59 protein-coding genes (2 of these 59 only partly in view) are annotated in these 54,887 nt (G+C 74.6%); 30 read left to right on the top strand and 29 right to left on the bottom strand.

Features of this window, described 5'->3' with window-relative positions; translation table 11 throughout:
• On the top strand, positions 1-1,303 hold the 3' portion of the coding sequence (locus JQN70_RS02070) for an amino acid permease (protein ID WP_204129640.1). The gene continues 182 nt to the left of window position 1, outside the view; 1,303 of the gene's 1,485 nt are visible here — the last part of the coding sequence; the start codon falls outside the window, past its left edge; it ends in the stop codon at positions 1,301-1,303.
• Positions 1,304-1,379: 76 nt separating this feature from the next.
• Here the strand turns inward: JQN70_RS02070 and hppD are convergent, their stop codons facing one another.
• The gene (hppD, locus tag JQN70_RS02075; RefSeq protein ID WP_204129641.1) at positions 1,380-2,618 is read right to left on the bottom strand and encodes a 4-hydroxyphenylpyruvate dioxygenase; all 1,239 of its coding nucleotides are present in this window, start codon (positions 2,616-2,618) and stop codon (positions 1,380-1,382) included.
• A gap of 107 nt (positions 2,619-2,725) precedes the next feature.
• Here hppD and JQN70_RS02080 point away from each other — a divergent pair, with 107 nt between their 5' ends.
• On the top strand, positions 2,726-3,214 hold the full coding sequence (locus JQN70_RS02080) for an Lrp/AsnC family transcriptional regulator (protein WP_204129642.1): 489 nt from the start codon (positions 2,726-2,728) through the stop codon (positions 3,212-3,214).
• Between the two features lie 13 nt (positions 3,215-3,227).
• On the opposite strand, the gene JQN70_RS02085 is transcribed toward JQN70_RS02080, so the two are convergent.
• The 6 genes from JQN70_RS02085 to JQN70_RS02110 form a co-directional block, all read right to left on the bottom strand.
• Complete coding sequence (locus JQN70_RS02085; RefSeq protein ID WP_204129643.1) at positions 3,228-3,527, bottom strand: hypothetical protein; 300 nt, start codon at positions 3,525-3,527, stop codon at positions 3,228-3,230.
• Positions 3,528-3,546: 19 nt separating this feature from the next.
• The gene (locus JQN70_RS02090) at positions 3,547-3,876 is read right to left on the bottom strand and encodes a hypothetical protein (protein ID WP_204129644.1); all 330 of its coding nucleotides are present in this window, start codon (positions 3,874-3,876) and stop codon (positions 3,547-3,549) included.
• The gene (locus JQN70_RS02095) at positions 3,870-4,424 is read right to left on the bottom strand and encodes a hypothetical protein (protein ID WP_204129645.1); all 555 of its coding nucleotides are present in this window, start codon (positions 4,422-4,424) and stop codon (positions 3,870-3,872) included. Before JQN70_RS02095 ends, JQN70_RS02090 begins: the two co-directional genes overlap by 7 nt.
• 11 nt (positions 4,425-4,435) lie before the next feature.
• Entirely contained in the window at positions 4,436-5,161 is a 726-nt protein-coding gene (locus JQN70_RS02100; protein WP_204129646.1) for a hypothetical protein, read from the bottom strand.
• On the bottom strand, positions 5,158-5,787 hold the full coding sequence (locus JQN70_RS02105) for a hypothetical protein (protein WP_204129647.1): 630 nt from the start codon (positions 5,785-5,787) through the stop codon (positions 5,158-5,160). Before JQN70_RS02105 ends, JQN70_RS02100 begins: the two co-directional genes overlap by 4 nt.
• A 261-nt stretch (positions 5,788-6,048) precedes the next feature.
• Positions 6,049-6,519: a peptidase inhibitor family I36 protein gene (locus tag JQN70_RS02110; protein WP_204129648.1), complete on the bottom strand. Its 471-nt coding sequence runs from the start codon at positions 6,517-6,519 to the stop codon at positions 6,049-6,051.
• Between the two features lie 143 nt (positions 6,520-6,662).
• On the opposite strand from JQN70_RS02110, the gene JQN70_RS02115 reads away from it, so the two are divergent.
• Complete coding sequence (locus JQN70_RS02115; protein WP_204129649.1) at positions 6,663-6,989, top strand: DUF952 domain-containing protein; 327 nt, start codon at positions 6,663-6,665, stop codon at positions 6,987-6,989.
• Here JQN70_RS02115 and JQN70_RS02120 read toward each other — a convergent pair.
• On the bottom strand, positions 6,979-8,697 hold the full coding sequence (locus JQN70_RS02120; protein ID WP_204129650.1) for an aminotransferase class V-fold PLP-dependent enzyme: 1,719 nt from the start codon (positions 8,695-8,697) through the stop codon (positions 6,979-6,981). The genes JQN70_RS02115 and JQN70_RS02120 overlap by 11 nt on opposite strands.
• A gap of 118 nt (positions 8,698-8,815) precedes the next feature.
• On the opposite strand from JQN70_RS02120, the gene JQN70_RS02125 reads away from it, so the two are divergent.
• From JQN70_RS02125 to JQN70_RS02160, 8 genes are all read left to right on the top strand, one after another.
• Positions 8,816-9,244 carry a nuclear transport factor 2 family protein gene (locus JQN70_RS02125; protein WP_204129651.1) on the top strand — a complete coding sequence of 143 codons (429 nt, stop codon included), beginning with the start codon at positions 8,816-8,818 and terminating at the stop codon, positions 9,242-9,244.
• 133 nt (positions 9,245-9,377) lie between these two features.
• Complete coding sequence (locus JQN70_RS02130) at positions 9,378-10,007, top strand: TetR/AcrR family transcriptional regulator (protein WP_204129652.1); 630 nt, start codon at positions 9,378-9,380, stop codon at positions 10,005-10,007.
• A gap of 25 nt (positions 10,008-10,032) precedes the next feature.
• On the top strand, positions 10,033-12,624 hold the full coding sequence (locus JQN70_RS02135) for an MMPL family transporter (RefSeq protein ID WP_204129653.1): 2,592 nt from the start codon (positions 10,033-10,035) through the stop codon (positions 12,622-12,624).
• A 113-nt stretch (positions 12,625-12,737) separates the two neighbouring features.
• Positions 12,738-13,055 carry a hypothetical protein gene (locus JQN70_RS02140; protein ID WP_204129654.1) on the top strand — a complete coding sequence of 106 codons (318 nt, stop codon included), beginning with the start codon at positions 12,738-12,740 and terminating at the stop codon, positions 13,053-13,055.
• 10 nt (positions 13,056-13,065) lie between these two features.
• Positions 13,066-14,052, top strand: coding sequence for an FAD:protein FMN transferase (locus JQN70_RS02145; RefSeq protein ID WP_307835767.1), 987 nt, complete (start codon positions 13,066-13,068; stop codon positions 14,050-14,052).
• Positions 14,049-14,612 (top strand): ferric reductase-like transmembrane domain-containing protein, encoded by a 564-nt coding sequence (locus JQN70_RS02150; RefSeq protein ID WP_204129655.1) that lies wholly within the window; start codon positions 14,049-14,051, stop codon positions 14,610-14,612. Before JQN70_RS02145 ends, JQN70_RS02150 begins: the two co-directional genes overlap by 4 nt.
• Positions 14,609-15,703: an NADH-ubiquinone oxidoreductase-F iron-sulfur binding region domain-containing protein gene (locus tag JQN70_RS02155; protein ID WP_204129656.1), complete on the top strand. Its 1,095-nt coding sequence runs from the start codon at positions 14,609-14,611 to the stop codon at positions 15,701-15,703. The genes JQN70_RS02150 and JQN70_RS02155 overlap by 4 nt, the downstream gene beginning before the upstream one ends.
• On the top strand, positions 15,687-15,887 hold the full coding sequence (locus JQN70_RS02160) for a ferredoxin (protein ID WP_204129657.1): 201 nt from the start codon (positions 15,687-15,689) through the stop codon (positions 15,885-15,887). Before JQN70_RS02155 ends, JQN70_RS02160 begins: the two co-directional genes overlap by 17 nt.
• Before the next feature lie 22 nt (positions 15,888-15,909).
• Here the strand turns inward: JQN70_RS02160 and JQN70_RS02165 are convergent, their stop codons facing one another.
• A complete protein-coding gene (locus tag JQN70_RS02165; protein ID WP_204129658.1) occupies positions 15,910-16,821 on the bottom strand; it encodes a LysR family transcriptional regulator in 912 nt (303 codons plus the stop codon).
• A gap of 81 nt (positions 16,822-16,902) precedes the next feature.
• Here JQN70_RS02165 and JQN70_RS02170 point away from each other — a divergent pair, with 81 nt between their 5' ends.
• A complete protein-coding gene (locus tag JQN70_RS02170; protein ID WP_204129659.1) occupies positions 16,903-17,070 on the top strand; it encodes a hypothetical protein in 168 nt (55 codons plus the stop codon).
• A 37-nt stretch (positions 17,071-17,107) separates the two neighbouring features.
• Here JQN70_RS02170 and JQN70_RS02175 read toward each other — a convergent pair whose 3' ends face one another.
• Together JQN70_RS02175 and JQN70_RS02180 are read right to left on the bottom strand one after the other, a co-directional pair.
• Positions 17,108-17,803, bottom strand: coding sequence for an exonuclease domain-containing protein (locus JQN70_RS02175; RefSeq protein WP_307835768.1), 696 nt, complete (start codon positions 17,801-17,803; stop codon positions 17,108-17,110).
• Positions 17,800-19,671 (bottom strand): putative nucleotidyltransferase substrate binding domain-containing protein, encoded by a 1,872-nt coding sequence (locus JQN70_RS02180; protein WP_204129660.1) that lies wholly within the window; start codon positions 19,669-19,671, stop codon positions 17,800-17,802. The genes JQN70_RS02175 and JQN70_RS02180 overlap by 4 nt, the downstream gene beginning before the upstream one ends.
• Before the next feature lie 104 nt (positions 19,672-19,775).
• On the opposite strand from JQN70_RS02180, the gene JQN70_RS02185 reads away from it, so the two are divergent.
• The 4 genes from JQN70_RS02185 (at position 19,776) to JQN70_RS02200 (ending at position 23,995) form a co-directional block, all read left to right on the top strand.
• Positions 19,776-20,039, top strand: a complete 264-nt coding sequence (locus JQN70_RS02185; protein ID WP_204129661.1) for a BatC protein — start codon at positions 19,776-19,778, stop codon at positions 20,037-20,039.
• A complete protein-coding gene (locus tag JQN70_RS02190) occupies positions 20,036-21,259 on the top strand; it encodes a cupin domain-containing protein (RefSeq protein ID WP_204129662.1) in 1,224 nt (407 codons plus the stop codon). Before JQN70_RS02185 ends, JQN70_RS02190 begins: the two co-directional genes overlap by 4 nt.
• 97 nt (positions 21,260-21,356) lie before the next feature.
• On the top strand, positions 21,357-22,124 hold the full coding sequence (locus JQN70_RS02195; protein ID WP_204129663.1) for a 3-hydroxybutyrate dehydrogenase: 768 nt from the start codon (positions 21,357-21,359) through the stop codon (positions 22,122-22,124).
• Between the two features lie 38 nt (positions 22,125-22,162).
• Complete coding sequence (locus JQN70_RS02200; protein ID WP_307835769.1) at positions 22,163-23,995, top strand: helix-turn-helix domain-containing protein; 1,833 nt, start codon at positions 22,163-22,165, stop codon at positions 23,993-23,995.
• A gap of 40 nt (positions 23,996-24,035) precedes the next feature.
• Here the strand turns inward: JQN70_RS02200 and JQN70_RS02205 are convergent, their stop codons facing one another.
• Positions 24,036-24,824, bottom strand: a complete 789-nt coding sequence (locus JQN70_RS02205) for a CPBP family intramembrane glutamic endopeptidase (RefSeq protein WP_204129664.1) — start codon at positions 24,822-24,824, stop codon at positions 24,036-24,038.
• A 166-nt stretch (positions 24,825-24,990) separates the two neighbouring features.
• Here JQN70_RS02205 and JQN70_RS02210 point away from each other — a divergent pair, with 166 nt between their 5' ends.
• Together JQN70_RS02210 and JQN70_RS02215 are read left to right on the top strand one after the other, a co-directional pair.
• Positions 24,991-25,575: a GNAT family N-acetyltransferase gene (locus JQN70_RS02210; RefSeq protein ID WP_204129665.1), complete on the top strand. Its 585-nt coding sequence runs from the start codon at positions 24,991-24,993 to the stop codon at positions 25,573-25,575.
• A 311-nt stretch (positions 25,576-25,886) separates the two neighbouring features.
• Entirely contained in the window at positions 25,887-27,176 is a 1,290-nt protein-coding gene (locus tag JQN70_RS02215; protein WP_204129666.1) for an HNH endonuclease signature motif containing protein, read from the top strand.
• Positions 27,177-27,218: 42 nt separating this feature from the next.
• Here JQN70_RS02215 and JQN70_RS02220 read toward each other — a convergent pair whose 3' ends face one another.
• From JQN70_RS02220 to JQN70_RS02260, 9 genes are all read right to left on the bottom strand, one after another.
• A complete protein-coding gene (locus tag JQN70_RS02220) occupies positions 27,219-27,656 on the bottom strand; it encodes a VOC family protein (protein WP_204129667.1) in 438 nt (145 codons plus the stop codon).
• Between the two features lie 10 nt (positions 27,657-27,666).
• Positions 27,667-28,641, bottom strand: a complete 975-nt coding sequence (locus JQN70_RS02225; protein ID WP_204129668.1) for a TIGR01777 family oxidoreductase — start codon at positions 28,639-28,641, stop codon at positions 27,667-27,669.
• A 28-nt stretch (positions 28,642-28,669) separates the two neighbouring features.
• On the bottom strand, positions 28,670-29,587 hold the full coding sequence (locus JQN70_RS02230) for an alpha/beta hydrolase (RefSeq protein WP_204129669.1): 918 nt from the start codon (positions 29,585-29,587) through the stop codon (positions 28,670-28,672).
• On the bottom strand, positions 29,584-30,621 hold the full coding sequence (locus tag JQN70_RS02235) for a branched-chain amino acid ABC transporter permease (protein ID WP_204129670.1): 1,038 nt from the start codon (positions 30,619-30,621) through the stop codon (positions 29,584-29,586). The genes JQN70_RS02230 and JQN70_RS02235 overlap by 4 nt, the downstream gene beginning before the upstream one ends.
• Complete coding sequence (locus JQN70_RS02240) at positions 30,618-31,502, bottom strand: branched-chain amino acid ABC transporter permease (protein ID WP_204129671.1); 885 nt, start codon at positions 31,500-31,502, stop codon at positions 30,618-30,620. The genes JQN70_RS02235 and JQN70_RS02240 overlap by 4 nt, the downstream gene beginning before the upstream one ends.
• Positions 31,499-32,212 carry an ABC transporter ATP-binding protein gene (locus JQN70_RS02245; RefSeq protein WP_204129672.1) on the bottom strand — a complete coding sequence of 238 codons (714 nt, stop codon included), beginning with the start codon at positions 32,210-32,212 and terminating at the stop codon, positions 31,499-31,501. The genes JQN70_RS02240 and JQN70_RS02245 overlap by 4 nt, the downstream gene beginning before the upstream one ends.
• Entirely contained in the window at positions 32,209-32,943 is a 735-nt protein-coding gene (locus tag JQN70_RS02250; RefSeq protein WP_204129673.1) for an ABC transporter ATP-binding protein, read from the bottom strand. The genes JQN70_RS02245 and JQN70_RS02250 overlap by 4 nt, the downstream gene beginning before the upstream one ends.
• Positions 32,940-34,151 (bottom strand): substrate-binding domain-containing protein, encoded by a 1,212-nt coding sequence (locus JQN70_RS02255; protein WP_204129674.1) that lies wholly within the window; start codon positions 34,149-34,151, stop codon positions 32,940-32,942. Before JQN70_RS02255 ends, JQN70_RS02250 begins: the two co-directional genes overlap by 4 nt.
• Before the next feature lie 167 nt (positions 34,152-34,318).
• Positions 34,319-35,038 (bottom strand): MgtC/SapB family protein, encoded by a 720-nt coding sequence (locus JQN70_RS02260; RefSeq protein ID WP_204129675.1) that lies wholly within the window; start codon positions 35,036-35,038, stop codon positions 34,319-34,321.
• 69 nt (positions 35,039-35,107) lie between these two features.
• On the opposite strand from JQN70_RS02260, the gene JQN70_RS02265 reads away from it, so the two are divergent.
• Both JQN70_RS02265 and JQN70_RS02270 read left to right on the top strand, forming a co-directional pair.
• Positions 35,108-36,163, top strand: coding sequence for a zinc-binding dehydrogenase (locus JQN70_RS02265; protein ID WP_204129676.1), 1,056 nt, complete (start codon positions 35,108-35,110; stop codon positions 36,161-36,163).
• A gap of 197 nt (positions 36,164-36,360) precedes the next feature.
• Positions 36,361-37,020 carry a class I SAM-dependent methyltransferase gene (locus JQN70_RS02270; RefSeq protein ID WP_204129677.1) on the top strand — a complete coding sequence of 220 codons (660 nt, stop codon included), beginning with the start codon at positions 36,361-36,363 and terminating at the stop codon, positions 37,018-37,020.
• Between the two features lie 12 nt (positions 37,021-37,032).
• Here the strand turns inward: JQN70_RS02270 and JQN70_RS02275 are convergent, their stop codons facing one another.
• From JQN70_RS02275 to trxA, 4 genes are all read right to left on the bottom strand, one after another.
• Positions 37,033-37,194: a DUF8730 family Cys-rich protein gene (locus tag JQN70_RS02275; RefSeq protein WP_204129678.1), complete on the bottom strand. Its 162-nt coding sequence runs from the start codon at positions 37,192-37,194 to the stop codon at positions 37,033-37,035.
• Between the two features lie 58 nt (positions 37,195-37,252).
• Positions 37,253-37,876 (bottom strand): class I SAM-dependent methyltransferase, encoded by a 624-nt coding sequence (locus tag JQN70_RS02280; RefSeq protein WP_204129679.1) that lies wholly within the window; start codon positions 37,874-37,876, stop codon positions 37,253-37,255.
• A gap of 7 nt (positions 37,877-37,883) precedes the next feature.
• Positions 37,884-38,144: a metal-sensitive transcriptional regulator gene (locus JQN70_RS02285; protein ID WP_204129680.1), complete on the bottom strand. Its 261-nt coding sequence runs from the start codon at positions 38,142-38,144 to the stop codon at positions 37,884-37,886.
• Between the two features lie 99 nt (positions 38,145-38,243).
• A complete protein-coding gene (gene trxA, locus JQN70_RS02290) occupies positions 38,244-38,609 on the bottom strand; it encodes a thioredoxin (protein ID WP_204129681.1) in 366 nt (121 codons plus the stop codon).
• 218 nt (positions 38,610-38,827) lie between these two features.
• Here trxA and JQN70_RS02295 point away from each other — a divergent pair, with 218 nt between their 5' ends.
• Positions 38,828-39,553 (top strand): ferritin-like domain-containing protein, encoded by a 726-nt coding sequence (locus JQN70_RS02295; RefSeq protein WP_204129682.1) that lies wholly within the window; start codon positions 38,828-38,830, stop codon positions 39,551-39,553.
• Positions 39,554-39,557: 4 nt separating this feature from the next.
• On the opposite strand, the gene JQN70_RS02300 is transcribed toward JQN70_RS02295, so the two are convergent.
• Together JQN70_RS02300 and JQN70_RS02305 are read right to left on the bottom strand one after the other, a co-directional pair.
• Positions 39,558-40,667: a sensor histidine kinase gene (locus JQN70_RS02300; RefSeq protein WP_204129683.1), complete on the bottom strand. Its 1,110-nt coding sequence runs from the start codon at positions 40,665-40,667 to the stop codon at positions 39,558-39,560.
• The gene (locus tag JQN70_RS02305; protein ID WP_204129684.1) at positions 40,664-41,383 is read right to left on the bottom strand and encodes a response regulator transcription factor; all 720 of its coding nucleotides are present in this window, start codon (positions 41,381-41,383) and stop codon (positions 40,664-40,666) included. The genes JQN70_RS02300 and JQN70_RS02305 overlap by 4 nt, the downstream gene beginning before the upstream one ends.
• A 55-nt stretch (positions 41,384-41,438) precedes the next feature.
• Here JQN70_RS02305 and JQN70_RS02310 point away from each other — a divergent pair, with 55 nt between their 5' ends.
• From JQN70_RS02310 to JQN70_RS02330, 5 genes are all read left to right on the top strand, one after another.
• Complete coding sequence (locus JQN70_RS02310; protein ID WP_204129685.1) at positions 41,439-42,425, top strand: small ribosomal subunit Rsm22 family protein; 987 nt, start codon at positions 41,439-41,441, stop codon at positions 42,423-42,425.
• 73 nt (positions 42,426-42,498) lie between these two features.
• Entirely contained in the window at positions 42,499-42,777 is a 279-nt protein-coding gene (locus JQN70_RS02315) for an HU family DNA-binding protein (protein WP_204129686.1), read from the top strand.
• A gap of 195 nt (positions 42,778-42,972) precedes the next feature.
• The gene (locus JQN70_RS02320) at positions 42,973-43,494 is read left to right on the top strand and encodes a YbhB/YbcL family Raf kinase inhibitor-like protein (protein WP_204129687.1); all 522 of its coding nucleotides are present in this window, start codon (positions 42,973-42,975) and stop codon (positions 43,492-43,494) included.
• Positions 43,495-43,592: 98 nt separating this feature from the next.
• A complete protein-coding gene (locus tag JQN70_RS02325; protein WP_204129688.1) occupies positions 43,593-45,071 on the top strand; it encodes a gamma-aminobutyraldehyde dehydrogenase in 1,479 nt (492 codons plus the stop codon).
• A gap of 31 nt (positions 45,072-45,102) precedes the next feature.
• Positions 45,103-46,479, top strand: coding sequence for an aspartate aminotransferase family protein (locus JQN70_RS02330; RefSeq protein ID WP_204129689.1), 1,377 nt, complete (start codon positions 45,103-45,105; stop codon positions 46,477-46,479).
• 129 nt (positions 46,480-46,608) lie between these two features.
• On the opposite strand, the gene JQN70_RS02335 is transcribed toward JQN70_RS02330, so the two are convergent.
• Positions 46,609-47,154: a hypothetical protein gene (locus tag JQN70_RS02335; RefSeq protein ID WP_204129690.1), complete on the bottom strand. Its 546-nt coding sequence runs from the start codon at positions 47,152-47,154 to the stop codon at positions 46,609-46,611.
• A 178-nt stretch (positions 47,155-47,332) separates the two neighbouring features.
• Here JQN70_RS02335 and JQN70_RS02340 point away from each other — a divergent pair, with 178 nt between their 5' ends.
• The 3 genes from JQN70_RS02340 (at position 47,333) to JQN70_RS02350 (ending at position 52,788) form a co-directional block, all read left to right on the top strand.
• The gene (locus JQN70_RS02340) at positions 47,333-48,025 is read left to right on the top strand and encodes a response regulator transcription factor (RefSeq protein WP_307835770.1); all 693 of its coding nucleotides are present in this window, start codon (positions 47,333-47,335) and stop codon (positions 48,023-48,025) included.
• Positions 48,025-49,380: a sensor histidine kinase gene (locus JQN70_RS02345; RefSeq protein WP_204129691.1), complete on the top strand. Its 1,356-nt coding sequence runs from the start codon at positions 48,025-48,027 to the stop codon at positions 49,378-49,380. Before JQN70_RS02340 ends, JQN70_RS02345 begins: the two co-directional genes overlap by 1 nt.
• A 105-nt stretch (positions 49,381-49,485) precedes the next feature.
• On the top strand, positions 49,486-52,788 hold the full coding sequence (locus JQN70_RS02350) for a DEAD/DEAH box helicase (RefSeq protein WP_204129692.1): 3,303 nt from the start codon (positions 49,486-49,488) through the stop codon (positions 52,786-52,788).
• Positions 52,789-52,934: 146 nt separating this feature from the next.
• On the opposite strand, the gene fumC is transcribed toward JQN70_RS02350, so the two are convergent.
• A complete protein-coding gene (gene fumC, locus JQN70_RS02355; RefSeq protein ID WP_204129693.1) occupies positions 52,935-54,356 on the bottom strand; it encodes a class II fumarate hydratase in 1,422 nt (473 codons plus the stop codon).
• A 184-nt stretch (positions 54,357-54,540) separates the two neighbouring features.
• Between fumC and JQN70_RS02360 the strand changes: the two genes are divergently transcribed.
• Positions 54,541-54,887 carry the start of an esterase/lipase family protein gene (locus JQN70_RS02360; protein WP_204129694.1) on the top strand. It continues 427 nt past the right edge of the window, so 347 of the gene's 774 nt are visible here — the first part of the coding sequence; it begins with the start codon at positions 54,541-54,543; its stop codon lies off the right edge, out of view.

Genomic DNA, 54,887 nt, shown 5'->3' on the forward strand with positions numbered 1-54,887 from the left:
CCTCACCGGCATCGAGGCCAAGAACCACGCCGGCCCCGGCGTCGTCATCTCCTTCCTCATCGCCGGGGCGGTCAGCCTGCTCGCCGCCCTCTGCTACGCCGAGCTCGCCTCCGCCGTACCGACCGCCGGGTCGGCGTACACGTACGCGTACGCGACGATCGGCGAGGTGTTCGCCTGGATCATCGGCTGGGACCTCATCCTCGAGTTCGCCCTCGGCGCCTCGGTGGTGGCCCGGGGCTGGTCCGGCTACCTCCAGGAGCTCTTCGACCTGCCGACCTCGGTCTTCGGGGAGCAGTCGGTCGTCAACGTCGGGGCGATCGCCATCGTCCTGCTGCTCGGCGTCGTCGCCGTCGTCGGCATCCGCGAGAGCGCGCGGGTCACGAACACCCTCGTCGTCGTCAAGGTCGCGGTCTGCCTCTTCGTCGTCGTCGCCGGCGCCTTCTACGTCAAGGCGGCCAACCTCTCCCCGTTCATCCCGCCGGCCCGGCCGGTGGAGGAGGGCACCTCGGGCCTGAAGCAGCCGGTCAGCCAGGCCCTCTTCGGCATCGAGCCCACGGCCTTCGGGTTCGCCGGCGTGCTCACCGCGGCGGCCGTGGTCTTCTTCGCGTACACCGGCTTCGAGGCCGTCGCGAACCTCGGCGAGGAGACGAGGAAGCCGCACCGCGACCTGCCGCTCGGCCTGCTCGGGACGCTCGCCGTCTGCACCGTGCTCTACGTCGGGGTCTCGCTCGTCATCACCGGGATGGTCCCGTTCGACGAGCTCAACGAGGGGGCGCCCATCGCCAGCGCCTTCGAGGCGGTCGGGGCCGGCTGGGCCTCGGTGCTCGTCTCCATCGCCGCGGTCGCGGGGCTGACCTCGGTCATCCTCGTCGACATCGTCGCGATGGGCCGGATCGGCTTCTCGATGGGCCGCGACGGGCTCATCCCCCGCTCGGTGGCCGCCGTCCACCCCCGCTGGGGCACGCCGTGGAGGATCACGCTGATGACCGTCGTCCTCGTGGCCGCGCTCGCCGGGTTCGTCCCGCTCACGGCGCTGGCCGACCTCGTGTCCATCGGGACGCTCTTCGCGTTCGTCGTCGTCTCCATCGCGGTGCCGATCCTGCGGCGCACCAAGCCCGACCTGCCGCGCCCGTTCCGCACGCCCCTCTCCCCGGTGGTGCCGGTCGTGTCGGCGCTCGCCTGCGTCTACCTCATGAGCAACCTGTCGCTCGAGACCTGGCTGCGCTTCGCGATCTGGATGGTCCTCGGCTTACTCGTGTACTTCCTCTACGGCCGCCGGCACGCCCGCCTCAACGCCTCCTGACCCCGGCACACGCCGACGGCCCGGCCCCCGCGAAGGGGACCGGGCCGTCGTGCGTCGTGGCGAGGGGCGCTGTGCCTCAGAGGTTCCCGCGCTTGTCCTGCTCGCGCTCGATGGACTCGAAGAGGGCCTTGAAGTTGCCCTTGCCGAAGCCGAGCGAGCCGTGCCGCTCGATGATCTCGAAGAAGACGGTCGGGCGGTCGCCGAGCGGCTTGGTGAAGATCTGGAGGAGGTAGCCGTCCTCGTCGCGGTCGACGAGGATCTTGCGGGACTTCAGCTCCTCGATCGGCACGCGGACCTCGCCGATGCGGGCGCGCATCTCGGGGTCGTCGTAGTAGGCGTCCGGGGTGTCGAGGAACTCGACGCCCTCCTTCCGCAGCTCGTCGACGGTGCGCAGGATGTCGTTCGTCGCGAGCGCGAGGTGCTGGGCCCCGGGGCCCGAGTAGAACTCGAGGTACTCGTCGATCTGGCTCTTCTTCTTGGCGACGGCCGGCTCGTTGAGCGGGAACTTCACCCGGTGGTTGCCGTTGGCGACGACCTTCGACATCAGCGCCGAGTAGTCGGTGGCAATGTCGTCGCCGATGAACTCGGCCATGTTCACGAAGCCCATGACCTTGTTGTAGAACGCGACCCATTCGTCCATCCGGCCGAGCTCGACGTTGCCGACGATGTGGTCGAGGGCCTGGAAGAGCCGCTTCGGGGCGCCGTCGCGCTTGACGAAGCTCGACGAGGCCGCCACGTAGCCGGGCAGGTACGGGCCCTCGTAGGTCCGGCCGTCGACGACGCGCTGGACGAGGCTGTGCCGGGTCTCGCCGTAGGTGGCGATGGCGGCGACGCGGACGGTGCCGTGCTCGTCGGTGAGGTCCTCGGGCTCCTGGAGGACGGTGGCGCCGGCGCGGCGGGCCTGTTCGACGCACTTGTCGACGTCGGGCACCTCGAGCGAGATGTCGACGACGCCGTCGCCGTGGGCGGCGTGGTGCGCGATGAGCGGGCTGTCCGGGGTGACCGCGCCCTTGACGACGAAGCGGATGGAGCCGGACTTGAGGACGAAGGCCTTGTGGTCGCGCGTGCCGTTCTCGGGGCCTGTGTAGCCAACGAGCTCCATGCCCCAAGCGCTCTGGTAGTAGTGCGCGGTCTGGGTCGCGTTGCCGACGACGAAGACGATGGCGTCCCACCCGGTGACGGGGAACGGGTCGGTGCTCTCGTCGTACTCGACGAGGCCGACGAGCTGCTTGAGCTGCTCGAGGTCGAGGTCGGCCTCGCGCTCGGCGTCGGTGAGGTCGAGGGGGCTGGCGGACGTCGTCGTCGTGTCAGTCATCCCGCCACTGTCCGTGTGCTGGTCGCGATGTGCAACCAGACCACGACACGGTGGTCACGATGCGCATGCTGTTGCCTCAGGAGGGTGCCGTACTGGACGATGTGACCATGGCCAGAACGGACGGGGTGGACACGCTCGACGCCCGCATCATCGCCCTCTTCACCGACGACCCGCATGTCGGGGTGCTCGGCGCCTCGCGCACCCTCGGGGTCGCCCGCGGCACCGTGCAGGCCCGGCTCGACCGGCTCCAGGAGCGCGGGGTCATCCGCTCGTTCGCGCCGCAGGTCGAGCCCGCGGCCCTCGGCTACCCGGTGACGGCGTTCTGCACCCTCGAGATCAGCCAGCGGCAGGGCCACGAGCCGGTCGTCGCCCACCTGTCGGCCATCCCCGAGGTGCTCGAGATCCACTCGATCACCGGGGTCGGCGACCTCGTCGTGCGGGTCGCGGCGCGCGACAACGCCGACCTCGGACGGGTCATCGACGAGATCATCGACGACGTGCACGTGCTGCGCGCGAACACCGCGATCTGCCTCGTCACCCACCTCGCGCACCGCACCGGCCCGCTCGTCGACTCCGCGGCGACCGACGCCCGCTGAGGCCCCGCCCGGCTCAGGCGACCAGCCACGGGACGACCGCCGCGGCGATCATGACCAGCCCCGGCAGCGCGAGCACCCCCGGCGTCAGGTCCGTCGAGGCTCCCGCGTCGATCCGGCGGCTCCGGCGCACGACGACGACGGCGGCAGTCGCCCAGCCGGCCAGTCCGGCGACCGCGCCCAGCCAGAACGCCACGTGCCCGAGGACCACCCCGGCCCAGATGAGCAGGGCCACGAGGAGCGGGTAGGCGAGCAGCGCCAGGACGAAGCGGTAGCCGGACCACCCGGCGTGCCACGCGTTGCGAGCCAGGCTCACGTCCCCACCGACCCCGGCCTCAGAGCAGCGCGTTGCTCGTCATGAACGCGGCCCAGACCGAGCCGATGACGAGCAGCGACCCGACGAGCATCCACAGTCCCCCGCGCTGTCCGCGCTGGGCCCAGCGGCGCTGCGCGAGGTAGACGCAGACGACGCCGAGGAGCGCGACCGGCACCCCGGCCCAGAGTCCCGGCAGGTCGGCGACGACCGCGATCGTGCCGTAGGCCGCCGCGAAGAAGAGACCGACGGCCATCATGACGACCATCCCGATGCGGGAGCGGGCGTCGTGGTACGGGCTGGGCGGCGGCAGGGCCTGCTCGTCCGGCCCCGGCCCGTCGCCGGTCACCATCGGCCGGGGTCCGGGACGTCGGGGCCCGGACGGTGCGGCCCGGACCGGGGCCAGGTCTCGCCCGGCCGCACCGGGGGCTCGGCGTCGGAGGCCGGGCCGAGGCTGTCCCACTCGCCGGGGCGCTCGGCGGGGTCGCGACCCTCGGCGACGGAGCGGTAGAGGGCGGCGAACTCCGGGTCCTCCTGCTCGAGCCGGTCGATGGCCGTGCGCCACGCCGCGACCGTCTCGCCGCGCACCTCGACGGCGCTCCAGTGCTGGTCGACGTCGCTCATCACCGCGCGCCACGTCGTCTCGTCGCGGTCGATGCGCTCCTGGACGACGCGCCGGGCCCGTCCGAGCTCTCCCGCACGCGCTCGGCGCTCCTCCTCGTCGGCCTCGCGCTCGAGCTCGGCGCGGGCCTGCGCGAGCTCCGCGCGGCCGCGGGCGATGCTCGCCTGCGCGCGGTCGACCTCGGCGAGCACCACGGCGAGGTCGTCCTCGCTGCGGCGCGCCGCGGCCTCGGCCTGCGCGAGCACGCCCTCGGTGTCGTACTGGTCCCGGTCGGGCACGTCTCCTCCTCCTAGAACCCGGCGTCGGCGGTGCTGTCGACGTGGCCGCCGGCCTCGCCCTGGGCACCGGCCACGCCGAAGGCGAGCACCGCGTTGACCCCCGACATCACGGTGGCCATGATGCCGCACGCCTCGAGGACCGCCGGGATCACCTTGCCGAGCGTCTCGATGAGCTTGATGGCCTCCTTGACGTAGCCGATGGCCTTCCGGATCATCCCGCCGCCGGTGAGGATCTCCTTGGCGATCTTCGCGGCGCTCATCGACAAGATGATGTCCTCGGCGAGGCCGATGAGCCCGAAGACCCCCTCGACCACCTTCGAGGTCGCCTCGAGCATGTTGCCGAGCTGGCGCGACATCAGCCCGGCGGCGGTGCCCTGGCGGGTGTGGGCGTTGCCGAGCCGGCGCATCCGGCGGGCGGCCTCGCGGGCGTCGTCGCCCCGCCAGGTCGCCGGCACCGCGGCCGCCATCGCGTGGTAGTTCGAGCCGACGACGCCGAGGGCGGTGCCGGCCTGCTTCCAGTTCGAGCGCATCTCGTCGACGGCGTTGAAGTCGCCGATGAGGGGCTCGGACAGCTTCTCGACGGGCGAGAAGCCGAGGACCTTCTCGACCACCCAGTCGATGGCCTGGACGATCGGGCCGAGGTTGCCCTTGGCCTCGTCGATCATCTGCCCGAGCGCGTCGGAGTCCGTCGCCAGGTCCAGGTACGCGGTGGGGTCGTCGATCGTGAGGGTGCTCATCGCCCGTGCTTCCTCTCGAAGTCGCGGTAGTCGTCGAGGTCGTTGCCCGCGTCGTTCCCGCTCTGCGCGATCTCGACGGTGGACTGGCCCTCGCCGATCAGGTCGATGGGCGAGAGGGGGTTGAGACCCTTGGGGCCGTCGTCCCACGGGTTCTGCGGGACGTGCGGGAAGTGCTGCTTGCCGGCCTCGTTCATCACGTCGATGAGGCCGCCGGTGCCCATCGCGAGGTTCTTCTCGCCCTTGGAGATCCCGGGCTCCCCACCCGCCAGCGGCACGGGCGAGGGCAGGCCGACGGTCGGCAGCCCGACCCGGCGGACCTCGAGCTCGAGGCCCCGCAGGCCGTCGGCGGCCTCGATGTCGCGGTCGTGGTAGGTCCTCGCGTTGGCGCGCACCGTGTGGGCCACGCGGCGAGCCGACGCCGGGCCGGTCTCGAGCCCCTCCTGGGCCGTCGAGAGCGCGTCGGTGTAGTCGCCGCGGAAGATGGCCATGAAGCCCGAGAACGCGCCGACGTCGCTGCACCCCCGCTCGACGAAGACCTTCACCGCCCGGAGGTACCGGCGCTGGTCCGCCCCGGCCGTCGCCAGCGCGTCCATCCCCGCGTAGTCGACCTCGATGTGGCCCGTCACGTCGTCCTCCCCGTTCTCGGCACCGAGCGGCTCCACCGCGCCCGGTCGACCGAGCGTGTCAGAGCACGCGGTCGCGGCGCGATGGGGAGCACTCCCCCGGCAGTGGGGGGGGGCGCCCCCCCCCCCGGGGGCCCCGGCCCGGGGCCCCGGCCCGCCCGGGGGGGTGGCGGGGGGGCGGGGGGGGGGGGCCCCCCCCCCCCCCCCACCCGCCGCCGCCGGGGGGGGGGGGGCCCCCGCCCCCCCGACGTGGGTGGCGCGCGGTCAGCGCAGGACGATGTAGTCCCCCTGGCAGGCGTAGTACGCGGCACCCGGGTTGCGCGGCGGGACGAAGTGGAGGGCCGGGCGGAGCGAGGAGACCCGGTTGTCCCAGGTGAAGCCGTCGCGCGGGTCGATGATGTTGACGATCGAGGCCTTCTTGCCCGCGGGGACCATCATCGCGTGGCCGCCCTGGTTCTTGTACTGGTAGACGCACCAGGGCTCGCTGTCGTGGTTGTAGACGTAGCTCGCCTTGTCGTCCATCTTGCCGCCGAGAGCCACCCCGAGGTCCGAGGTGCCCTTGGCGAAGCTGCCGTACATGCCGGTGGCGTCGCCGTACTGCCAGATGCACATCCGGCCGTAGTCGCACTGCGACGTCGACGCCGAGGCGGGCGCCGCGAGCGGCACGGCGGCCGCGAGGGCGGCCGTGGCCACCGCCGCCCCGAGGCCCAGCCGGGTCTTCGTGAAGATCGTCATGTCGTACCCCCTTGTCGGCCCACCCGGTCGGTGGGCAGGTCCCCGGTCTACGCGGGACCGCTGCGAGGACGCTGCTCGCGCGCTGCGACCGCCGGGTGGGCCCCGGGTCGCCGGGGCGCCGTCCGCATGGCACCGTGGTCGCCGTGACCGACCTCCTCTTCCACGTCGCCGACGCCTCCGAGTGGGAGGCGGCCCGCGCCGTCGGCCGCTACGAGCGCTCGACCCGGGGGCTTTCCCTCGCCGAGGTCGGCTTCGTGCACCTGTCCACCGCCGACCAGTGGCCGGCCGTGCTCGAGCGCTTCTACTCCGACCACCACGGCGAGCTCGTGCTGCTCACCGTCGACCCGTCACGGCTCTCGGCGCCGGTGCGCTGGGAACCCCCGCACGAGGACTCCGACGAGCTCTTCCCGCACCTCTACGGCCCGCTCGAGGTCGGCGCCGTGACGACCGCCGGACCGCTCAGCCGCTGACGACCGCGCCGTCCGGCAGGTCGAACCACCGGAGGTGCTCGAAGTCGGCCGAGACGTGGCCGTCGCCGCGGGCGAGGTCGGGGGGCGTCGCGGCCTCGAGCAGCCGGGCCGCCTCGCGCAGGTGCTCGGCGAGCATCTCCTCGCCGCCGCGCGCGACGGAGCGCGGCATCGTCACGGTGCCGTCGTCGCCGTAGACGACGTCGCCGAGGCGCACCGGCGGCTCGACGACCCCCCGACGGTGGCGCCACATCCCGGTCTCCGGGCAGAACGTGTAGTCGCCGAGCAGCCGCCAGCCGTCGCGGGCCACCATCCGCACCGCCTCGACGACGTAGTCGGCGACGGCGTCGGAGAGGAAGTAGTTGAAGTTGACCCGCACCCAGCCGGGCTTGATGCCCTCGCAGCCGCCGGTGATCTCGCGCTCGAACTCGTGGCTGCGCTCGAGGTCGATGCCGAGCAGCCGGTGCCCATACGGCCCGGCGCAGGAGCACCCGCCGCGCGACTGGATGCCGAAGAGGTCGTTGAGCAGCGCGACGACGTAGTTGTGGTGCAGGTGGCTGCCGGACGGCGAGCGCACGACGAACGAGACGATGGACAGGCGGGGCGCGTCGAGGTTGCCGAGGATCTCCAGGCCCGGCTCGTCGCGCCAGGCCCGCACGGCCCGCTCGAGGAAGCGCTCCTCGCGGGCCCGGATGGTCTCGACGCCGACGGCCTCCTTGAGCTGGAACACCAGCCCGGCGCGCACCGACTCGATGATCGCCGGCGTGCCGCCCTCCTCCCGGTGCGCGGGGTCCGGGAGGTAGGCGTGGTCCTCGGGGTTGACGTACGCGACCGTGCCGCCGCCCGGCGTCACGGGCACGCGGTTGGCGAACAGCTCGCGGCGGGCGACGAGCAGGCCGGGCGTCGACGGCCCGCCGATGAACTTGTGCGGCGAGAGGAACAGGGCGTCCTTGTAGGACAGCGGGTCGCCGCCGGCGGGCGCGGTCATCTCGATGTCGACGTACGGGCCGGCGGCGGCGAAGTCCCAGAACGCGAGCGCGCCGTGCCGGTGCAGCAGCGCGGAGATGCCGTGGGTGTCGCTGACGATGCCGGTGACGTTGCTCGCCGCGCTGAACGAGCCGATGCGCAGCGGCCGGTCGGCGAACTCCTCGAGGCGGGCCCGCAGGTCGTCCTGGTCGATCCGGCCGTCGGCGTCCTCGCGGATGGTCACGACGTCGGCGATGGTCTCGCGCCACGGGATCTCGTTGCTGTGGTGCTCGTAGGGCCCGATGAAGACGACCGGTCGCTCCTCGGCGGGCACGTGCCGCGACAGGTGCCAGCGGTCCTCGAGCGCGCTCGGGAGGCGCAGGCCGAGGACGCCGATCAGCTTGTCGATGGCGCCGGTGCACCCGGACCCGGCGAAGACCACGACCGTGTCGTCGTCGCCGTGGACGGCCTCGTGGATGATCCGGCGCGCGTCCTCGCGCAGGCGGGTGGTCTGGAGCCCGGTGCCGCTGGACTCGGTGTGCGTGTTCGCGTAGGCGGGGAGCACCTCGTCGCGGAGGAAGTCCTCGATGAAGGTCAGCGCCCGACCGCTCGCGGTGTAGTCGGCGTAGGTGACGCGGCGCGGCCCGTAGGGGGTCTGCATCACGTGGTCCTCGCCGATGACCGACTCCCGGATGCGGCGCAGCAGCGCCTCCGCCCGTCCCGACCCCTCGGTGCCCTCGACCATGCCCCTCAGCGTCCCACGCGCACCGGCCGGCCGGGCGGTGCACCGGCCCGGGCGCGCCTCGCATCCGAGACGCGCGGGGCCCTCGCCGTCGGACCCGGTGCGGGCGTACCGTCGGGCCATGGGCTCGATCCACGAGCGGCTGGTGGCAGCGCAGAACGCCCACGACCCCCACGCGTTCGCGGCCCTCTTCGCCGACGACTACGTCAGCGAGCAGCCGGCCCACCCGGGGCGTGCGTTCACCGGCCGGGCGCAGGTCCGCGAGAACTGGACGGCCGTCTTCGCGGGGGTCCCCGACTTCCGTGCCGAGCTCGTCGCGGTGGCCGGCGACGGTGAGGTCGAGTGGGGAGAGGTCGCCTGGTCCGGCCACCACGTCGACGGCTCCGAGTTCGCCATGAGCGGGGTCATCGTCGCCACGCTCCGTGACGGTCTCATCGCGTCGGCGCGGCTGTTCGTCGAGCCCCTCGAGCGCGGCGGCGACATCGCGACGGCGGTCGAGGAGACCTACCGGCCCCCGACGGCCCGGCCGGAGGGCGCCGGGGTCGGGTGACACGCAGGCCGTCGACCCGCGACGTCCGCGTGTCCCCGGACCTCGACGAGTGGCCGACGCCCGCCGCCGTCGCACCCTCCTGCATCGACGTGCAGATTTGCACGGCCGTGCACATCGCATCTACGCTGATCCCGTGACCCGAACCCCCTCCTGCGTCCTCCCGTCGCTGCGCGACCGCAAGCGCGAGCAGACCCGCCGCGCCATCTCGGCCGCCGCGTACGCGATCGTGCGCGACGAGGGCGTCGACGCGGTGACCGCCGAGGCCGTCGCCGACCGGGCCGGGGTCTCGCGCCGGACGTTCTTCAACTACTTCCCGTCCGTCGAGTCCGTCATCACCGCGAGCGTCTCCGACTTCTTCGTCGCCCTGAGCGCCCGGCTGCAGGAGCGTCCAGCCGGCGAGGACGTCCTCGTCAGCGTGCTCGCCGTCGTCGACGACCCGGGCGACCTCTCCCTCGTCGAGCGGATCGGCGTGCTGGCCACGGCCGGCGAGACCTCGCCGCACGCCAAGGGCCTCATCCTCGCCGAGTTCCACACCTGGCTCGACTGGTTCGAGGCCTGGCTGCGCGAGCGCGTCGGCCCCGGCCCGAGCGACCTGCACGTCGCCACCCTCGCCGCGGCGGTCCTCGGCTGCGGGGAGGCCTCGATCCGCGTCTGGTCCAAGGCCGTCGTCGCCGGCGAGCAGCCGCCCGCGTTCCACGTCGTCCTCGCCGAGTCCCTCGGCCACCTGCGCTCCGGCCTGCTCGCCGGCACCCCCGTCGCCTGACCCGCCCCCATCCCGGAAGGCCCCGATGTCCACCGCCCTGTACCGCCTCGGCCGCTGGTGCGCCGACCACGCCTGGCGCGTCGTCGCCCTCTGGCTCGTCGTCCTCGCCGTCGCCGGCACCCTCGCCGGGACCGTCGGCCGCCCGCTGACCAACCAGGTCTCCATCCCGGGCACCGAGTTCGAGCGCGTCGTCGCGCAGCTCGGCACCGAGATCCCCTCCGCAGCAGGAGGGTTCGGCCGCGTCGTGCTGACCAGCGACTCCGGGGCGTTCACGGACGAGCAGAAGCGGGCCATCACCGAGGCGATGGACGCGTGGACGACCGTGCCGCACGTCGAGCGCGTCGTCGACCCCTTCGCCGCGCAGCAGCAGATCGACGAGTCCGCGCAGCGGCTCGCCGACAGCAAGGCCCGGCTCGACGACGGCCGCGCCCGGCTCGAGAGCGGGACGCAGCAGCTCGCCGACGCCAAGGGACAGCTCTCCGGCGGCGAGGCCTTCCTCGCCCAGCTCGAGAAGTCCGACCCCGACGGTCAGGCGACGGCGGACCTGCGGGCCCAGGTCGAGGACGGCCGGCGGCAGGTGGCCGAGGGCGAGAAGAAGCTCGCCGACGCCCGCGAGCAGCTCCTCGCCGGCGAGGCCCAGTACGCCGACGGCCTGGCGGTCGCCGAGGCCTCCTCCGGCACCCGGCTGGTCAGCGAGGACGGCCGCTCCGCCGTCGTCCAGGTGCAGTTCGACGACAACGCGCAGTCGATCGCGCCGGAGGACCGCGCGCTCATCCCCGAGAAGGGCGACCCGGTCCTCGAGGCGGCGGGCGTCACGCCGAGCTACAGCGTCGAGATCACCCAGGCGCTGGAGTTCATCGGTCCCGGCGAGATCCTCGGCCTCGCCGTCGCGCTGCTCGTCCTCGTCCTCGTGCTCGGCAGCCTCGTCGCGGCCGGCCTGCCGCTGCTCGTCGCGCTCCTCGGCGTCGGCGTCGGCCTCGGCGGCGCGATGGCCGCGACGGCCCTCGTCGAGCTCAACTCGACGACCCCGGCGCTCGCCCTGATGCTCGGCCTCGCCGTCGGCATCGACTACGCCCTCTTCATCGTCAACCGGCACCGCGCGAACATCCTCCACGGGATGCCGCTGCGCGAGTCGGTGGCCCGCTCGGTCGCCACCGCCGGCTCGGCCGTCACCTTCGCCGGCGCGACCGTCGTCATCGCCCTCGCCGCCCTCGTGCTCTCCGGCATCCCGATCCTCGCCGAGATGGGCCTCGTCGCCGCGGCGACCGTGGCCGTGTCGGTCCTCGTCGCCGTCACCGTCGCACCGGCCGTCATGCGGCTGATGGGCACGCGCATCGTCTCCCGGCGAGCCTGGCGCAGAGCCGGATTCGCCACTCCCGGCGATGCCGCCAGCCGGCCGGCCGAGGCGACCGACCGCCCCGAGGAGCACGGCGCCTGGTACGTCTCCGCGGTCACCCGGCACCCGTGGCTCACCGTGCTCGGAGTCTTCGCCCTCGTCGGCGTCATGGCGATCCCGGCGGCGGACATGCGCCTCGGCCTCCCCGACGGCGGCAGCGAGCCCACCGGGTCCAGCGCCTACACCGCGTACACCGCCGTCGCCGACGAGTTCGGCCCGGGCATGAACGGCCCGGTCGTCGCGGTCGCCGAGCTGCCGGCCACCGACACCCCCCGCTCCGACGCCCAGGTGCTCGACGCCCAGGCGACCATCGCCTCGGCCCTGCGCGGGGTCGACGGCGTCGTCAGCGTCGTCCCCTTCGGCGTCAGCGACGACAAGGAGACCCTCGCCTTCCAGGTCGTGCCGAGCACCGGCCCGGCCTCCGAGCAGACGCCCGCGACGGTCGACGGCATCCGCCGCGCCGCCTCGCTGCTCGAGCGGCACGACGGCATCGAGATCGGCCTCACCGGCCAGACGGTGGCGAACATCGAGATCTCCGACCGGCTCCAGGGCGCCCTGCCGGCCTACCTCGCGGTCGTCGTCGGTCTCTCGCTGCTCATCCTCATGGTCGTCTTCCGCTCGGTCGTCGTGCCGCTCGTCGCCACCGGCGGGTTCCTCCTCACGGTGGCGGCGGCCTTCGGCGCGACCGTCGCGGTGCACCAGTGGGGCTGGCTCGGCGACTGGTTCGGTGTCACCCAGCCCGGGCCGATCCTCAGCTTCATGCCGATCATCCTCATCGGCGTGCTCTTCGGCCTCGCGATGGACTACCAGATGTTCCTCGTCTCGGGGATGCACGAGTCGCGCGCCCACGGCGAGGACTCGCGGACGGCGGTGCGCTCCGGCTTCGTCCACGGCGTCAAGGTCGTCACGGCCGCGGCGATCATCATGACCTCGGTCTTCCTCGGCTTCGCGTTCAGCCACCTCGTGATGGTCCGGCCGATCGGGTTCGGCCTCGCGGTCGGAGTGCTCGTCGACGCGTTCGTCGTCCGGATGACGCTCACGCCGGCGGTCATGCACCTGCTCGGCGACCGGGCCTGGTGGATCCCGCGCTGGCTCGACCGGCGCCTCCCGGACCTCGACGTCGAGGGGCTGCGGCTCGCCGAGCACCTCGCGGCCCGGGACGCCGAGCGCGCGCCGGCCGCCGAGCCGGTCCCGGAGCCGGAGACCGCCGGCACGCGCTGACGGCGGCGCCGGGCGAACCCACAGAGGTGGCACCGGGCGGGCACAGGGGCGGCACAGCCTCGGGCCGGATGGTCGAGGGGTACGCAGGACCCCGACCTCCGAAGGTGATGACGATGCCCCGCACCCCCCGAGCCCTCCAGCGGGCCAGGACCTGGACGGCCGGTGCGCTCGCGGCCGCCGCCCTGACGACCGGTGTCGCGGGGTACCACCTCGCGACGTCGCAGTCGACGACGACGGCCGCGGCGGCCACGACCTCCGACGACTCCTCGTCCTCCTCCGGCACGTCCGGCACCACCTCGTCCGGCTCGGACGACTCCGGGTCGTCGTCGTCGTCCTCGTCGGACTCCTCCGGCACCTCCGGGTTCTCCGCCTCCGGGTCGGTGTCCTCCGGCAGCGGGTCGTCGAGCCAGTCGACGACCCACGGGTCCTGAGGATCGCGCCGTGGGCACCGCCCTGCGCGACCGCGCCCCCGCCCCGCCGACCGCGACGACGGTCGCGGCGATCGGGACCACGGTGCGGGTCGTCGTCACCGACCCCCGGACCCTCGCCGAGGCCGAGGCGCTCACCCGCGACCACCTCGTCGCCCTCGACCGCGCGGCCTCCCGGTTCCGCCCCGACTCCGAGGTGAGCCGGCTGGCGGCCGCGGCGACCTCCAGCCGCGCGGGCGCGCTCGCGTCACCGGTGCTCGCGAGCAGCCTGCGGGCCGCCCTGCGCGCCGCGCGCCTCACCGACGGCCTCGTCGACCCGACGGTCGGCCGGGCGGTCGCCGCCAGCGGGTACGACGACGACCTCGCCGTCGTCCGGTCGCGGACCGCCGCGGACCGGCCCGCGGGGGAGGTCCCGGGCTGGCGCTCGGTGACCATCGACCCCGTCACGGACCGGGTCGAGGTCCCCGCCGGCTGCCTGCTCGACCTCGGGTCCACCGCGAAGGCGCACGCGGCCGACGAGGTCGCCCGTCACCTCGCCGGCCGGCTCCCCGGCGGCTTCCTCGTCGACCTGGGCGGCGACATCGCGCTGGCCGGCACGACGCCCGACGGGCGGTGGCAGGTCGGCGTCGAGGACGCCGAGGGGCGGGTCGTGCAGGTCGTCGGCCTGCGCTCGGGCCAGGCCGTGGCGACGAGCTCGACCCGCCTGCGCACCTGGGTGCGCGCCGACGGCGGCACCGCGCACCACATCGTCGACCCGCGCACGGGGCGCACCGCCCCGGCCACCTGGGCGCAGGTGACGGTCGTCGCCGCGAGCGCCCTCGAGGCCAACGCCGCCTCGACCGCCGCCGTCGTGCTCGGTGAGGACGCCCCCGTGTGGCTGGCGCGGCACCGGCTGCCGGCCCGCCTCGACACCGGTCGCGACGTCGTCACGACCCCCGGCTGGCCCGCCCCGACCGGGCGCATCCCGACCCGTCCGACCCCCGAGGTGGTGGCGTCGTGAACGAGCTCCTCTGGTACCTCTCCCGCGGCACCGGTGTCGCGAGCATCGCCCTGCTGACGGCGGTCGTCGTCCTCGGCACGGTCACCTCCGGTCGGCGCCGCCCGCACGGCGAGTCCGCGACCGTCGTCATGGCCGTCCACCGCTGGCTCTCGCTCGGGATGGTGGCCTTCCTCGGCGTCCACGTCGCGACGGCCGTCGCCGAGACGTACGTGAGCATCGACGCCATCTCGGCCGTCGTGCCGTTCACGAGCGGCTACGAACCCTTCTGGGTCGGCCTCGGCACGCTCGCCCTCGACCTGCTCGTCGCGGTCGTCGCCACGTCGTGGTTGCGCCACCGGATCCCCGAGCGGGCTTGGCGCGCAGTGCACTACGCGGCGTACGGCCTGTGGCCGATGGCCTTGGTGCACGGCTTCGTCCTCGGCACCTCCGACCAGCCGGGGCTCCGGCTCGTCACCGCGGCGTGCGGCGTCGTCGGGGTCGGCGCGGTCCTCTGGCGGCTGCTCGCCACGCACGCGGACCGCGAGCGGCGCGAGGTCGTCGTCGGGGGTGAGTGGACGTGAGCCTCGTCGACGACCTGCACGCCGCCGGGCTCACCGGCCGGGGCGGCGCCGCGTTCAGCACCGGCGTCAAGGTGCGCGCGGCCCACGACCACGGGGCCCACCTCGTCGTCAACGCGTGCGACGGGGAGGTCGGCGCCGCGAAGGACGCCCACGTCGTCGAGCACCACCTCGACGAGCTCCTCCGCGGTGCGGCGCTCGTGGCCCACGGCCGCCGGCGGTCCATCACCTTCGCCGCGCACCGCGGCTCGCGGACGGCGGCCCTGCTCGCCGCCGGGGGCGCGGACGTCCTCGAGGTGCCCGGGCGGTACGTCTCCTCCGAGGAGACCTCACTCATCTCCTTCGCCAACGGCGGGCTGGCCCGGCCGATGACCAAGCGCCGACCGTTCGTCATGGGCGGCCGCGACGCCGCGGGGCGGCGCATCCCGGCCACGGTGGTCCTCAACGCCGAGACCGTGTGGCGCATCGCCCAGGTCGAGGCGCACGGACCCACGTGGTTCCGCTCGTTCGGCACCGAGGACGAGCCCGGCCCGCGCCTCGTGACGCTCACCGGGGCGGTCCGGTGGCCGGGGGTCCTCGAGACCCAGGCGGGTGTGACCCTCGCGAGCCTGCTCGACGCCGCGGAGCCGGCCGACGGGGCGCAGCACCTGGTCGTCGGCGGCCTGGGCGGTGTCGTCCTCACCGCCGACGAGGCTCGCGGGCTGCGGTGGGCGACACCGTACCTCGCACGGTTCGGAGGGTCCCTCGGGCCCGGCATCGTCGACGTCCTCGACCCGACGCGCTGCCCGCTGCGGACCGTCACGCGCTACCTGCGCTACGCCGCCGGCGAGACGGCCGGCCAGTGCGGGCCGTGCATGTTCGGCGTGCCCGCCGTCGCCGCCGCGTGGGACCGGCTCGTGGAGAACCCGACCGGCGCCGCCCTCGACGACGTCCGCCGCCACGCGGGGCTGCTGCCGGACCGGGGCGCCTGCCGCTTCCCCGACGGGGTCGGCCGGTTCGCCGCCTCGGCCCTGCGGGCGCTGCGGCCCCATCTCGCGGCGCACGCCGCGGGGTCGTGCCCGACGGAGGGAGCCCGCCGTGTCCAACCCGCCTGAGCTGCGCGTCGACCGGGTGGCCTGCACCGGCCACGGCCTGTGCGCCACCCTGCTCGAGGGCCGCTTCCGCCTCGACGAGTGGGGCTACCCCGTCGTCGACGACGCCCGCGTCGGGCGGGCCGAGGGCGAGCGCGCCGTCACCTTCTGCCCGGCCCGCGCCCTCTACTGGTCCGACCGCCCCTGACGCCGGGCGCGGCGGCAGGGTGTCAGCGCACCCGCCGGCGGGGCATCGTGCTCGGGTGGGCGATGAGGTCCTGGAGCAGCTGGACGGCCCGCTCGGTCGGTGCCGTCGAGGCACCGAGCCGGCGCACGACCGCCGACAGGTGGCGCACCGGTGCCGGCGGCGCGATGTCGACGCGCACGACGTTCGCCGGAAGGCCGCGCGCCGCGAGCCCCGGCATCACCGAGACGCCGACCCCGGCCGCGACGAACCCGATCGCGGTGTGGTGGTCCTGGGCCTGCACCGTGAAGCGGGGGCGCAGGCCGACCGCCGCGCACGCCGCGACGAGCAGCCGGTGCCCGACGGCGCTCGGGTAGTCGTTGCTCACCCAGGTCTCGCCGCGCAGGTCGGCGAGCGCGATCTCGTCCTCCCCCGCGAGCGGGTGGTCGCGCGGGAGCACGGCGACGAACGGGTCCTCGGTGAGGTCGACGCGGCGCAGGCCGGCCGGCACCGGGGTGTCCGGCGGGTCGATGGCGAGGTCGAGGTCGGGGCGCGGCCCGCGCTGCTCGACCTCGTTGAGTCGCAGCTCGAGGACGAGGTCGGGGTACTCCGCGGAGAGCCGGCGCACGAGGGCGGGCATCCAGGCCGAGCCGGCGGAGGCGAAGTAGCCGATGGACAGTCGCCCCGACCGGCCGTCGCGCAGGTCGGAGACGACCTGCTCGAGCCGGTCCCACTGGCTCATCGGCTCGTCGCTCTGGGCGTCGAGGACGAGGGCGTCCTCGGTGGGGACGATGCCCCGTCCGGCGCGCTGGAAGAGGGTCAGGCCGGTCTCTCGCTGGAGCGCCGCGAGGTGCTGGCTGACGGCCGAGGAGGTGAGGCCGAGGTTGTCGGCCGCAGCCTGGACGGAGCCGCTCGCGACGACCGAGCGGAAGACGGTGAGACGGTGCGGGTCGAGCATGGCCAAATGTTAAGCCACACTGCGGGATGCTGAAGTGAAGTCACGTTGTGCTGAAGCATCACGAGGCGGATCATGGACGTCATGAACACCGCATCGCTCTCCGTCCAGAAGGCCCGCGCCCTCGCGGCCGGGCTCCGCACCAACCGCACCGCCGGCCGTGGGTGGACCAGCCACGTCGACCGCGACCTCGTCCGCGAGGCCAACGAGCTCTACGTCCTCTCGCAGTCCGGCCTCCCGCGTCACATCTGAGCACCCCCCGGGGGCCCAGCAGCACGCAGACCGACCCTCACGCCACGACGTGGCGGAGGGTCGTCGTCGTCTCCGGGGTCCGTGCCTCGAGGGCGGCCCGCTGCGCGAGGTAGAGCTCGGCACAGGCGAGCGCGTCGGTGAGCGCCTCGTGGGCGCGGTACACCGGGAGGCCGTAGCGCGCGCGGGCGGTCCAGAGGCGCAGCGCCCCCGGGTCGGACGCGGCGTCCCATCCCCCGCCGAGGGCCCGGCGCTCCAGCTCGAAGGTGTCGACGACCTCGAGCGGCAGCCCCGCGCCCCACAGCCGCCGGCACGCGGCGCCGAGGAACTCGGTCTCGATGCGCGCGAAGTGCGCGAGGAGCACCCGCCCGGCCAGCGCCCCCAGCAGCGCCGCGACGACCTCCTCGAGGGGTATCCCCCGCGCGAGCGCGTCGTCGGTGAGGCCGTGCACGGTGGCGCTGCGGCCCACCTCCCCGGCGTCGGACACGACGTGCCCGCCGGCCCCGCCGAGGTCGATCCGTCCCCCGTCGACCGGGACCCACCCGACGGAGAGCACCCGGTCGGTCGTCGCGTCGAGGCCGGTCGTCTCGATGTCCACGGCGAGGAGGGGCAGGTCGCGCAGGGCGGTGTCCGGGCCCGGCCCCGGCGCCGTGAGCAGGTCGCGGAGCGGACCGGGGGCTGCCTTCCGCGCGGCCCGCTCGCGCCGGGCGGCGGGCGAGCGGCGCAGCACGCTCACGAGACGAACTGGGTCTGGTACGCCCGGCCGAGCGACTGCTGCGCCGAGCGGACGATCGCGAAGGCCTCGCGCAGGTGGCGCTTCTCGAAGCTCGACAGGTCGGCCGGCGAGACGAAGTTGTCGGTCGGGAGGCCGGCCCGCACCTGGGCCGACTGGTGCCGGAGCCGGACGTAGCCGAGGAACTCGAAGGCGTCGCGCAGGTCGCCCGCGAGCTCGTCGCCGACGACCCCGGCCTCACGCACCGCCTCGAGGCGGGAGCGCGTGTTGACGGCCGCGACCCCGGTGGCCAGGGCGTGGACGCGGGCCAGCTCGACGACGGGCAGCAGGCCGCCGCGCTTGATGTCGAGGGTGTCCTTGTGCACCCCCTCCTTCTCGAGGACGAGGCCCCGGAAGAAGCCGAGCGGGGGCTCGTGGGAGGCGGCCTGCCGGGCGAGGTGGGTGAGGTAGGTGCGGGCTCCCGGCGCCGCCCCGAGGACGAACTGCCGGAGCCGGGCGTGGAGCGACTCCTCGCCGTGCACCGGCCGCATGTCGAAGACGATCGAGGAGTGCAGCACCGCGTCCGGGGTCGGGGCGGCGAACCATCCCGCGAGCTCGCGGCGCCACTGCTCGAGCGGCCGCCGCCACCGCGGGTTCGTCGCCATGACGTCGCCGGCGCAGCGCGGGTAGCCGCAGCGGACGAGGGCGCCGGTGACCCACTCGGCGAGGTCCTCGAACCACGCGAGGCCGTCCTCGTCGACGGCGTCGTCGACGATCATCGCGTGGTCCTGGTCGGTGGCCAGGGCCTGCTCGAGGCGGGCCCGCGAGCCGAGAGCCACCCAGCAGTACGGCACCGGCGGCGGCCCGAGCACGGCCTCGGCGAGGAAGAGGACCCGCCGCTCCACCGCGTCGCCGACGGCCGTGACGACCCGGCCGATGTCGTCGGCGGAGGCGTCCTGCTCGACGAGGGCCTGCACGACGCGGGGCAGCCGGGAGGCCGCCCGGGCGACCCCCTCGACGTCGGGCTGCTTCGCGACGTCGCCGGCGAGGTAGACCGGGTTGGCCTCCTCGAGGCGCAGCAGGTCGGTCGTCGTGACGACCCCGGCGGGACGCCCCCCGACGTCGAGCACCGGCAGGTGGTGGATGTGCCGGCTCGTCATCGCGAGGAGGGCCTCGAAGGCGAGCGCCTCGACCGACCCGGTGACCGGGTCGGCGGTCATCACCTCGGTGACCGCGACGTCCGGGTCGACGCCGGCGGCGAGCACGCGGGTGCGCAGGTCGCGGTCGGTGACGATGCCGGCGAGCCGTTCGCCGTCCATGACGAGGAGCGAGGAGACCCCCTGGTCGGACATCACCTCGGCCGCCTCGCGGATGCTCGCCGTCGTGACGACGGAGACCACGTCGCGCCCGACGAGCTCGCGCACGGTCGTCCGGAGGATCGCGCTGCCCGACGTGGACACCTGGAGCTCGGCGACCGCTCCCCGCATCCGGCTGCGGCGCTGGGCGTCGTAGAAGGCGTCGAAGTCCGCGTGCTCGCGGCACAGGGCGTGGAAGTCGTCCTCGGGCAGCAGGAGCACGAGGCAGTCCTCGATGGCGGTGACCGAGAACGTCGACGGGTTGCCCTGCGTCAGGGTGATCGAGCCGAACGACGAGCCGGCCTCACCGCGGTCGACGAGGGTGCCCTGCGCGTCGTGCACGTCGGCGGCACCGGAGCGCAGGACGTGGAGGTGGTGGTTGTCCGCGCCCCGGGCGATCAACTGCGAGCCGCGGCGGACGTACTCGAGGCCCATCCGGCGCGGGAGGCCCGAGAGCACCTCGGGCGGCAGCGCGGAGAAGGGCTCGTGGGCGGCGAGGAAGTCCCGGACCTCCGCCAGCTCGACGTCGAGGGCCATGGGCTCATGGTCCCAGCCGCGCACGAGCCCCACAACAGCACGCTGACCTGCTGGAATGACGGGACCCGGTGCCAGCAGGGCGCCGACGACGAAGGGTGGGCACGATGAGCGAGAACCCGACCGAGGGCCCGGCCGACAGCGGCGCCGGCGAGCCCGCCGTCCCCGGCGAGCACGACGGCGGCGCCGACGGCGGTGCCGGCACCGAGGGTCCCCAGGACAGCGGCGCGGGCGACCCGGGCACCCCGGGCGAGCACGACGGTGGCGCGGACGGCGGGGCCGAGGGCCCGGCCGACAGCGGCGCCGGCGAGCCCGCCGTCCCCGGCGAGCACGACGGCGGCGCGGACGGCGGGGCGGACGCCTCGCAGTGACCGACCCCGCCGCACCCGAGCCCCCGGGCGGTGCCGACGGCGCCGCCCGGGGGCTCGCTGCGCTCTGCGCCGTGCCCCGCGAGGAGTTCGCGTCCGGGTACTGGGGACGCCGGCCGCTGCTGACCCGGGCCGAGGAGCTGCCCTCCCCCACCCACGGATTCGACGCCGACGCCGTCGACGAGCTGCTCTCCCGCCGGGCGCTGCGCACCCCCTTCCTCCGGATGGCGCGTGACGGCGCGACCCTCGACGCCCGGGAGCTCACCCTCGGCGGTGGCGTCGGCGCGGCCGTCGGCGACCAGGTGAGCGAGGACAAGGTGCTGCGCCTGTTCGCCGACGGCGCGACGATCGTCCTCCAGGGGCTGCACCGGTCGTGGGAACCGGTCTCCCGCAGCGCTCGGTCCCTGGCCGCCGACCTCGGCCACCCCGTGCAGGTCAACGCCTACGTCACGCCGCCGCAGAACCGCGGCTTCGACGACCACTACGACGTCCACGACGTGTTCGTCGTGCAGGTCGAGGGCGAGAAGCACTGGCGGGTCCGCCCACCCGTCCTCGACCTCCCGCACCGCGGCGAGCCGTGGACCGACCGGCGCGAGGCGGTCCGCGAGGCCGCCGCCGCCGAGCCCGTCCTCGACGCCGTCCTGCGCCCCGGCGACTGCCTCTACCTTCCGCGGGGGTGGCTGCACTCCGCGACCGCGCTCGGCGGCACGAGCATCCACCTGACCTTCGGCGTCCACGTGTGGACCGGCCGCACGCTCGCCGACGACCTGCTCGCCGCGGTCGGGCGCCGGCTCGACGACGACCCCGCGCTGCGGGCGGCGCTGCCGGTGGGGGTCGACGCCCTCGACCCGGCGACGACGCCTCGGGCCCGGGACGCGTTGCGCGACAGCGTGGTCCGCGCCCTCGACGCGGTGACAGACGAGGAGCTCGCGGCGGCGCTGGCCCGGCGGGTGCGCGCGGCCGAGCGGGCCGAGCCGATCGGCGTGCTGGCCCAGCACCGGTCCGCGGCGGCGCAGGTCGGTCCGCGCTGGCGGGTGCGGCAGGGCCTGGCCGGCCGGTGGGAGGGCGAGGTCCTCGTCAGCCGGGTCGGGCGGTTCACCGCCGGTCCGGGGGAGCGTGCGGTGGTCGAGGCGGTGCTCGCCGGGGGGTCGGGTGCCGACGCGCTGCCCGAGGACCTCCGGCGCCGCCTCGTGCTCGCGGGCCTGCTCGTCCTCGACGCCTGACCGCTCGCCGACGGGTGCGGGCGGCACACGGATCTGCATCGATTGTGGGCCGCCGACACACCGGCGGTCCCCGACGGCCGCCCTAGCGTCGCCTGCCATGACCGACCTGCAGGCCACCTCCTCGCCCGACCTCTCCGGGCGCACCGCCCTCGTCACCGGGGCCGCGAGCGGCATCGGGGCGGCCGTCGCGCTGGCCCTCGCCGGCGCCGGGGCCAAGGTCCACGCGGTCGACCGGGACGCGGAGGGCCTCGACCGGCTCGACACCGACGGCGTGCAGCCCCTCGTCGCCGACCTCGCGGACCTCGACGGCCTCGCCGGCCTCCCCACCGACGTCGACGTCCTCGTCAACAACGCCGGCATCCAGCACGTCAGCCCGCTCGAGGACTTCCCCGTCGAGCGCTTCGACCTCATCCTCGACCTCATGCTCGCCGCGCCCTTCCGGCTCGTCCGGCAGTCCCTCCCGCACATGTACGCACGCGGCTGGGGCCGGGTCGTCAACGTCTCGAGCGTCCACGGCCTGCGGGCCAGCGCGTACAAGGCCGCCTACGTCACGGCCAAGCACGGCCTCGAGGGGCTGTCGAAGGTCACCGCGCTCGAGGGCGGCCCGAAGGGCGTCACGTCGAACTGCGTCAACCCAGCGTACGTGCGGACCCCGCTCGTGGAGAAGCAGATCGCCGACCAGGCCCGCAGCCACGACATCCCCGAGGACGAGGTCGTCGAGTCGGTGATGCTCGCGCCGGTCGCCGTCAAGCGGCTCGTGGAGCCCGAGGAGGTCGCCGCGCTGACCCTCTTCCTCTGCGGGCCCGCGTCGGCCTCGGTCAACGGTGCCTCGTTCGCGATGGACGGCGGGTGGACGGCGCACTGAGCGCCGACCGGCGACCCGGCGTCCCTAGGATCGACGGCGTGGCGGGCGAGGGAGACGTAGCGGGCGAGGGCGGCGCCCTCCGGCTGCTCGGCCTGCTCGCCGACGGGGCGCCGGTGGCCGAGGTCGCCGCGGCGCCGGCCACCGAGCGGGCCCGCGAGCTCGCGGTGCGCGTCGCGTCGGCCCGCGAGGTGCACCGGCGGCGCGAGGCGGGCCTGTCCGCCCTGCTCGAGACGGCGCGGGCCCTGGCGTCCGAGAGCGACACCGCGCAGGTGCTCGACGCCATCGTCCGTCGGGCCCGGGCCCTCCTCGGCACCGACCTCACGTACCTGACGCTCCACGACCCCGAGCGCGGGGACACGTACATGCGGGCGACCGACGGGTCGGTGTCGGCGGCCTTCCAGTCGGTACGCCTCGAGCTGGGCGCCGGGCTCGGCGGGCTCGTCGCGTCGACCCGCAAGCCCTACTGGACCGCCGACTACTGGGACGACGAGCGGTTCCGGCACACGACGGACATCGACGGCGCGGTGTCGGAGGAGGGCATCATCGCGATCTGCGGGACGCCGCTGCTCGTCGAGAACGACTTCGTGGGAGTGCTGTTCGCGGCCAACCGGTCGCCGCGGCCGTTCACCCGCGAGGAGGTGGCGCTGCTCGGCAACCTCGCGACGCTGGCCGCCGTGACCCTCGTGCAGACCCGCGCGCTCGCCGACGCGGAGTCGGCGCTGGCCGCGCTGTCCACCGCGCACGAGACGGTGCGGCAGTACGCCGACGGCATCGAGCGGGCCGCGGCCGCCCACGACCGCTTCGCCTCCCTCGTCCTCGGCGGTGGAGGCGTCGACGACCTGACGCACGCGGTCGCCGACCTGCTCGGCGGCTGGGCGGCCCTCGTCGACGAGGACGGGTCGGTGCGCAGCGCGACGGCCGGCGCCGCGGTGCCGGAGGAGCTCCCCGACCTCGGGTCGGGTCGGGTCGTCGGGGCGGACGGCGTCTACGGGCTGGCCGTCGCCACCGCGGACGAGCGGCTCGCGACCCTCGTCGTCGGTGGGGTCGGCGAGCTCGCGGACGCCGACCGCCGCACCGTCGAGCGCGCGGGGGTCGTCACCGCGCTCGTCCTCCTCTTCGAGCGCCAGGCCGCTGACGCCCGGCAGTCGGCGCGCAACCGCGTCGTCACCGAGCTGGTCGCCGCGCGGGGTCCGGAGGAGGACCGCGTGCAGCTGGCCCGCTCGGCCGGCACCGACCCGGAGCGTCCCTACTGCCTCCTCGTCCTCCGTGCCGACCCCGGCGCCTCGACCCGCGCGCTCGCGCTCTCGGCCACCGCGGCGACGGGCGAGGGCTCGCTCGTCGGTGCCCACGACGGCGACGTCGTCGCCCTCGTCCCCGGTGCGGACCCGGACGAGCTGGCCCGCACGGTGGCCGCGCGGATGGGGCGTCGCGCCGAGGTGACGGTCTCCGGGGTCGGCCCGCTCACCGGGGTCGACGCCGTTTCCGCGGCCCACGAGGAGGCCGTGCGCGCGGTCGCCGCGCTCGTGGCCCTCGGGCGTCGCGGCCAGGGAGCGGCCGCGACCCAGCTCGGGTTCGCGGGACTCGTCGTCGGCGGCGACCCCGACGTCGCGGCGTACGTCGAGCGCGAGCTCGGCTCCCTCCTCGACTACGACGCCCGTCGCGGCACCGACCTGGTCGGCACCCTCGCCGCGTGGTTCGCCGCCGGTCGCAGCCCGCGGCACGCCGCGACGGCGCTGCACGTGCACGTCAACACCGTCGCCCAGCGGCTCGAGCGCATCGGGGCGCTGCTCGGCGAGGGGTGGCAGGAGCCGGACCGTTCGCTCGAGCTCCAGCTCGCGCTCCGGATGCGGCAGCTGCTCGCCTCGGACTGACGGGGCGCGGACGGGGCAGCGGCGGCGGCGGGGCCAGCGGTCAGCGCAGCACGAGCGCGACGGTCATCCCCACGATGACCACCGACTGCAGGCTGTGGACGACGATGCCGAACCACGCGCTGCGGAAGCGTCGTGACGGCCACGACAGGGCGAAGACGTCGAGCAGCGCCGTCGGGATGGCCCACGGCATGTGCAGGTGGTAGCAGGCGAAGAGCACACCGTTGGCGACCCAGTCGGCGCGCCCGAACACGCCGCGCATCCGCGGGAGGAGGATGCCGCGGAAGAGCAGCTCCTCGCCGAGCACGGTGTTGAAGACTGCGAGGACGAGGACGACGGCGAACCATCGCCAGTTGCCCGCGAGGAAGGACTGGCCCTCCGGGGACCCGAGGAAGCCGCCGAGGTCGCGGTCGGTCGGGGTGGGGATCGCCGGGAGGAACTGCTCGGCGGCGAAGACGAGCGCCGCGGGGACGAGCACCCACCACAACCGGCCGCCGACCCGGCCCGTCCTCGGGCTGCGAGGACGGTTGAGCCACAGGGCGTCCCGGACGGCCGGCCAGCGGAACGTCCCCGTCTCGCGGCGCACGAGGACGAGCACCAGGACGCCCTGCCAGACGAGCCCGACGGTCATGCAGGCGAGGAGGGCGCGGGCCCCGGCGGCCGGGCCGTCGAGGGCGGCGGCGAGGACGGGCGTGACGAGCCAGGACAGCACCGCCATCGGGAGGGCGGCGAGGGCCCAGACGGCGGCAATCCGTCGCGCTCCGTACTGCGGGGGGTCGGCCGGCTCGGCGGGCGGGGTCGGCGCGGGGGCGAGCAGGTCGCCGTGGGTCATCGTGTCCTCCTGCGGTCGTGGGCAGGGGAAGGCTGCTCCCCGGCGGGGTGGTCCGGCATCGGGGACGACCCTGAGCCTCGCCCTGAGCGGTCCCTGACCGGGTTGTCGGGGCGCGGGGTCCGGAAAGCGCTGGCGCACAGCGTCCTCGCTGGTCGAGGGTGGTGTGGTGCCGCAACCCGTCCTGACGACCGACCGACTCCGCCTCGAGCCGCTCACCGACGACCACGTCGAGCTCGAGGTGGCGCTCGACGGCGACGCCGAGGTGCTCCGGTACCTCTGGGGGCGGGCCCGCACGCGCGAGGAGGTGGTGGCGAGCCACGCCGAGCGGATGGCGCACGCGGCGCGCGTCGACGGGCTCGGGTTCTGGATGGCCTTCGACGGCGGCGGCCCGGTGGGGCTGATGATGCTCCCGCCGGCACACGGCCCGGACCAGCCCGACGACCCCACGGTCTGCGACCTCGGTTACCGGCTGTTCCGCCGGCGGTGGGGGCACGGGTACGCGACGGAGGCCTCACGCGCGCTGCTGGATCATGCGTTCGGGACGGTCGGGCAGCGCCTGGTCATCGCGCAGACGATGGCGGTCAACCGGCCGTCACGGGCGGTGATGGAGCGCCTGAGGATGCGGCACGTGCGGACGTGGCACGGGTCATGGGCCGAGCCGGTGCCGGGTGCCGAGCAGGGCGAGGTCGAGTACGCGATCACCCCCGAGGAGTGGGCCTCGCGGTCCAGGCGTGTGAGACTGACCGGATGACGGGGAGGCCGGGTTGGGGAGCTCTCGTCGGCGCGCTGTCCGCGGTGGCCGTGGGCTTCTGGTGGTCGACCGGGTTCCTGATGACGGGCGCCGGCTCGTCCTGAGGACGCCTCACGGGCCGGAGGGCTCGTGCCGTGCTGGTCGTCCACAGGTGACGGCTTGTGGAGAGTTGTCCACAGGCTGCTCCGCCACCCTCGAACAGTGCCGGTGCTGGCTGTCACGATGGTCACATGGCAACGGGGATAACCGAACTCGCGGAGCGACGCTCCACGATCAGGGCTGCCCGTGAGGCGTTGGCGGGGTTCGGTGAGGTGCTGGCGGGAGCATCGGGGGCCGAGCTGGGTGAGCTGCTGGCCGAGCTCGACGCGGTGGCGTCCTCGGCCTCTGCGGCGCGGGTGTCGGTGGCCGTCGAGGCCGTCCGGCGCGGTGAGGTCGCCGGGTCCGGGGTGCACGGGTGGGTGCGTGAGCACGCGCCGTCGCTGCGGCAGGGCGGCGCGGGGCCGGTCTCGCGGGTCGCCATCGAGGTCGCGACGGCCGGGTCGAGGTCCGACGACGGGAAGGGTCCGGCGGAGGGCTCCCCGCTGGGCATCGTCTGGGACGCGGTGCGCGAGGGCCGGGTCGAGGCCGGCACCGGCTGCCTGGTGCTGCGCGAGAGCGCACGGCTGGCGCCGTTGCTGCGCCCGGAGACCGTCCCCACGGTCACGTCGGCGCTGGTCGATCTGGTCACCGCGTGGGGGCCGACGCTGATGCGGCGGCTGCGGCCGCGGCTGCTCGCCGACCACGGCCACCACGGCGCCCTGGACGACCTGCAGCAGCGGCTGGCGGGTGCCGCCCGGCTCTCGATGCCGCACGTGGAGTCCGCCGACCTGACCGAGTACCAGCTGTGGATGACCCCGGAGCAGGCCGCCACGTTGGAGGCCGCCATCGGGCCGCTCTCCGCGCCCCAGCCGAACGACGAGACCGGCGAGGCGGACCTGCGCCCGGCCGGGCAGCGACGTGTCGAGGCCCTCACCCAGGTGTGCGCCGTCGCGTCCGGGACCGAGTCACTCGAGGACGCCGGGTCACCGGCAACCCTGCACGTCACGATCCCGCTGAGCGACATGCAGGCCTCGACCGGCGCGGGTGAAATCCTCGGCTCGGTCGCCACCGGCACCTTGCTGGCCCCGGAGACCCTGCGACGTCTCGCGTGCGACGCCGCGGTCGTCCTCCACGGCCTCGGGGCCGCGGGCGAGCCGCTGACCCTCGGCCGCCTCGAACGCCTCTTCACCCGACCCCAGCGCCGCCACCTCTGGCTTCGCGACCGGGGCTGCACCTACCCCGGGTGCTCCGCGCCCGCGGCGTGGGCCCGCGCGCACCACGTCCGGCACTGGAGCGACGGCGGTCCCACCGACGTCTCGAACGCCGCCCTGCTCTGCCAGCGCCACCACACCACCGTCCACCGACGACGCCTCCGGGCCCAGGTCCGCCGGCGACCCGATGAGCACGGCCGGTACGTCGTCTGGGACCTCACCGACGGCTCCTACGACCGCGCGTCCGACACGGCGCCCCCGGGCGGCGACGCAGTGCCCACACCCGAGACGGCTGCCCCTGCCGTCGCCTGAGCCCTGCCGCGCGGCGGTCCGCCACGACCCGGCGGGTTGAGCTCAGACGGCGCGCAGATCCTGGGCGAACATCACGATGATGCCGCTCGGGCCGCGGACGTAGCTGAGCCGGTACACGTCCTCGTACCTCGCGACGCCCCGCAGCGGGAAGCACCCGTGCCGGGCCGCGACCTCGAGCGCGGCGTCGATGTCGTCGACCTGGAACGCCACCCGGTGCATCCCGATCTCGTGCGGGAGCGTCGGCTCGGTCTCGATGGCGTCGGGGTGGAGGTACTCGAAGAGCTCGAGTCGGCCGGCGCCGTCGGGGGTCTGCAGCATGGCGATCCGCGCGTGGTTGCCGTCGAGCCCCACCGCGGTGTCCGCCCACTCCCCGCTCACCTCGTCGCGGCCGAGGACGGTCAGCCCCAGGTCGGTGAAGAACGCGATGGTCTCCTCGAGGTCGCGCACGGCGATCCCGACGTTCTCGAGCCTGATCGACATGCCCCGCACGCTACCGACCGCGACGGCCCCCACGGTCGGCACGCACCCGCCGGACGAGGTCCTCGGCCGCCTCGTCCCACCGCGGGTGCCGGAACTCGAAGCCCGCGTCGAGCAGCCGCCCCGGCACGACGCGCCGGCTCTTGAGGAGCAGCTCGGTGTCGGTGCGCAGCGCCCACGCCCCGATCTCCGCCATCCACGCCGTCGCGGGCAACCCGGGCCGTCGGCCCCAGGCCCGCCGCAGCGCACGCATCAGCTCGCGCTGCGGAACCGGTCCCGGGGCCGCGAGGTTCACCGGTCCCTCGAGGTCGTCCCGCTCGAGGAGCAGCTCGACGGCCCGCACGAAGTCCTCGTCGTGGATCCACGAGACGTACTGCCCGCCGCCGGCCACCGGCCCGCCGAGACCCAGCCGGGCCATCCACAGCATGACGTCGAGGACGCCGCCCCGGTCCGGGCTCATGACCATCGCCGCCCGCAGTGCGACCCGTCGGGTCGCAGGCAGGGACGCCTCCTGCTGCGCCGCCTCCCACGCCCTCGCGATGCGCACGCTGTACTCCCAGTAGTCCGGGACCCCCGGCTCCTGCCCGCCGATGACGCCCGTCGCCTCGTCGTTCGCGGCGTCCCGGCGGTCGGCGTAGATCGTCGCGGTGCTCATCTGCAGCCACACCCCCGGCGGGCGCTCCGCCAGCGAGATCGCCTCCCCCACAGCCCGTGTCGAGTCGACGCGCGAGTCCATCATCTGCCGGAGGTTCTCGGTGGTGTACCGGCAGCTGACGGTGCGACCGGCGAGGTTGACGACGGCGTCGGCCCCGTCGACCTCGGACGCCCAGTTGCCCACCGTCCGCCCGTCCCAGCCCACGTGCCGCACCCCCGGCTCGAGCGGGCCGGGGTGCCGGCTGAGCACCACCACCTCGTGACCGCTCGCGACGAGCGAGCGTCGCAGGATGCCTCCGACCTGTCCGGTTCCCCCCGGGATGACGACCTTCACGGGTCGAGCATAGGCCGGGGCGACCGGCTCAGAGCAGGCGCTCGACGGCGTCGCAGACCGCCGTCACCCCCGGCGCCTCGAGCACGACGGAGTAGTGGTTCGCGTCGACCTCGGTGCAGCGCAGGGCATCCGGCAGCTCGAGGGCCGCCAGCCGCTGCGGGTCGTAGAGGCCCTGTGGCTCGTCCATCAGCCCGCGCCGGGCCCACACCAGCTCGACCGGCAGCCCGCGCGCCACCACCGCCCGGGCGGCGGCGTGGGTCTCGGGGTCGGCGAGCACGTCGGCGCCGTCGGCGCGCACGGCGTCGAGGACGCACGAGCTGCGCCAGCCGCCCTCGTCGTCCGGCACGAGGTCGTGGAGGACGTAGCGCCGCGCCGCGTCACCGGCGGGACCCCGCAGCACCGGCCCCAGCGCCGGGTGCTCGTCCCAGAACGCGAGGTACTCCGCCTCGGACCCGAAGCGCATCGACAGCCGCTGCATCGCCGGGCCGATGACAGCCGTCAGCGCGCCGTCGACGTCGAGGTCGGGTGGCGCCGGGAAGGCCAGCCCCCCGTCGACGAGCACCACTCCGGCGAACCGTTCCGGATGGCGGTCCGTGGCCAGCGCGGCGACGAACGCCCCCATCGAGTGCCCGACGAGCACCGGTGCCGCCGCGAAGGCCGACGCGATGCCGGCGAGGTCGGCCGCGTGCACCCCGAGGCCGTACGGTCCCGGCGCGCCGGCGCTCCCGGCCCGTCCCCGCAGGTCCGGGGCCAGCACGCGGACGGCCCCGGGCCGTCGACGGCCGAGCTCGTCGGCGACCCGTTGCCACGACAGGCCGTTCGCCGTGATGCCGTGCACGGCGAGGACGACCGACGCGTCCTCGGCGACCGGTCCGGTCGTCAGGTCGTGGACGGCGAGGTGCCCCTCGGGCAGCTCGATGACGAACGCGGGGTCGACGGTGCTCATGTCCGCACACCCTTCCGTACGAGGCGTCCCCCGAGGCCGGTGAGGCCGCTCGGGGCGAAGTACACGACGACGACGAAGAACGCGCCGAGGACGAAGAGCGGCTGGGCCAGCACCGACTGCAGGACTCCGGGCAGCGCGTCGAGGACGCCGGAGCCGCTCGCCTCGGTCAGCCGGGCGTCGGCGTAGTGGTAGAGGAAGCCCCCGACCACCGCGCCCCACGTGCTGCCGGCGCCGCCGAGGACGACCATGACGAGCAGCGAGAGGGTGAACTCCGCCGTCGTGAGGTGCGGCCCCGAGCCACCGAGGACGAGGGCGTGCACGACGCCGCCGAGCCCCCCGAGGAACGACCCGACGACGAGCGCGAGCAGCTTGACCCGGTAGACCGACAGGCCGAGCACCGCGGCCCGGGACTCGTTCTCGCGCACCGCAGCCATCGCGTGCCCGGCCCGTGAGCGCACGAGCAGCCGCACGAGCACGAGCGCGACGACGAGGAAGCCGAGCGCCAGCCAGTACCGGTACGGGGCGTTGGCGACGCCGACGAGCAGCTCGGGCACGGCGTCGCGCGCGAGCGCCTTCCCCTCCTCGCCACCGGTCACGCCCGCGGGGTCGCGCAGCACGATGATTGACGCGGCCTGCGCGAAGGCCAGGGTGACCATCGCGAAGGCGATCCCGCCGACGCGCAGGGCCACCGCGCCGACGACGAGGGCCAGCAGCGTGGTGCCGCCCAGGGCGACGAGCACGGCCAGCGGCAGCGGCATCGACCAGTCGGCGAGCGAGACGGTGAGCAGGTAGGACCCCGCGGCGATGAACAGCGCGTGCCCGAAGCTCAGCAGCCCGGTGCGCCCGAACACGACGTCGTAGCTGAGCGCGAACCCGGCGAAGACGAGGCAGGTCGCGAGCAGCTGCATCGACCCCGGCCCGTTGACCCGCCCCGGCAGCACCCCGGGGACCGAGAACGACAGGTACGGCAGGTACGCGAGCAGCGCGAGGAGCACCACCGGCGGCAGGACCCGGAGGAGCGTGCGGGCGCTCATGCGGCGGCCCCTTTCAGCGAGGACGGGCGCAGGAGGAGGACGAGGGCGAGGAGCAGGACGACCGACAGGTCGCCGATCCCGCTCGCCGCGTAGTAGTTCGCGAGCTGCTGCACGAGACCGACGGCCATCGCGGCCACGGCCGTGCCGGTCAGCGACCCCATCCCGCCGATGACGACGACGATGAAGGCGTAGATGAGGAGCGACCCGCCCTGGAGCGGCGACACCGTGCCGGCGTACTGCGAGTACAGGACGCCGGCGAGGGCCGCGACGGCACCGCCGAGCCCGAAGACGACCGTGAAGGTGCGCCGGACGTCGATGCCGAGGGCCTGGACCATCGTGCGGTTCTCCACCCCCGCCCGGATGACGAGCCCGAGGCGGGTGCGCTCGAGCAGCGCGAGCAGCCCGCCGTACAGGGCGAGGGCGACCGCGAGGTAGAGGAACCGGTCGACCGGCAGCCGCGCCCCGAGCACCTCGACGGTCCCGGCCAGCAGGGCCGGCTTGGCGACCGGGTGCGGGTCCGACCCCCAGATGCCCTGCACCGCAGCGACGCTCGCGAGTGACAGGCCGACGGTGACGAGCACCTGCTGGATGTGGTGCCGGTACAGGGGCCGGATGAGGACGGCCTCGGCGAGCACCCCCACCGCGGCCCCGACGAGCACCGCCACGACGGCCGCGACGAGCAGCCGCAGCCCGACCGCCATCGAGCCCGGCAGCGCGTCCATCGTCAGCCAGGCGGCGTAGGCCCCGGCGGTCATGAACGAGCCGTGCGCGAAGTTGAGGACCCCCATGAGCCCGTAGACGAGCGACAGGCCGCTCGCGGCGAGGAAGTACAGCGCCCCGAGCCCCAGCCCGGTGACGAGGACGAGGACGAGGTCGCTCACGCCACCTCCTCCCGTCGCATCGAGACGCCGAGCAGCTCGGTCGTCAGCGCCGGGTCCTCGACGAGCGCCCGTGCCTCGCCGCGGTGCACGACCTTCCCGGCGTCGAGGACGACGACGGTGTCGGCGATGCGCCGCACGAGCGCGAGGTTCTGCTCCACGAGGAGGACCGGGGTCGTCCGCGCGACGCGCGCGAGCACGTCGGCGACCTCGGTCACGAGCTTGGGGGCGAGGCCCTTCGTCGGCTCGTCGACGAGCAGGAGGTCGTTGTCGCGCAGCAGGACCCGTGCCAAGGCAACCATCTGCTGCTGGCCGCCGGAGAGCGTCCCGGCCCGCTGCGAGCGTCGGCCGACGAGGTCGGGGAAGAGCTCCTCGACGATGGGGGCGTCGACGCCGGACGTCCGGCCGACCAGCCGGAGGTTCTCCTCGACGGTCAGCCCACCGAAGACCTCCCGGTCCTCGGGGACGTAGCCGATGCCGCCGGCGACGACCCGGTGCACGGGCTCGCCGGTGATGTCCCGGTCGCGCAGCCGGATGCCGCCGGTGCGCGGCGCGAGGCCGAGCACCGCCTTGAGGGTCGTCGTCTTGCCGACGCCGTTGCGGCCGAGCAGGGCGGTGACCCCGGTGTCGGGGACCTCGAACGAGACGCCCTGGAGGACGTGCGCTCCGCCGTACCGGACGTGGACGTCGTCGAGGGTGAGGACGCTGCTCACAGTGCTTCTCCCAGGTAGGCCTGCTGGACCCGCTCGTCCGCGGTCACCTCGTCGGGGCGGCCGACCGCGAGGAGGCTGCCGTGGTGCAGCACGGCCACCCGGTCGGCGAGGCCGAGGACGACGTGCATGTGGTGCTCGACCATCGCGACGGCGACACCCGAGTCGCGCACCTCGCCGATGACGGCGGTCAGGCCGTCGACGTCCTCGGCCGAGACCCCGGCCATCGGCTCGTCGAGGAGCAGCGCGCGCGGCTCGGAGGCCAGGGCCATCGCGAGCTCGAGGGTGCGGCGGCCGCCGTGCGAGAGGTCGCGTGCGAGGGTGCCGGCCGCCCCGCCCATCCCCACCCGTTCGAGGAGGGCCTCGACCCGGCCGGCGGCGACGGACGCCGCGCGCCGGAACGGCGACGCCGGCGACGGGCCGGAGCCCTGCACCGCGAGCCGCACGTTCTCACCGGCCGTCAGGCCGTCGAAGAGGGCCGAGGTCTGGAACGAGCGCGCGAGCCCGAGCCGCGAGCGCCTCGTCGCCGACGCCCGGCTGACGTCCGCCCCGCCGAGGGTGACCCGCCCGGTGCTGGGTCGGGTCACCCCCGAGAGGACGTTGACGAGCGAGGACTTGCCGGCACCGTTCGGGCCGATGATGCCGACGAGCTCGCCGGCGCCGACCGTCAGGCTGACGTCCTCGAGGATGCGGGCACCCCCGACCTGCCAGCCGACGGCCTCGGCGCCGATCACTTGAACGGGCTGACCGGCGGGGCGACGGCCTGCGCGTCGAGGGTCTTGCCGGGCTTGACGGCGTACCCGTCGCCGCTCTTCTCGAGGGACGCGGTGAACATCGGCTGCAGCAGCGCGTGGTCCTCCGGGCGGATGGTCATCTGCCCCTTGGGCCCCTCGAAGCTCCAGCCCTCGAGGGCCGAGACCATCGCGGTCGTGTCGTCGGTGCTCTTCTCGAGGGCGTGCACGACCATCTGGGCGGCGACGAAGCCGTCGTTCGTGAAGAGGTCGACGCTGCCGCCCTGCTCCTCCATCCCGGCGGCGAGCGCCTGGTAGGCGGCGTTGTCGGCGGCGCCGTCGTAGAAGTGCGAGAGGAAGTCGATCTTCGTCGCGGACTCGCCGAAGAGCGCGTGGGTCGGCTTGATGTCGAGCCCGGTGACGACGGTCGTGACGTCGAAGACGCCCTGCTGCGAGAGCGAGGTCCACATCTGCGTGGCGTTGGCACCGGCCCAGGCGACGAACAGCAGGTCGGGCTCGGCGGCCTTGACCTTCGAGGCGAACGGCGTGAACTCCGTCGCCGCGGCGGGCACCTCGACGCCCGACACGGTCGCCCCCTTCGCGCCGAGGACCGCGGTGACCGCGGCGACGTTGGCCTTGCCGAACGCGCTGTCCTGGGCGAGGACGGTGACCTTCTTGCCCGTGACGTCGCCGATCATGGTCCCGGCGGTCGCGACGTCCTGGTAGGTCTGGCGGCCGGAGCGGAAGGTGTACTCGTTGGCACCGGTGACGGCGTCGACGGCTGCCGGGCCCGAGACGAGGAGCACCTTGTTGTCCTTCGCGAGCGGGGCGACCTGGAGGGCGACCCCGGAGGACGTCGAGCCGGCGAGGACCTTGACGCCCTTCCCGATGAGGTCGGTGGCGGCCGCGACGGCCTTGGCGGGGTCGCCGGCGTCGTCCTGCTCGGTGACCTCGACCGGGCGGCCGTTCACCGCGTTCGTGCCCTTCGTGGCGTAGTCGAGCCCGGCGGTGAAGCCCTGCCGGTACTGCTCGCCGTAGGTCGCGAGGGGGCCGGACCGGCTGTACACGAGACCCACCTGCACCGGGCTGCTCGACGCGGACGACCCGGAGCCGCCACCGGCGTCGGCACCCGGCTCCCCGGGTGTGCCACAGGCCGCGAGGGCGAGGGTCAGGACTGCGCTCGCCACGGCGAGAACTGGGCGACGGGACACGGGCTCCTCCTCCGGGGGGCGCTCGCGCCACTGCTGCAACGAGATCCGTTGACGCCCCTGTCGATCCGGCGACCGTATTCGTCGGTGAGCGACCACTCCGTGGGCTCGGGCCCCACACTCCCCGTCCACAGGTGTGGGGACGGTCCATGCGCATCCGTCCCCACCGGTCACTCGTCGAGCGCGTCCCCCGTCGTGACGCCGCGGACGCCGGCGATCTCGTCGAGCCGACTGGTGAGGAGGGCGAGGTCGGTCGCCCCGGCGAGGACGAGGGTGACGTCGACGAGCGGCGCGCCGTCGGACTCCTCGCGGCGGCGGCTGCGCAGCTCCTCGACGGACAGTCCGCCCGCGGTGACGGTGTCGATGATGTCGCGCAGCAGCCCCCGGCCGTCCTCGTAGGTGATCCGGATGCCGAACACGTGCGGGCGGAAGCGGGCGGCCAGACGGCCGAGCGGGCGGATGCCGTACATGAGGAGGAAGTAGCCGACGGTCGTCACGGCGGCGAGGAGCAGCAGGCCGGCGCCCGCGGCAGCCCCGACGGCCGAGGTGAGCCAGATGCTCGCCGCCGTCGTCAGCCCCCGCACGGTGTCACGGCGCATGAAGATGACGCCGGCGCCGATGAACCCGAGCCCGCTGACGATGCCGGCCGCGACGCGGGACGGGTCGTAGGAGACGCTCGGGCCGAGGACGTCGGTGAAGCCGTACTTGCTGACGAGCACCCACAGCGCCGACCCGGTGCCGACGAGCGTGTAGGTGCGCAGGCCGGCGGACTTCTGCTGCACCTGACGCTCGAAGCCGATGGCGAGCGACAGCAGGAGGGCCGCGGCGAGCTCGGCGACCTGGACCCAGCCCTGACCGGACAGATCGAGCAGGCGGTCGGCGGTGGCCATCCCGCCAACCTAGCCGCGGCCGGGGGTCCGACGGGGCGTCCCGGGCACCGTCGCTGGCAGTCTGGAGCCGTGCAAGCCCTCGTCTACGACGCCTTCGGCGCCGACCCGCGCGTCACCGAGCTGCCCGACCCACCCGCCCCGCCCGGCGGAGCCGTCGTGCGGGTCACCTCGACCGGTCTGTGCCGCAGCGACTGGCACGGCTGGGCGGGGCACGACCCGGACATCGCGACGTTCCCGCACACCCCCGGGCACGAGCTCGCGGGGGTCGTGGAGGCCGTCGGCGACGGAGTCGCCCGCTCGTGGGTCGGACGCCCGGTCACCGCGCCGTTCGTCCTCGCCTGCGGCGCCTGCGCCACGTGCGCGGCCGGCGACGGCCAGGTCTGCCCCCACCAGCGCCAGCCCGGGTTCACCGACCCCGGGTCGTTCGCCGAGCGGGTCGTCGTCCACGCGGCGGAGACCAACCTCGTCGACCTGCCGGCGGAGGTCCCCCCGTCCGTCGCCGCCGGCCTCGGCTGCCGGGTCGCGACGGCCCACCGGGCCGTCACCGGGCGCGGCCGGGTCGCCGAGGACGAGACGGTGGTCGTGTTCGGGTGCGGCGGAGTCGGACTCGCGGCCATCCAGGTCGCGGCGGCTCGGGGCGCCCGGGTCTGCGGCGTCGACCTCGACGCCGGCTCCCGCGCGCTCGCGCTCGAGCTCGGCGCGGAGCGCGTCCTCGACGGCACCCTCGCCGAGGCCGAGCTCGTGCAGGCGGTCCGCGACTGGTCGGGAGGCGGCGCGCACCTGTCGGTCGACGCCGTGGGCTCGCCGCAGACCTGCCGCACCGGCATCCTCTCTGCGCGCCGCCGGGGACGGCACGTCCAGGTCGGGCTGCTGCCCCCGGCCGCGGGACGGGCCGAGGTGCCGATGGAGCGCGTCATCGGCTGGGAGCTCGACGTCCTCGGCAGTCACGGGATGGCCGCCGCCGACTACCCCGGCCTGCTCGCCGACGTCGTGGGCGGCCGCCTCGACCTCGCCGCCCTCGTGGCGCCCGGCGACCCGGTGGGACTCGAGGAGGCCGGCCGGCTGCTCGTCGCGATGGGCGACAGCGCGTCGCGGGGGATGCAGCTCGTCGACCCGGCCCGCTGACCCCAGGACCCCGGACCCCCTGACCCCAGGCCCCCGGACCGCCAGGCGGGCCGGCCCGGGCGCGGCGCCGGACAGACCACCCGGTCCGGCGCCGCATGTCCGGCCGGACGCTCTCGACGATATACCCCGTGCCGTATCCAGCGCCGTGATGCGCGGCACATCCGACGCGGGAGCCCGGGAGCCGTCACACTGGTCGCGTGCCCGTCCTCGGAGTGCGCCGGTGGTGGGACGAGCGCGCCCTGCCCCGGCTGACCCACCGGTCCTGCCAGGGAGCCGACGTCGACCGCTGGCGGGCCCCGGTGTGCGCCGCGGCCACGGGCGTCGTCCTCGACGTCGGCTTCGGCTCCGGCCCCAACCTCGAGCACTACCCGGCGCAGGTCACGCGCGTGCTGGCCGCCGAGCCGTCGGACCTCGCGTGGGAGCTCTCCGGACCGCGGAGGGAGGCGTTCGGGCGCCCCGTGGAGCGCACGACGCTCGACGCCGCCGACCTGTCGGCACTGGCCGACGGCTCGGTCGACACGGTCGTCACGGCGTGGGCGCTGTGCACCGTGCCCGAGGTCGAGACCGCGCTCGCCGAGGCGCGACGGGTGCTGCGACCGGGCGGGGCGCTGCTGTTCGTCGAGCACTCGCTCGCACCGGACGCGCGGACGGTGCGGTGGCAGCGGCGCGTCCAGCCGGTGTGGGGACGGGTGGCCGGCGGCTGCCACGTCGACCGCGACCTGCCCGCCGTCATCGCCGCGGCGGGCTTCGCCGTCGACGTCGAGCGGGCCCGGGCCATCGCCCCGGGGCCGCTACGGGCCTGGGGCTGGTTCGTCAGCGGAACCGCCCGACCGGAGGAGTCCGGCCGGGCGGGGTGAGGGCCGCGCGCGTCAGCGACCGAAGAGCTTGCCGAGGAACCCGCCGCTCGGCGTGCTCTCGTGCCCGGTGCAGCGGTCGGCGGACGGGACGCCGCGCATCACCTGGTCGACGTGCTGGCCGCAGCCGGCCCAGGTCGTCTTGCCGCACTGGCGACAGGTCACGGCTCGGCACATGGGGTACTCCTCGGGGTTCGGGTGCTGGGCAACGTCGCCAGCATACCCTAGGGGGTATCTACTCCGCCAACCGTCGCAGGACCACCACGGTGTCGAGCGCGGGCCGGGCCGCCCCCTCGACCTCGCGTTCGCGCAGCCGCGACGACTCCACCTCGACCGGCAGGCCGGCGACGGCGGCGACGACGTCGTCCGGGTCGTGGAGGACGGCCGCGTCCTGCGGGCCGCCCGCGCCCTCGGTCAGGTTGCGGGCGGCGTGGCAGACGACGAGCACCGTGCCCCCGGGCGCGGCGGCCGCCACGCCAGCGGTCAGCGCGCGCCGCCACTGGTCGTCGGGCAGCTGGAGGTAGGCGAAGAGGACGAGGTCGTAGCCGTCACCGCCGGTCGGTGCCGGGGCCGCCCCGAGGGCGTCGGCGACGACCGCCCGGAAGGGCCCCGCGTCGGGCCCCAGCCGCTCGGCGGCGATCCCCCGCGCGCGCTCGACGGCCACCGGCGAGAAGTCGGCAGCGGTGGCGTCCCAGCCGCGCTCGGCGAGCCAGAGGGCGTTGCGGCCCTCCCCCGCGGCCACGTCGAGCACCCGCCCCGGCGGCAGCGGAGCGCAGATCTCCTCGACGAACCGGTTGGGCGTGCTCGACCAGACGAGCTCGGCCCCGGCGTAGCGGGCGTCCCAGGTCGTGGCGTCCATCAGGGCCTCAGGCCAGGGAGAGGAAGAGCTTCTCCATCGACCCGACGTCCATCGTGCCGCCCTCGGGGTCGGTGATGCACTGCCGCAGGCCGAGCGCGATGACGGCGAAGCCGGCCCGGTCGAGGGCCTTGGACACTGCCGCCAGCTGGGTGACGATGTCCTGGCAGTCGCGGCCGTCCTCGATCATCTTGAGGATGCCGCCGATCTGGCCCTGGGCGCGCTTGAGCCGCTTGACCACGGCCTGCATCTCGGTCTGGTCGAGCTCCATGACGGGCCTCCTGAGGTGGACGACGGGCCCGATGGTACCCCGGGAGGTACCTGCGGGAGGGCTCTGCGGCGCAGGACCCGGAATGTGGTGCGGGAGGGGTCAGCCGGCCTGCTGCGCGGCGACCTGCGCGCGGACCTCGTCCATGTCGAGGTTCTTGATGCCCTCGACGACCTGCTCGAGCGCAGCCGGGGGCAGCGCGCCGGCCTGGCGGAAGACGAGGATGCCGTCGCGGAAGCCCATGAGGGTGGGGATCGAGGTGATCTGCGCGGCGCCGGCGAGCGCCTGCTCGGCCTCGGTGTCGACCTTGCCGTGGACGACGTCGGTGTGCGACTCGCTCGACTTCTCGAAGGTGGGGGCGAACTGGCGGCACGGGCCGCACCAGGAGGCCCACCAGTCGACGAGGACGATGCCCTCGTCGCCGACGGTCTTCTCGAAGGTCTCGGTCGTGAGGTCCACGGTGGCCATTGCTGTCTCCTCGGAGATCGGGGACGGGTGTTCGGACTGCACAACAGGATACCCCTATGGGTATATTCCCTGCCATTTCCGTGATGGAGAACGCCTCCGACGGCCGAGATCATCCCGCCGCGCACCTTCACGAAGGCTTCACGGGCGCCCCACGGGACCCTTCACGTGCACGCCGTTCACTGGGTCGCAGTCACCCGTCCACGACCGAGGAGCACACGATGAACCGCACGATCCGCACCACTGCCGCCGCCCTCGGGGCCGGCGCCCTCCTCGCCGGCGGGCTCGCCGCCGGTCAGGCCTTCGGCGTCACCGGACCCGGTACGGCCCCCGCCATCGCCACGAGCACCGCGGCCGCCACCGCCACCCCCGCCCTCACCGAGGCCCTGCGCTTCGCGAGCGACGAGGAGCGGATGGCTCGCGACCTCTACGCCGCGATCGCCGACCGCTACGACGACGCCCTCCCGTTCAGCCGGATCACCACGAGCGAGCAGCGCCACCTCGACGCGGTGAGCACGCTCCTCGCCCGCTACGGCATCGCCGACCCGAGCGCCGGGTCGACCCCCGGGACGTACGCCGACACCGCCGTGCAGGACCTCTACGACACCTGGTGGTCGCAGGCCCAGCGCTCGCTCGACGACGCGTACGACGTCGGCGTGGCGCTCGAGCAGCGAGACATCGCCGACCTCGAGACGACCATCGCCGCCGACCTCCCGAGCGACGTGGACGCCGTCCTGGCCAACCTGCTGCGCGGGTCGCGGATGCACCTCCGTTCCTTCACCGGCGCCGCGAACGGCGAGACCGCCACCGGCGGCGGGATGATGGGTGGCCGCCGGTCCTCCGACGGCACGACCGGCCGGAGCCGCGGTGGGATGACGGGCCGCTGGGGCGCCGGGACCGCTGCCGACTCGACCGGCTCCGGCGAGTGCCCGATGCTCGACGACTGACGCGTCAGCCGCGCACCGGCAGCAGCGGGAGGCGCAGGACGAACCGTGACCCGAGGCCCGGGCCGTCCGAGGCCGCGCTCAGCTCGCCGCCGTGCGCCCGCGCGATGCCTCGGGCGACCGTCAGGCCGATGCCGGACCCGGCGTCGGTGCGCTCGCGTCGTCGTTCGGCCACCCGGTAGAAGCGCTCGAAGACCCGCTCGAGGTCGTCCGCGGCCAGCCCCTCGCCGGTGTCCGAGACCATGACCACCCGGGAGCCTCCGTCGTCACGGACCTCGACCGTGACCCGGCCGCCCGGTGGCGTGGCCCGCACCGCGTTGCCGACGAGGTTGGTGACGACCTGGGCGATGCGGTCGGGGTCGACGACCGCCTCGACCCTCTCGTCCGCCGACACGACGAGCTCGAGCCCGGCGTCCTCGGCCTGGGGGCGAAGGCGTTCGGCCGCCGCCGCGACGACCGCGGCGAGGTCGGCGGCTCGCGGCTGGAGGGCGAGCCTGCCCTCCTCGGCCCGGGAGAGGGCGGAGAGGTCGTCGGCGAGCCGACGCAGCCGGCGCACCTCGTCCGAGACCTTGCCCAGCTCTTTTGGGCCGGTCGGCAGGACGCCGTCGATCATCCCCTCGACGTAACCGTCGACGACGGTGAGCGGCGTGCGCATCTCGTGCGCGACCTCCCCGAGCAGCCGCGTGCGGCGGGCCTCGGTCTCGGCGAGCGCCCGGCCGAGGGTGTTGACGTCGTCGGCGAGGGCGGCGAGCTCTGCCTCGTGCGGCGGCTCGACCCGCACGTCGTAGCGGCCCGCGGCGATGAGCCGCGTGGTCACACCGACGCGCTGCAGCGGCCGGACGAGGCGGGTGGCCGCGAGGATCCCGAAGCCGGCGGCCGCGACCACCCCGACGAGGAGCCCGATGCCGATCGCCTGGGTCACGGCGTCGACGACCTGGGTGCGCACCTGCTGCTGCGTGCCGGAGCCCGGGCCGCGGCCCATCATCATCGCGCCCATGCCCGTCGAGCGGTCGAAGATGACCGGCGTCAGGGCCCGGACCACGAGGACGGTCGCGAGTCCACCGAGCAGGGCCACGACGAGGTGGCTGAGGACGAGACGGACGGCGACGCGGTTCACGGCTCCCCCTCGGGGCGTGGGAGGAACTTGTAGCCGACCCCGCGGACCGTCCCGACGAGCCGGGGGTCGGCGGCGTCGTCACCGAGAGCACGGCGGATGCTGCGGACGTGCACGTCGACGACGCGTGGGTCGCCGTAGAAGTCGTACCCCCAGACCTCCTCGAGGAGCTGGGCCCGGCTGAACACCCTTCCGGGAGAGGCCACCAGCGCGTGGAGCAGGTCGAACTCGAGCGCCGACAGCTGTACCTCCCGCCGGCCGACCCGCAGCTCGCGGCGATGCGGGTCGAGGACGAGGCCGTCGAAGCGCAGGACCCCGTCGTCCGGCGGGGCTCCGGGTGCGGTCTCCCGACGGCGACGCAGCACGGTGCGTACCCGGGCGACGACCTCGCGGGGGCTGAACGGCTTGGTGACGTAGTCGTCGGCGCCGGTCGCGAGGCCGACGAGGGTGTCGGCCTCCTCGGCGCGCGCGGTGACGAGGATGACGTAGACGTCGGAGTCCCGGCGCAGCGTGCGCAGCACGTCGAGGCCGTCGAGGTCGGGCAGGCCGACGTCGAGGAGGACGAGGTCGGGGGCCGTGCCGTCGGCGGCCAGGACACGGCGCAGGGCCTCGGCACCGGTGGCCGCCTCGGTGACGAGGTGCCCCTCGGCCTCCAGGTAGGCGCGCAGCACCGTGCGGATCTCCTGCTCGTCGTCGACGACGAGGACGCGTCCGGCCATCCGACCTCCTGGTGCGACTGCGCGGCGCCCGGGTCCAGCGTAGGAGGATGCGGCCATGGCCCTCACGCTGACCCGCGCCCTCGAGGCGGTCCTCGACGGCGAGGACGCCGAGGCCCTGCGGCGGGCGACGGCGCGGCTCATCGAGGTGTACCGCTCCGGGGCCCCACCGGAGGAGCAGGCGCTGCGCGATCCCGTGTCCGCGGCGGCGTACGCGGCCTACCGGATGCCGGCCACCCACGCCGCCGTGTCGCGGGTGCTTCGGTACGCGATGGAGGTCGCACCCGACCTGGCCCCGCGCTCGCTCGTCGACGTCGGCGGCGGCACGGGTGCGGCCGCGTGGGCGGTGGCCGAGGCGTTCCCTGAGGTGGCCTCCGTGGAGGTGCTCGACGCATCCGCCGACGCCCTGTCGCTCGGGGCGCGCATCGCACGCAACGGACCGCCCGTCGTCGCGGGCGCGCGCTGGACCCGGGCCGACTTGACCGTGAACAGCCTTCTGCCGCAGGCCGACCTGGCGACCATCAGCTACGTCCTCGGCGAGCTGCCCGGCGACCTCCCGGACCGGGTCGTCGACGCGTCGGTCGCGGCGGCGGGCGTCGTGGCCGTCGTCGAGCCGGGCACGCCGCGGGGCTTCGCCGCCGTGCACGCCGCGCGCGAACGCCTGCTGGGCGCCGGGTGGCACCTCGTCGCTCCCTGCCCGCACGAGGACGCCTGCCCGCTGGCGGCCGCCGGCGACTGGTGCCACCTCGCGGTGCGCCTCGACCGGACCGCACTGCACCGCCGCCTCAAGGGCGGCGCCCTGGGCCACGAGGACGAGAAGGTGTCGTACGTCGTGGCCCGCCGGGAGCCCGCCGCGCTGCCCGGGGGTCGCGTCCTGCGGCACCCGGTGACCCGCAAGGGGATGGTCCGGCTCGAGCTCTGCCGGGCGGACGGCACGGCCGCCGCCGAGGTCGTCAGCAAGCGCCAGGGCCCGCGTTACCGGGCCGCGCGCCACGCCGGGTGGGGGGACCGGTGGCCGCCGGAGGGAACGGACGCGGCAGACTGACCGTTGACGCCGCTGGACAGGAACCGGCGGTAGCGTCGGGATTTCAGCACCAACGACAACCAGGAAAGGTCCCATGTCGACCAAGAAGGACATCGCCCAGGCCGTCGCCCAGCGCACGGACGTCTCCGCGTCCGCCGCCGAGGAGATCATCAACGCGGCGCTCGACGTCGTCGGTGAGCACCTCGCCAAGGGTGAGGACGTCAAGCTCGCCGGCTTCGGCAGCTTCGAGACCCGCGAGCGCGCCGCGCGCACCGGCCGCAACCCGCAGACCGGCGAGGAGATCCAGATCGCCGCGTCGACGTCGGTCGGCTTCAAGGCCGCCGCGCAGCTCAAGCGCGCCGTCAACGGCTGACGCAGCAGCACACGCCACGGGGCGCCGACCACCACGGTCGGCGCCCCGTTCGCATCTCCCACCCCGACTTGTTGCGAGTTCGGCCGCTCGACACACGGCCAACAAGGGTGTCGAGCGGCGGAACTCGCAATAAGTGGGGACATCTCGGGGTTGGCCCGAGGGACCGCACTCCCCCGACGCCGTAGGAGAGACCGCATGAGCCTGGAGCGCCCGACCGCCCCGAACCCGTACGAGATGCTGCCCGCGGTCCCGTCGTTCACCGTGACGAGCGACGACGTGACCGACGGCGCGCCGCTCAAGGACGACCAGGTCGCCGACCAGGGCAACACCTCGCCCCAGGTCTCGTGGAGCGGCGCCCCCGAGGGGACGCAGAGCTACGTCGTCACCGTCTTCGACCCCGACGCCCCGACCCCGTCGGGCTTCTGGCACTGGGTGCTCGTCGACGTCCCCGCCGACGTGACCTCCCTGCCCGCCGGTGCCGCCACGCAGGACCTGCCCGGCAACGCCTTCCACGTCCGCAACGACGGCGGCGAGGCCGGGTTCACGGGCGCCGCCCCGCCCGAGGGCGACGTGCCGCACCGCTACTACCTCGTCGTGCACGCCGTCTCCGAGCCCACGCTCGGGGTCGATGCCGACGCCTCCCCCGCCGTGGTGTCCTTCAACCTGGCCTTCACGACGCTCGGCCGGGCGGTCATCCACGGGACCTACCAGCACTGATGACGGCAGCCGTCGCCGGCCCGGGCGACGGATTCCGCAGCCCGAATGCGCCCCCGCTGCCCTTTCCGGCAGCGGGGGCGCCCCGTATGCTCACGAGCATGCACCAGTACATCGGCGGTGAGCGCCGGGCCGCGAGCAGCGGTGAGGGCTTCGACGTCCTCGACCCCAGCACCGACGAGACGGTCGAGACCGTCACCCTCGCCGGCCCCGACGACGTCGACGCCGCGGTGTCGGCCGCGCACGCCGCCTTCGCGGAGTGGTCGCGCGCCACGCCGGTCGAGCGCGCCACCGTCCTCACGAAGGCCGCCGCCCTCCTCGACGAGCGCGCCGAGGAGATCGCGCAGCTCGAGTCGCGGCAGGCCGGCAAGCCGATCCGCCTCGCCCGCGAGTTCGACGTGCCCGGCACGGTCGACAACACCGCGTTCTTCGGCGCCGCCGCCCGCCGTCTCGACGGGATGGCCAGCGGCGAGTACTCGGGCGACCACACCAGCTCGATCCGGCGCGAGCCGATCGGCGTCGTCGGGTCGATCGCCCCGTGGAACTACCCGCTGCAGATGGCCGCCTGGAAGGTGCTGCCCGCCATCGCCGCCGGCAACACCATCGTCCTCAAGCCCGCAGAGATCACCCCGCTCACCTCGCTGCTCTTCGCCGAGGCGTTCACCGAGGCCGGCGCCCCGGCAGGCGTCGTCAACGTCGTCACCGGCACCGGGCCGGTCGCCGGCGAGCACCTCGTCGGGCACCCCGACGTCGCGATGACCTCCTTCACCGGGTCGACCGCCGTCGGCCGCCGGGTGATGGCCACCGCCGCGGCCACCGGCAAGCGGGTGCACCTCGAGCTCGGCGGCAAGGCGCCGTTCGTCGTGTTCGACGACGCCGACCTCGAGGCCGCCGTCCACGGCGCCGTCGCCGGCTCCCTCATCAACACCGGCCAGGACTGCACCGCCGCCACCCGCGCCATCGTCCACCGCTCGGTCCACGACGCGTTCGTCCGGGGTGTCGCCGACCTCTTCGCCCAGGTCCGCATCGGCGCGACGCCCGACCCCGCCACCGACCTCGGCCCGCTGTCCTCGCGCGCCCACCAGGACAAGGTCGCCGGGATGGTCGAGCGCGCCCGCGGCTACGCGAAGGTCGTCACCGGCGGCCGCGCCCCCGGTGGTGACCTCGCCCGCGGCTCCTACTACGAGCCGACCCTGGTCACCGACGTGCCGCTCGACTCCGAGATCTGGACCGACGAGGTCTTCGGGCCGGTGCTCGTCGTCGTGCCGTTCGACGACGACGACGAGGCGATCCGCCTGGCCAACGACACCGAGTTCGGCCTCGCCGCGAGCGCCTGGACCCGCGACACCTACCGCGCGGGTCGCGCCTCGCGCGAGATCGCGGCAGGCTGCGTGTGGGTCAACGACCACATCCCGATCATCAGCGAGATGCCGCACGGCGGGTACAAGCACTCCGGTTTCGGCAAGGACATGTCCGCCTACTCGTTCGACGAGTACACCAACGTCAAGCACGTCATGCACGACATCACCGGCGAGGCCCGCAAGGCCTGGCACCGCACGATCTTCACCCTGCCGGGCTGACCCGGACCGACTCACCGAAAGGCCTTCCGCGATGACCGAGTTCGCCTCCCCCGACGTCCGGCCCGACACCGACAAGGGCGCCCAGGTGGCCCGCGACGACCGCGCCCACGTCTTCCACTCGTGGTCCGCGCAGGCTCAGATCGCGCCGCTGCCGATCGCCGGCGCGTCCGGCTCGTACTTCTGGGACTTCGAGGGCAAGCGCTACCTCGACTTCTCGAGCCAGCTGGTCAACGTCAACATCGGCTACCAGCACCCGAAGCTCGTCGCCGCCATCCAGGAGGCCGCGGCCCGTCAGTGCACCATCGCCCCGAGCTTCGCCGACGAGTCGCGCTCCGAGGCGGCCCGGATGATCGCCGAGCGTGCCCCCGGCGACCTCGACAAGGTGTTCTTCACCAACGGCGGCGCCGAGGCCACCGAGAACGCGATGCGGATGGCGCGCATCCACACCGGCCGGCACAAGATCCTCACGACGTACCGCAGCTACCACGGCGCGACGAGCGGCTCGATCCTCGCCACCGGTGAGCCGCGCCGCTGGGGGTCCGAGCCTGGCGCACCGGGATTCGTCCACTTCTGGGGCCCGTACCCGTTCCGGTCCGCGTTCCACTCGACGTCTCCGGAGCAGGAGTGCGAACGCGCGCTGCAGCACCTGCGCGACACGATCATGGTCGAGGGCCCGCAGACCATCGCCGCGATCATGCTCGAGACCGTCGTCGGCACCAACGGCATCCTCGTGCCGCCGGACGGCTACCTCGCCGGCGTCCGCGAGCTCTGCGACGAGCACGGCATCCTCTGGATCGCCGACGAGGTGATGGCCGGCTTCGGGCGCTGCGGCGAGTGGTTCGCCGTCGACCACTGGGGCCTGGCCCCCGACCTCATCTGCTTCGCCAAGGGCGTCAACAGCGGGTACGTGCCGCTCGGCGGCGTCGTGATGTCGGCGCGCGTGGCGGCGACCTTCGACGACCGCCCGTACCCGGGCGGCCTCACCTACTCCGGCCACCCGCTGGCCTGCGCCTCGGCCGTCGCGTCGATGCGGATCTTCGAGGAGGAGGGCATCCTCGAGCACGTCCGGAAGATGGCCGACACCGTCATCGGGCCGCGCCTGGAGGAGATCCGGGCCAAGCACCCGTCGGTCGGCGAGGTGCGCGGGCTCGGGGTGTTCTGGGCGCTCGACCTCGTCAAGGACACGACGACGAACGAGGCGCTCGTGTCCTACAACGCCTCGGGCGAGGCGGCCAAGCCGATGGCCGAGCTGATGGCCGCGTGCAAGGCCGAGGGCCTCTGGCCGATGACGCACTTCAACCGGTTGCACGTCGTGCCGCCGTGCACGACGACCGCCGAGGAGCTGGCCGAGGGGCTCGACGTCCTCGACCGCGCCCTCGACGTCGCCGACGCGCACGTCACCGCCTGACCCCCGACCCGACTTTCTCTCCGGATGCCGGAACCTTCAGCGACCGGCCCCTTGCAAGGGGTCGGTCGCTGAAGGTCGTGGCAGGTCGCGGCCTCGAGGCGCCCCTCGGGCGCAGGCCCGGCGGGTGGCTCAGGTCGCGCTGGGCGACGCGGAGGGCGCGGGCGAGGGGTTGCTCGGCTTCGTCGGCAGCTCGACGCCACACTTCTCCGCCGCCGCCTTCAGGTCGGCCCGGACGGACTGGCGCTGCTCCTTGCTCAGGGGGCCCCACGGCCGCGTGACCTTCGCGTCGTCGAGGCACTGCTTCTGGGTGTCGGAGAGGTCGTTCCAGAACGCCCGGGCCTTCGGGAAGGGCAGCTCGACGCCGCACTTCTGCGCGGCGGCGGTGACCTGGTCGCGCAGGGCCTTGCGCTCGGAGTCGTCGAGCGGGCCGACCGGGCGGCTGACCTTCGCGTCCTCGAGGCACTGCTTCTGGGTGTCGGACAGCTTCTTCCACCAGGCGCGACCGGGGTGGATCTTCGCCTGGGGGGTGGTGTCATCGGCCGTGGCAGCGACGCTCACGGCGTCGACGGCGGCGACGGGTGCCGGAGCGGCGGTGGCGCTCGTGGCGACGATGCCGGTGGTGACGGCGGCGCCGCCGACGGCGAGCGCGACGAGGGAGGTGCGGAGGGCGGGCATCGGGTGCTCCTTGGAGAGGTCGTCGGGTGCGGTGACGTTGACGAGAGTGGAGCCCGACCCTCGCGACCACTGCGCGTGAACCTCGGGGGTTGCTGGAGATCGGCACTGGCCGCGCTTTTCAGCAAGTCCCGAGGATTCCTCCAGACAGCTCGGCGCCGGCCGTGGGAGCGTGGGCGCCGTGGCCGAGACCCCCGCCCCGCGCGTCCTCGTCGTCGACGACGAGGAGAACATCAGCTACCTCGTCTCCTCCGCCCTGCGCCTCGCCGGGATGGACGTGACGACCGCCGCGACCGGCGAGGAGGCGCTGACCACGGCGGCCCGCACCGCGCCCGATGTCGTGGTCCTCGACGTGATGCTCCCCGACCTCGACGGCTTCGAGGTCCTGCGCCGCCTGCGCGCCATCGGCAGCAGCGCTCCCGTCCTCTTCCTCACCGCGCGCACCGACACCGCCGACCGGGTGCGCGGGCTGACGAGCGGCGGCGACGACTACATCACCAAGCCGTTCGCGCTCGAGGAGCTCGTCGCGCGCGTCCACGTCGCGCTCCGTCGCGGGGGCGCGGCCGCCGCCCCGAGCGCCCGCCACCGGGTGCACGACCTCGTCCTCGACGAGGACCAGCACCGCGTGTGGCGCGGCGACACCGAGGTCCACCTCACCGCCACGGAGTTCAGCCTGCTGCGCCTGCTCCTCGTCAACGCCGGCCGTGTCGTCACCCGCGCGCAGATCCTCGACCACGTCTGGCAGTACGACTTCGCGGGCGAGACGGCCATCATCGAGTCCTTCGTCTCGACGCTGCGCAAGAAGGTCGACGCCGTGCCGCCGAAGCTCGTCCACACCGTCCGCGGCGTCGGCTACAGCGTGCGGGAGCCGTGATGACCCTGCGCCGGCGGCTCGTCGCCGCGGTGGCGGTGCTCGCCGTCCTGTCGGTGGTCGCCGGCGTCACCGTCGTCCTCGTCCAGCGGGCCTTCCTCCTCGGGCGGCTGGACGCCCAGATCAGCGCCCTCGCCGAGAACCCGCGCGCCGTCCTCCTCGCCTCGCAGCGCTCCGAGGGCGCGGTGGCGACCGCCGCCCTCAGTGACGTCTACGTCGGCCGGATGGGCGCCGACGGCCGGCTGAGCACCGTCCTCGCCCCGCAGGCCGACCCCACCCTCGTCCCCGACCTCGAGCCCGGCGAGCGCGTCCTCACGCCCGCCGGCCGGTCCACCGCCTCCGGCGACGCGCCCCGCGTCCGGGTCGTCACCGTCCCCCTGGCCAACGGGCGCGCGCAGGCCGTCATCGCCGTCCCGACGACCTCGGCCGACCTGACGACCCGGCGGCTGGCGCTGACCCTCGGGCTCACCGGCCTGGTCGTCGCGGCCTTCGTCGGGCTGCTGCTCTGGTGGGTCGACCGGCTCGGGCTGCGGCCGATCGCCGAGATGACCGATGCCGCCGACGCCATCACCGCGGGCGACACCTCACGGCGCGTCCCGCCCGGGCCGCCCGGCACCGAGGCGGCGCGGCTCGGCGAGGCGCTCAACACGATGATCGACACGACGACCGCGACGAACGAGCGGATGCGCCGGTTCGTCGCCGACGCCTCGCACGAGCTGCGCACCCCGCTGACGACCCTCGGCGGGTACGCGGCCCTGCACGCCACCCGCGAGCCCGGCCCGCTCGACGACCGCGGCCGGGCCGACGTCGACGACGCGATGCGCCGGATCGGCGACGAGGCGGCCCGGATGCGACGCCTCGTCGACGGCCTGCTCGACCTCGCCGGGCTCGACGCCCCGGACGCCCTGCGCCGCGAGCCGGTCGACCTCGCCGAGGTGCTGCGCGACGTCGCCTCCGACCTGCGCGTCGTCGCGCCCGACCGGGTCGTCACCCTCGACGCCCCCGAGCACCTCGTCGTCACCGCCGACCGCGACCGCGTCACCCAGGCCCTCGTCGGGCTGACGTCGAACGCGGTGCGGCACACCCCGGACGGCACGCCCGTCGCGCTGCGGGTGCTCGTCCGGCCGGGGTGGGTGCGGGTCGAGGTCGCCGACGCCGGGCCGGGCATCCCCGCCGAGCACCTGCCCCACCTGCTCGAGCGCTTCTACCGGGTCGACCGATCGCGCTCGTCCGGCAGCGGTGGGTCCGGGCTCGGGCTGGCCGTCGTCGACGCCGTCGCCCGGGCGCACGGCGGGTCGGTCGAGGTGACGTCGGAGGCCGGGCGGGGCACGGTCTTCGCCCTCGTCCTGCCCGCCTGACCCTGTGGACGGGCTCGGCGGATGTCGCCGTCGCGACGTACGGTGGGGTGTTCAGGGTTCGCCGGAGCAGGGGCGGTCCCACGCCCGTGCGAGGAGGGGTTGCCGATGGCCCGCGTCGTCACCGCGCGCCGCCTCGCCGAGCTGACCAACCGCGAGCTCGGCGAGGTGTGCGGCACCGTCACCGTCGCGCGCGGGCTCGCGTACGCGCGCGAGGGGCGGGTCGTCGACGTCGAGGTCTCCGCCGACGGCGCGCACGCCACCGGCTGGGTCGGCGGGAGCGCCGGCGAGACGTACACGACCCGCGTCGCCCTGCGACCGCACGAGGAGGACGGCCGGCAGCCGCTGCGGCGCTGGCACAGCCAGTGCTCGTGCCCGGTCTCCGGCGACTGCAAGCACGCCGTGGCCGTCGCGGCCCGCGTCCGCGAGCTCTCGCCCGCCCCGCTCCCCGACGAGCCGCCCACCCCGACGTGGGAGCGGGCGCTCGGCGGCCTCCTCGACGAGGACGTCCCGCGCGACGTCACCCCGGTCGGCCTGCTCCTCGAGTCGGCCGCGGCCGGCACCGGGCGGGCCCGGCTCACCGAGGACACCGGGCGCGGCCAGCTGCGGCTGCGCCCCGTCGTGCCGGGGGTGCGCGGCGCGTGGATCCGCACCGGGGTCTCCTGGGAGTCCTTCGCCGGGGGCTACTACGGCTACGGCCGCGTCACCTACCCCGACGACCACATCGACGCGCTCACCGCCATCGCCGACGCCCACCGCCGCTCGGTCCGCGCCTTCGGCTACGGCCGGATGCCCGACGCCATCCTCCTCGACCACCTCGGCTCCGGATGGGTCCAGCTGCTGCGCGCCGCCGACCGGGCCGGCGTGCGCCTGCTCACCGACCTCGCCGGCCAGGGCGAGGTCGCCTTCGCCCCCGACCCCGCCGAGCTCGTCGTCGACATCGAGCGCACCGACGACGGCGCCGCCCTCCACCCCCGGCTCGACCTGCCGGTCGGCCCCGGCACCGACACCCACCTCGTCGGCTCGCCGGCCACCGGGTTCTGGCTCCGCGACGACGACACCCTGGTCCTCGGCGCACTCACCGAGCCGCTCGACGGCACCCGCCAGCGGCTCCTCGACCTCGGGGTCGTCGAGGTCCCCGAGGCCGACTGGGCGCGCTTCACCGTCACCCACCTGCCCGGCCTGCGGCGCAAGGCCCGCGTGCGCAGCCTCTCCCCAGAGCTCGAGCTCCCCGAGGCCGTCCCGCCCCGGCTGCACCTCGCGGTCACCGTCGAGCCGGGCCACCGCACCCACCTCGCGTGGGGCTTCCGGTACGGCGGGACGAGGGGCGTGCACGTCGCGCTCGGCTCCGACGAGCCCGACCCGATGCGCGACCGCTCGGCCGAGCGCCGGCTCGAGGCCGAGCTGCACGGCGTCCCCGAGGTCGCCGACTTCGACGCCCTCTGGCAGGTCGTCGCGCACCAGCCGCACCTCGTGCCCGAGGTCCGGCTGCACGCGTTCACGACGGTCGGGTTCAGCCACCTCCTGCCGGTCCTCGAGGAGCTGCCGTTCCTCGACGTCGAGGTCCACGGCGAGGTCGCCGAGTACACCGAGGTCGACGAGGCCCCGCTCATCCAGGTCTCGACGAGCGACGGGTCCGGCGGCGGGTCGGGCGCGGCCACCGACTGGTTCGACCTCGACATCTCGGTCACCGTCGCCGGCGAGGACGTGCCGCTCGCGCCCCTCATCGAGGCCATCGCGCGCAAGCACGAGCACCTCATCCTCGACTCCGGCACGTGGTTCGCCCTCGACCGTCCCGAGCTCGAGACGCTGCGCCGGCTCGTCGAGGAGGCGCGCTCGCTGCAGGACAAGCCCTCCGACCCGCTGCGCATCTCGGCGGTGCACGTCGGCCTCTGGGAGGAGCTCGCGGCGCTCGGGGTCGTCGAGGAGCAGAGCGAGCGCTGGACGCGCACGGTCGGCCGCCTCGTCGACAGCGGCCACCTCGCGCCGGCCGAGGTCCCGGCCGGGCTCGACGCCACGCTGCGGCCCTACCAGGTCGAGGGGTTCCGCTGGCTCTCGATGCTCTGGGACTGCGGCCTCGGCGGGGTCCTCGCCGACGACATGGGTCTCGGCAAGACCGTGCAGATGCTCGCGATGGTGCTGCGCGCCCACGAGCTCGGCGAGCTCGAGCACCCGGTGCTCGTCGTCGCGCCGACCTCGGTGCTGTCCACGTGGGCGGGCGAGGCCGCGCGGTTCGCGCCCTCGCTGCGCACGGCCGTCGTCGAGCGCACCCGCGGCAAGGACCGCCGCAGCCTCGCGGCCGCCATCGGGGACGCGCAGGTGGTCATCACGTCGTACACGGTGGCCCGCATCGACGAGGAACAGTGGCGCTCACGGCCGTGGGGCGCGGTCGTCCTCGACGAGGCGCAGTTCGTCAAGAACCACCAGGCCAAGACCTACCAGGCCGTCCGGCGCCTCTCTGCCAGAGCGAAGTTCGCGATCACCGGTACGCCGCTGGAGAACTCGCTGATGGATCTCTGGTCGCTGCTGTCCATCGTGGCGCCGGGGCTGCACCCGAAGCCGGGGGCGTTCAAGGAGCAGTGGGCGAATCCCATCGAGCGCGACGGCGACGCCGACCGGCTGGCCACGCTGCGTCGGCGCATCCGCCCGCTGATGCTCCGGCGCACCAAGGAGTCGGTCGCCACCGAGCTGCCGCCCAAGCAGGAGCAGGTGCTCACCGTCGACCTGCACCCGCGGCACCGGGCGGTCTACGACCGGCACCTCCAGCGCGAGCGGCAGCGGCTGCTCGGGCTCATCGACGACCTCGACGGCAACCGGATGGCGGTGCTCCGGGCGCTCACCGCGCTGCGCCAGCTCTCCCTCGACCCCGCGCTCGTCGACGAGCAGTACGTCGGGCTCGCCGACTCGGCGAAGGTCGACGCGCTCGTCGAGCACGTCACCGAGCTGGCCGGCGAGGGGCACCGCGCGCTCGTGTTCTCGCAGTTCACCGGCTTCCTCGGCATCGTCCGCCGGCGGCTCGAGGCCGAGGGCATCGCCTACGAGTACCTCGACGGGCGCACCCGCGACCGCGCCGACCGGATCGCGGCCTTCCGTGACGGCGAGGCACCGGTCTTCCTCATCTCCCTCAAGGCCGGCGGCTTCGGCCTCACCCTCACCGAGGCCGACTACGTCTTCGTCCTCGACCCGTGGTGGAACCCCGCCGCCGAGGCCCAGGCCATCGACCGCGCGCACCGCATCGGGCAGACCAAGCCGGTCAACGTCTACCGGTTGGTGTCGCGGAACACGGTCGAGGAGAAGGTCATCGCCCTCCAGGAGCGCAAGCGCGACCTCTTCACCAAGGTCGTCGACGAGGGTGCGGCCCTCAGTCGGGCCCTGACCGCCGACGACCTGCGCGGCCTCCTCGCCGACTGACCCGACCGCCGTTCCGCTGGTTCGAGGTGAACGGCGACCCGATCCCGGTCGGGTTTCACCTCGACCCGGCGTGCCCTCCCGCGGTTCGAGGTGAAAGCCGACCGTCACAGGGTCCCTTTTCACCTCGAACCGCGCTGACGGCGGGGTCAGTCGGGGCGAGTCATCGCCTCGGGGTCGACCCACCGGTCGTAGTCCTCCGCCGACACCGACCCCGACGCCAGCGCCGCCTCCCGCAACGTCGACCCGTCGCGGTGCGCCTGCTTGGCGATGGCCGCCGAGGCGTCGTACCCGATGTGCGGCGCGAGGGCGGTGACGAGCATGAGGTCGGCGTCGAGGTGCTCGGCGATGCGCCCCCGGTCGGCCTCCAGCCCCAGCACGCAGTGCTCGCGGAACGAGCGGCACGCGTCCGAGACCAGCCGCACCGACTCGAGCACCGCGTGCGCCATGACCGGCGTGAAGACGTTGAGCTGGAAGTTGCCCTGCGTCCCGGCGAAGCCCACCGTCGCGTCGTTGCCGAAGACCCGCGTGACGACCATCGTCATCGCCTCGGACTGGGTGGGGTTCACCTTGCCCGGCATGATCGAGGACCCCGGCTCGTTCTCGGGGATGCGCAGCTCGCCGATGCCCGTCCGCGGCCCGGACGCCAGCCAGCGCACGTCGTTGGCCAGCTTCATCAGCCCGCCGGCCAGCGTCCGCAGCGCCGACGACACGGCCACGAGCCCGTCGTGCGCCGCGAGCTGCACGAAGAGGTTGTCGGCCTGGTGGAACGCGAGCCCGGTCTCCTCCGACAGGTGGCGCGCCACCGCCGGCCCGAACGCCGCCGGCGCGTTGAGCCCCGTCCCCACCGCCGTCCCGCCGATGGCCAGCGCCAGCACGCGCTCCCCCGCGTGCCGCACGTCGGCCTGGGCCTCGCGCAGCTGCCCGGCCCAGGCGCCCACCTCCTGTCCGAGGGTCACCGGCGTCGCGTCCTGGAGGTGGGTGCGCCCCACCTTGACGACGTCCGCGTACTCGGCGGCCTTCGCGTCCAGCGCCTCGCAGAGCGCGTCGACGGCCGGGTGCAGCCGCTCGGCGAGCTCCAGCGCCACCGCGACGTGCACCGCCGTCGGGAAGGTGTCGTTGCTCGACTGGCTGCGGTTGACGTGGTCGTTCGGGTGCACCGGCTCCTTCGACCCGAGCACCCCGCCGAGCAGCTCGATCGCCCGGTTGGCGACGACCTCGTTGGCGTTCATGTTCGACTGCGTGCCCGACCCGGTCTGGAAGACGACGAGCGGGAAGTGCTCGTCGAGGTCGCCGCGGGCCACCTCGTCGGCGGCCTCGACCACCGCTCGCGCCACGTCGTCGGGGAGCAGCCCGAGCTCGGCGTTGGCCAGCGCGGCCGCCTTCTTGAGCAGCCCGAGGCCGCGGACGACCGGCCGGCCCCAGACGAAGGTGTCGCGGCCGATGTCGAAGTGCTCGAGGCTGCGCTGGGTCTGCGCGCCCCAGTACCGGTCGGCGGCGACCTCGACCGTCCCCATCGTGTCGCGCTCGGTGCGCGTCGCCGCGCCGGCCGGACCCTGCTGCGTCGTCATCCCTCCACGGTAGGCCGCCCGCGGCCACGCACCGGCCCGGGGACCCCGACGAGAGACGTGCGACACGGACCCGTCCGGACCCTCCCCTGACGAGGCAGGTTCTGGGACACTGGCCCTCTGCCCACCGCAGCGTCGCGAGCCGGGTCACCGGAGTCGTGGCGTCCGCCCGACCGAGGGAGGCCCCGTGCCCCGGCTCGACCCCGTGCCGCCCGGCCCCAGCGCACCGACGCTGTGGATGGCCCGGCGCGAGTGGCGCGCGGCCCTCGAGCTGGCGACCTCGGCGGTCCGCACCCGTAACGTCGCGGGCTGGCCGACGGGCGACGGGCACCCGGTGGTCGTCCTCCCGGGCTTCCTCGCCGGCCCGGAGTCCACCGTCTTCCTCCGCCAGCACCTGCGCCGGCTGGGCTACCGCGTCCACGACTGGCGCCAGGGCCGCAACCTCGGCGCGAGCCCCGAGCTCGCCGAGCGCCTCGAGGAGCTCCTCCTTGAGGTCCACGACCGCTACGGGCGCCGGGTCAGCCTCGTCGGCTG

The sequence above is a fragment of the Phycicoccus sonneratiae genome (assembly GCF_016887965.1).
GTDB classification, from domain to species: Bacteria; Actinomycetota; Actinomycetes; order Actinomycetales; family Dermatophilaceae; genus Phycicoccus; species Phycicoccus sonneratiae.

Coding starts and splice junctions, on each gene's coding strand:
- JQN70_RS02280 (WP_204129679.1), bottom strand. CDS start 37,876: ATGGACGCCACGACCTGGGACGCCCGCTACGCCGGGGCCGAGCTCGTC.
- JQN70_RS02220 (WP_204129667.1), bottom strand. CDS start 27,656: ATGTCGATCAGGCTCGAGAACGTCGGGATCGCCGTGCGCGACCTCGAG.
- JQN70_RS02090 (WP_204129644.1), bottom strand. CDS start 3,876: ATGGTGACCGGCGACGGGCCGGGGCCGGACGAGCAGGCCCTGCCGCCG.
- hppD (WP_204129641.1), bottom strand. CDS start 2,618: ATGACTGACACGACGACGACGTCCGCCAGCCCCCTCGACCTCACCGAC.
- JQN70_RS02260 (WP_204129675.1), bottom strand. CDS start 35,038: ATGGCCACCGCCGACCGCCTGCTCGATCTGTCCGGTCAGGGCTGGGTC.
- JQN70_RS02180 (WP_204129660.1), bottom strand. CDS start 19,671: ATGGCCCTCGACGTCGAGCTGGCGGAGGTCCGGGACTTCCTCGCCGCC.
- JQN70_RS02100 (WP_204129646.1), bottom strand. CDS start 5,161: ATGAGCACCCTCACGATCGACGACCCCACCGCGTACCTGGACCTGGCG.
- JQN70_RS02140 (WP_204129654.1), top strand. CDS start 12,738: ATGCCCCGCACCCCCCGAGCCCTCCAGCGGGCCAGGACCTGGACGGCC.
- JQN70_RS02275 (WP_204129678.1), bottom strand. CDS start 37,194: ATGTGCCGAGCCGTGACCTGTCGCCAGTGCGGCAAGACGACCTGGGCC.
- trxA (WP_204129681.1), bottom strand. CDS start 38,609: ATGGCCACCGTGGACCTCACGACCGAGACCTTCGAGAAGACCGTCGGC.
- JQN70_RS02165 (WP_204129658.1), bottom strand. CDS start 16,821: ATGCTCGACCCGCACCGTCTCACCGTCTTCCGCTCGGTCGTCGCGAGC.
- JQN70_RS02285 (WP_204129680.1), bottom strand. CDS start 38,144: ATGGAGCTCGACCAGACCGAGATGCAGGCCGTGGTCAAGCGGCTCAAG.
- JQN70_RS02185 (WP_204129661.1), top strand. CDS start 19,776: ATGAGCGAGAACCCGACCGAGGGCCCGGCCGACAGCGGCGCCGGCGAG.
- JQN70_RS02120 (WP_204129650.1), bottom strand. CDS start 8,697: ATGGTCGAGGGCACCGAGGGGTCGGGACGGGCGGAGGCGCTGCTGCGC.
- JQN70_RS02305 (WP_204129684.1), bottom strand. CDS start 41,383: ATGGCCGGACGCGTCCTCGTCGTCGACGACGAGCAGGAGATCCGCACG.
- JQN70_RS02320 (WP_204129687.1), top strand. CDS start 42,973: ATGAGCCTGGAGCGCCCGACCGCCCCGAACCCGTACGAGATGCTGCCC.
- JQN70_RS02125 (WP_204129651.1), top strand. CDS start 8,816: ATGGGCTCGATCCACGAGCGGCTGGTGGCAGCGCAGAACGCCCACGAC.
- JQN70_RS02195 (WP_204129663.1), top strand. CDS start 21,357: ATGACCGACCTGCAGGCCACCTCCTCGCCCGACCTCTCCGGGCGCACC.
- JQN70_RS02080 (WP_204129642.1), top strand. CDS start 2,726: ATGGCCAGAACGGACGGGGTGGACACGCTCGACGCCCGCATCATCGCC.
- JQN70_RS02135 (WP_204129653.1), top strand. CDS start 10,033: ATGTCCACCGCCCTGTACCGCCTCGGCCGCTGGTGCGCCGACCACGCC.
- JQN70_RS02310 (WP_204129685.1), top strand. CDS start 41,439: ATGGCCCTCACGCTGACCCGCGCCCTCGAGGCGGTCCTCGACGGCGAG.
- JQN70_RS02295 (WP_204129682.1), top strand. CDS start 38,828: ATGAACCGCACGATCCGCACCACTGCCGCCGCCCTCGGGGCCGGCGCC.
- JQN70_RS02235 (WP_204129670.1), bottom strand. CDS start 30,621: ATGAGCGCCCGCACGCTCCTCCGGGTCCTGCCGCCGGTGGTGCTCCTC.
- JQN70_RS02170 (WP_204129659.1), top strand. CDS start 16,903: ATGAACACCGCATCGCTCTCCGTCCAGAAGGCCCGCGCCCTCGCGGCC.
- JQN70_RS02335 (WP_204129690.1), bottom strand. CDS start 47,154: ATGCCCGCCCTCCGCACCTCCCTCGTCGCGCTCGCCGTCGGCGGCGCC.
- JQN70_RS02350 (WP_204129692.1), top strand. CDS start 49,486: ATGGCCCGCGTCGTCACCGCGCGCCGCCTCGCCGAGCTGACCAACCGC.
- JQN70_RS02330 (WP_204129689.1), top strand. CDS start 45,103: ATGACCGAGTTCGCCTCCCCCGACGTCCGGCCCGACACCGACAAGGGC.
- JQN70_RS02110 (WP_204129648.1), bottom strand. CDS start 6,519: ATGACGATCTTCACGAAGACCCGGCTGGGCCTCGGGGCGGCGGTGGCC.
- fumC (WP_204129693.1), bottom strand. CDS start 54,356: ATGACGACGCAGCAGGGTCCGGCCGGCGCGGCGACGCGCACCGAGCGC.
- JQN70_RS02345 (WP_204129691.1), top strand. CDS start 48,025: ATGACCCTGCGCCGGCGGCTCGTCGCCGCGGTGGCGGTGCTCGCCGTC.
- JQN70_RS02325 (WP_204129688.1), top strand. CDS start 43,593: ATGCACCAGTACATCGGCGGTGAGCGCCGGGCCGCGAGCAGCGGTGAG.
- JQN70_RS02205 (WP_204129664.1), bottom strand. CDS start 24,824: ATGACCCACGGCGACCTGCTCGCCCCCGCGCCGACCCCGCCCGCCGAG.
- JQN70_RS02230 (WP_204129669.1), bottom strand. CDS start 29,587: ATGAGCACCGTCGACCCCGCGTTCGTCATCGAGCTGCCCGAGGGGCAC.
- JQN70_RS02315 (WP_204129686.1), top strand. CDS start 42,499: ATGTCGACCAAGAAGGACATCGCCCAGGCCGTCGCCCAGCGCACGGAC.